The 57671-nt window shown below is 63.6% G+C and carries 50 protein-coding genes and 1 tRNA gene (1 of these 51 running past the window's edge); 30 read left to right on the top strand and 21 right to left on the bottom strand.

All coding sequences use genetic code 11. The features are described from left to right. The 4 genes in view from IQ26_RS13840 to IQ26_RS13825 are tightly spaced (each overlapping or abutting the next) and all read left to right on the top strand, a layout consistent with a single transcriptional unit that may run on beyond the window. On the top strand, positions 1-456 hold the 3' portion of the coding sequence (locus IQ26_RS13840) for a metal ABC transporter substrate-binding protein (protein ID WP_240547119.1). It extends 426 nt beyond the left edge of the window; 456 of the gene's 882 nt are visible here — the last part of the coding sequence; its start codon lies beyond the left edge, outside the window; it ends in the stop codon at positions 454-456. Further along, positions 453-1358, top strand: a complete 906-nt coding sequence (locus IQ26_RS13835; RefSeq protein WP_145718054.1) for a manganese/iron ABC transporter ATP-binding protein — start codon at positions 453-455, stop codon at positions 1356-1358. The genes IQ26_RS13840 and IQ26_RS13835 overlap by 4 nt, the downstream gene beginning before the upstream one ends. Then, on the top strand, positions 1355-2212 hold the full coding sequence (gene sitC / locus IQ26_RS13830) for an iron/manganese ABC transporter permease subunit SitC (protein WP_145718052.1): 858 nt from the start codon (positions 1355-1357) through the stop codon (positions 2210-2212). Before IQ26_RS13835 ends, sitC begins: the two co-directional genes overlap by 4 nt. After that, a complete protein-coding gene (locus IQ26_RS13825) occupies positions 2209-3054 on the top strand; it encodes a metal ABC transporter permease (RefSeq protein ID WP_145718050.1) in 846 nt (281 codons plus the stop codon). Before sitC ends, IQ26_RS13825 begins: the two co-directional genes overlap by 4 nt. A gap of 87 nt (positions 3055-3141) precedes the next feature. On the opposite strand, the gene IQ26_RS13820 is transcribed toward IQ26_RS13825, so the two are convergent. The 4 genes from IQ26_RS13820 to aceA form a co-directional block, all read right to left on the bottom strand. Then, positions 3142-3582, bottom strand: a complete 441-nt coding sequence (locus tag IQ26_RS13820; RefSeq protein ID WP_145718047.1) for a Fur family transcriptional regulator — start codon at positions 3580-3582, stop codon at positions 3142-3144. Positions 3583-3886: 304 nt separating this feature from the next. Continuing rightward, on the bottom strand, positions 3887-4276 hold the full coding sequence (locus IQ26_RS13815) for a response regulator (protein ID WP_240547106.1): 390 nt from the start codon (positions 4274-4276) through the stop codon (positions 3887-3889). A 291-nt stretch (positions 4277-4567) separates the two neighbouring features. Beyond that, complete coding sequence (locus tag IQ26_RS13810; protein WP_145718043.1) at positions 4568-4810, bottom strand: SMc00767 family acetate metabolism repressor; 243 nt, start codon at positions 4808-4810, stop codon at positions 4568-4570. 64 nt (positions 4811-4874) lie between these two features. Further along, the gene (gene aceA, locus IQ26_RS13805; protein ID WP_145718041.1) at positions 4875-6164 is read right to left on the bottom strand and encodes an isocitrate lyase; all 1290 of its coding nucleotides are present in this window, start codon (positions 6162-6164) and stop codon (positions 4875-4877) included. A gap of 248 nt (positions 6165-6412) precedes the next feature. On the opposite strand from aceA, the gene IQ26_RS13800 reads away from it, so the two are divergent. The 6 genes from IQ26_RS13800 to IQ26_RS13775 all read left to right on the top strand — a co-directional run bounded on the left by IQ26_RS13800 (position 6413) and on the right by IQ26_RS13775 (position 13429). After that, positions 6413-7867: a helix-turn-helix domain-containing protein gene (locus IQ26_RS13800; RefSeq protein ID WP_145718039.1), complete on the top strand. Its 1455-nt coding sequence runs from the start codon at positions 6413-6415 to the stop codon at positions 7865-7867. A 149-nt stretch (positions 7868-8016) separates the two neighbouring features. Beyond that, the gene (locus tag IQ26_RS13795) at positions 8017-8970 is read left to right on the top strand and encodes a DMT family transporter (protein ID WP_145718037.1); all 954 of its coding nucleotides are present in this window, start codon (positions 8017-8019) and stop codon (positions 8968-8970) included. A gap of 348 nt (positions 8971-9318) precedes the next feature. Continuing rightward, the gene (locus IQ26_RS13790; RefSeq protein ID WP_145718035.1) at positions 9319-10416 is read left to right on the top strand and encodes a polyamine ABC transporter substrate-binding protein; all 1098 of its coding nucleotides are present in this window, start codon (positions 9319-9321) and stop codon (positions 10414-10416) included. Positions 10417-10490: 74 nt separating this feature from the next. After that, a complete protein-coding gene (locus IQ26_RS13785) occupies positions 10491-11630 on the top strand; it encodes an ABC transporter ATP-binding protein (protein ID WP_145718033.1) in 1140 nt (379 codons plus the stop codon). Between the two features lie 9 nt (positions 11631-11639). Then, positions 11640-12614, top strand: coding sequence for an ABC transporter permease subunit (locus IQ26_RS13780; protein WP_145718031.1), 975 nt, complete (start codon positions 11640-11642; stop codon positions 12612-12614). Next, positions 12611-13429 (top strand): ABC transporter permease, encoded by an 819-nt coding sequence (locus IQ26_RS13775; RefSeq protein WP_145718029.1) that lies wholly within the window; start codon positions 12611-12613, stop codon positions 13427-13429. The genes IQ26_RS13780 and IQ26_RS13775 overlap by 4 nt, the downstream gene beginning before the upstream one ends. Positions 13430-13495: 66 nt before the next feature. Here IQ26_RS13775 and IQ26_RS13770 read toward each other — a convergent pair whose 3' ends face one another. Next, positions 13496-15346 carry an AsmA family protein gene (locus IQ26_RS13770; RefSeq protein WP_145718026.1) on the bottom strand — a complete coding sequence of 617 codons (1851 nt, stop codon included), beginning with the start codon at positions 15344-15346 and terminating at the stop codon, positions 13496-13498. A 211-nt stretch (positions 15347-15557) separates the two neighbouring features. Here IQ26_RS13770 and IQ26_RS13765 point away from each other — a divergent pair, with 211 nt between their 5' ends. Then, entirely contained in the window at positions 15558-17543 is a 1986-nt protein-coding gene (locus tag IQ26_RS13765; RefSeq protein WP_145718024.1) for an acetoacetate--CoA ligase, read from the top strand. 410 nt (positions 17544-17953) lie between these two features. On the opposite strand, the gene IQ26_RS13760 is transcribed toward IQ26_RS13765, so the two are convergent. After that, on the bottom strand, positions 17954-21607 hold the full coding sequence (locus IQ26_RS13760; protein WP_145718021.1) for a PAS domain S-box protein: 3654 nt from the start codon (positions 21605-21607) through the stop codon (positions 17954-17956). A gap of 255 nt (positions 21608-21862) precedes the next feature. On the opposite strand from IQ26_RS13760, the gene IQ26_RS13755 reads away from it, so the two are divergent. Then, positions 21863-22321, top strand: coding sequence for a phasin (locus IQ26_RS13755; protein ID WP_145718018.1), 459 nt, complete (start codon positions 21863-21865; stop codon positions 22319-22321). Between the two features lie 443 nt (positions 22322-22764). Continuing rightward, positions 22765-22841, top strand: a tRNA-His gene (locus IQ26_RS13750). A gap of 46 nt (positions 22842-22887) precedes the next feature. Here the strand turns inward: IQ26_RS13750 and IQ26_RS13745 are convergent. Further along, the gene (locus IQ26_RS13745) at positions 22888-24390 is read right to left on the bottom strand and encodes an ROK family protein (RefSeq protein ID WP_145718016.1); all 1503 of its coding nucleotides are present in this window, start codon (positions 24388-24390) and stop codon (positions 22888-22890) included. A 36-nt stretch (positions 24391-24426) separates the two neighbouring features. Beyond that, entirely contained in the window at positions 24427-25332 is a 906-nt protein-coding gene (locus tag IQ26_RS13740; RefSeq protein ID WP_145718015.1) for a tagatose-bisphosphate aldolase, read from the bottom strand. A 283-nt stretch (positions 25333-25615) separates the two neighbouring features. On the opposite strand from IQ26_RS13740, the gene IQ26_RS13735 reads away from it, so the two are divergent. The 5 genes from IQ26_RS13735 (at position 25616) to IQ26_RS13715 (ending at position 30655) form a co-directional block, all read left to right on the top strand. Continuing rightward, positions 25616-26521: a sugar-binding transcriptional regulator gene (locus tag IQ26_RS13735; protein ID WP_145718013.1), complete on the top strand. Its 906-nt coding sequence runs from the start codon at positions 25616-25618 to the stop codon at positions 26519-26521. Positions 26522-26997: 476 nt separating this feature from the next. After that, complete coding sequence (locus tag IQ26_RS13730) at positions 26998-27978, top strand: ABC transporter substrate-binding protein (protein ID WP_145718011.1); 981 nt, start codon at positions 26998-27000, stop codon at positions 27976-27978. 101 nt (positions 27979-28079) lie between these two features. Beyond that, positions 28080-29141: an ABC transporter permease subunit gene (locus IQ26_RS13725; protein ID WP_145718004.1), complete on the top strand. Its 1062-nt coding sequence runs from the start codon at positions 28080-28082 to the stop codon at positions 29139-29141. Then, positions 29134-29889 (top strand): ATP-binding cassette domain-containing protein, encoded by a 756-nt coding sequence (locus IQ26_RS13720; protein ID WP_145718002.1) that lies wholly within the window; start codon positions 29134-29136, stop codon positions 29887-29889. Before IQ26_RS13725 ends, IQ26_RS13720 begins: the two co-directional genes overlap by 8 nt. Before the next feature lie 523 nt (positions 29890-30412). Further along, a complete protein-coding gene (locus IQ26_RS13715; RefSeq protein WP_145718000.1) occupies positions 30413-30655 on the top strand; it encodes a DUF768 domain-containing protein in 243 nt (80 codons plus the stop codon). A 60-nt stretch (positions 30656-30715) separates the two neighbouring features. On the opposite strand, the gene IQ26_RS13710 is transcribed toward IQ26_RS13715, so the two are convergent. From IQ26_RS13710 to IQ26_RS13700, 3 genes are all read right to left on the bottom strand, one after another. Further along, positions 30716-31849, bottom strand: a complete 1134-nt coding sequence (locus IQ26_RS13710; RefSeq protein WP_145717998.1) for a DmpA family aminopeptidase — start codon at positions 31847-31849, stop codon at positions 30716-30718. Positions 31850-31938: 89 nt separating this feature from the next. Continuing rightward, positions 31939-33504, bottom strand: coding sequence for an exodeoxyribonuclease VII large subunit (gene xseA, locus IQ26_RS13705; protein WP_145717996.1), 1566 nt, complete (start codon positions 33502-33504; stop codon positions 31939-31941). Positions 33505-33578: 74 nt separating this feature from the next. After that, on the bottom strand, positions 33579-34535 hold the full coding sequence (locus IQ26_RS13700; protein ID WP_145717994.1) for a LysR substrate-binding domain-containing protein: 957 nt from the start codon (positions 34533-34535) through the stop codon (positions 33579-33581). A gap of 178 nt (positions 34536-34713) precedes the next feature. Here IQ26_RS13700 and IQ26_RS13695 point away from each other — a divergent pair, with 178 nt between their 5' ends. Then, positions 34714-35004 carry a DUF1127 domain-containing protein gene (locus IQ26_RS13695; RefSeq protein ID WP_145717992.1) on the top strand — a complete coding sequence of 97 codons (291 nt, stop codon included), beginning with the start codon at positions 34714-34716 and terminating at the stop codon, positions 35002-35004. A 198-nt stretch (positions 35005-35202) separates the two neighbouring features. On the opposite strand, the gene IQ26_RS13690 is transcribed toward IQ26_RS13695, so the two are convergent. The 4 genes from IQ26_RS13690 to IQ26_RS13670 all read right to left on the bottom strand — a co-directional run bounded on the left by IQ26_RS13690 (position 35203) and on the right by IQ26_RS13670 (position 39331). Continuing rightward, positions 35203-36204, bottom strand: a complete 1002-nt coding sequence (locus tag IQ26_RS13690) for a DUF937 domain-containing protein (RefSeq protein ID WP_145717991.1) — start codon at positions 36202-36204, stop codon at positions 35203-35205. A gap of 119 nt (positions 36205-36323) precedes the next feature. Beyond that, entirely contained in the window at positions 36324-37697 is a 1374-nt protein-coding gene (locus tag IQ26_RS13685; RefSeq protein ID WP_145717990.1) for a glutamate--cysteine ligase, read from the bottom strand. Positions 37698-37902: 205 nt separating this feature from the next. Next, entirely contained in the window at positions 37903-38637 is a 735-nt protein-coding gene (locus tag IQ26_RS13675; protein WP_145717989.1) for a 16S rRNA (uracil(1498)-N(3))-methyltransferase, read from the bottom strand. Positions 38638-38668: 31 nt separating this feature from the next. Next, a complete protein-coding gene (locus IQ26_RS13670; RefSeq protein WP_145717988.1) occupies positions 38669-39331 on the bottom strand; it encodes a hypothetical protein in 663 nt (220 codons plus the stop codon). Positions 39332-39418: 87 nt separating this feature from the next. On the opposite strand from IQ26_RS13670, the gene IQ26_RS13665 reads away from it, so the two are divergent. Both IQ26_RS13665 and IQ26_RS41070 read left to right on the top strand, forming a co-directional pair. After that, on the top strand, positions 39419-40117 hold the full coding sequence (locus tag IQ26_RS13665; RefSeq protein WP_145718193.1) for a type 1 glutamine amidotransferase: 699 nt from the start codon (positions 39419-39421) through the stop codon (positions 40115-40117). Positions 40118-40403: 286 nt separating this feature from the next. Beyond that, on the top strand, positions 40404-40535 hold the full coding sequence (locus IQ26_RS41070; protein WP_276316424.1) for a hypothetical protein: 132 nt from the start codon (positions 40404-40406) through the stop codon (positions 40533-40535). 36 nt (positions 40536-40571) lie between these two features. On the opposite strand, the gene IQ26_RS13655 is transcribed toward IQ26_RS41070, so the two are convergent. The 3 genes from IQ26_RS13655 to IQ26_RS13645 are packed head-to-tail and all read right to left on the bottom strand — an operon-like array spanning position 40572 to position 43381. Further along, complete coding sequence (locus tag IQ26_RS13655; RefSeq protein ID WP_145717984.1) at positions 40572-41345, bottom strand: metallophosphoesterase; 774 nt, start codon at positions 41343-41345, stop codon at positions 40572-40574. Between the two features lie 38 nt (positions 41346-41383). After that, positions 41384-42520 carry an alpha-hydroxy acid oxidase gene (locus IQ26_RS13650; protein WP_145717982.1) on the bottom strand — a complete coding sequence of 379 codons (1137 nt, stop codon included), beginning with the start codon at positions 42518-42520 and terminating at the stop codon, positions 41384-41386. A 57-nt stretch (positions 42521-42577) separates the two neighbouring features. Beyond that, on the bottom strand, positions 42578-43381 hold the full coding sequence (locus IQ26_RS13645) for a FadR/GntR family transcriptional regulator (protein WP_145717980.1): 804 nt from the start codon (positions 43379-43381) through the stop codon (positions 42578-42580). A 265-nt stretch (positions 43382-43646) separates the two neighbouring features. Between IQ26_RS13645 and IQ26_RS13640 the strand changes: the two genes are divergently transcribed. From IQ26_RS13640 to glcF, 5 genes are all read left to right on the top strand, one after another. Further along, entirely contained in the window at positions 43647-44915 is a 1269-nt protein-coding gene (locus IQ26_RS13640; RefSeq protein ID WP_145718190.1) for a DUF3422 family protein, read from the top strand. A gap of 369 nt (positions 44916-45284) precedes the next feature. Continuing rightward, entirely contained in the window at positions 45285-46781 is a 1497-nt protein-coding gene (locus IQ26_RS13635; RefSeq protein ID WP_145717978.1) for an FAD-linked oxidase C-terminal domain-containing protein, read from the top strand. Positions 46782-47005: 224 nt separating this feature from the next. After that, complete coding sequence (locus IQ26_RS13625) at positions 47006-48262, top strand: FAD-binding protein (RefSeq protein WP_145717976.1); 1257 nt, start codon at positions 47006-47008, stop codon at positions 48260-48262. After that, the gene (locus IQ26_RS13620) at positions 48259-48660 is read left to right on the top strand and encodes a DUF4870 family protein (protein WP_145717974.1); all 402 of its coding nucleotides are present in this window, start codon (positions 48259-48261) and stop codon (positions 48658-48660) included. The genes IQ26_RS13625 and IQ26_RS13620 overlap by 4 nt, the downstream gene beginning before the upstream one ends. A gap of 89 nt (positions 48661-48749) precedes the next feature. Continuing rightward, a complete protein-coding gene (glcF, locus tag IQ26_RS13615) occupies positions 48750-50078 on the top strand; it encodes a glycolate oxidase subunit GlcF (protein ID WP_145717972.1) in 1329 nt (442 codons plus the stop codon). An 18-nt stretch (positions 50079-50096) separates the two neighbouring features. Here the strand turns inward: glcF and IQ26_RS13610 are convergent, their stop codons facing one another. Next, a complete protein-coding gene (locus IQ26_RS13610; RefSeq protein ID WP_145717970.1) occupies positions 50097-51017 on the bottom strand; it encodes a bifunctional 5,10-methylenetetrahydrofolate dehydrogenase/5,10-methenyltetrahydrofolate cyclohydrolase in 921 nt (306 codons plus the stop codon). A 270-nt stretch (positions 51018-51287) separates the two neighbouring features. Beyond that, on the bottom strand, positions 51288-52034 hold the full coding sequence (locus IQ26_RS13605; protein ID WP_145717968.1) for a L,D-transpeptidase: 747 nt from the start codon (positions 52032-52034) through the stop codon (positions 51288-51290). Between the two features lie 212 nt (positions 52035-52246). Between IQ26_RS13605 and IQ26_RS13600 the strand changes: the two genes are divergently transcribed. Continuing rightward, positions 52247-52882, top strand: coding sequence for a DNA-3-methyladenine glycosylase I (locus IQ26_RS13600; RefSeq protein WP_145717966.1), 636 nt, complete (start codon positions 52247-52249; stop codon positions 52880-52882). A 1-nt stretch (position 52883) separates the two neighbouring features. Here IQ26_RS13600 and IQ26_RS13595 read toward each other — a convergent pair whose 3' ends face one another. Beyond that, positions 52884-53138, bottom strand: a complete 255-nt coding sequence (locus IQ26_RS13595; protein ID WP_145717964.1) for a hypothetical protein — start codon at positions 53136-53138, stop codon at positions 52884-52886. Between the two features lie 196 nt (positions 53139-53334). On the opposite strand from IQ26_RS13595, the gene hisS reads away from it, so the two are divergent. The 3 genes from hisS (at position 53335) to hisG (ending at position 57038) form a co-directional block, all read left to right on the top strand. Continuing rightward, positions 53335-54948, top strand: coding sequence for a histidine--tRNA ligase (gene hisS / locus IQ26_RS13590; protein WP_145717962.1), 1614 nt, complete (start codon positions 53335-53337; stop codon positions 54946-54948). Positions 54949-55221: 273 nt separating this feature from the next. Then, positions 55222-56343, top strand: a complete 1122-nt coding sequence (locus IQ26_RS13580) for an ATP phosphoribosyltransferase regulatory subunit (protein WP_145717960.1) — start codon at positions 55222-55224, stop codon at positions 56341-56343. Beyond that, a complete protein-coding gene (hisG, locus tag IQ26_RS13575; RefSeq protein WP_145717958.1) occupies positions 56340-57038 on the top strand; it encodes an ATP phosphoribosyltransferase in 699 nt (232 codons plus the stop codon). The genes IQ26_RS13580 and hisG overlap by 4 nt, the downstream gene beginning before the upstream one ends. Positions 57039-57671: the final 633 nt, after the last annotated feature.

Here is a 57671-nt window from a genome sequence, read left to right as displayed (position 1 = left end):
CCGGCGCATGCCGAGACCTACAAGGCCAATGCGGAAGCCTACAAGGCAAAGATAGAAGCGGCCGTCGCGCCGATCCGCGATAAGCTTGCCTCGATCCCGCGGGACAAGCGCTGGCTGGTGTCGAGCGAAGGCGCTTTCTCCTACCTCGCACGCGATTTCGAGCTGAAGGAGCTTTATCTGTGGCCGATCAACGCTGACCAGCAAGGCACCCCGCAGCAGGTTCGCAAGGTGATCGACGCCGTCAGGGAGAACAAGATCGTCGCCGTCTTCAGCGAAAGCACCGTGTCGGACAAGCCGGCCCGGCAGGTCGCGCGCGAGACGGGAACGCATTACGGCGGCGTGCTCTATGTCGACTCTCTCAGCGAGGCGGACGGCCCGGTGCCGACCTATATCGACCTGTTGCGTGCGACATCGGATACAATTCAGAAAGGCCTCGCCGCAGGGCTGTCGCAATGAACGCAGCCGTTCCGCCTCTTGCCCCCGCGTCTGAGGATGCGGGGGGTGGTCTCGCCGTCCGGGGCGCGACCGTCACCTACCGCAACGGCCACACGGCGCTGCGGGATGCGAGCTTTGAAATTCCGACGGGCACGATCACGGCGCTGGTCGGCGTCAACGGTTCGGGCAAGTCGACGCTGTTCAAAGCCATCATGGGCTTCGTGCGGCTGGCCAAGGGGGAGATTCTTATTCTCGGACAGCCGGCCGCGGCCGCGCTGAGGAAGAACGTCGTCGCCTATGTGCCGCAGGCCGAGGAGGTCGACTGGAACTTTCCAGTACTGGTCGAGGACGTCGTCATGATGGGCCGCTACGGCCATATGGGCATGATGCGCCTTCCGAAGGCGGCTGATCGTGAGGCGGTTACGGCCGCGCTTGCGCGTGTCCGCATGAGCGATTTCCGCAAGCGCCAGATCGGCGAGCTTTCGGGCGGGCAGAAGAAGCGCGTCTTTCTCGCTCGGGCGCTGGCGCAGGACGGACGCGTCATCCTGCTCGACGAGCCATTCACCGGCGTCGACGTCAGGACCGAGGACGCCATCGTCGAACTGCTGCGCGCGCTCCGGGACGAAGGTCGAGTGATGCTGGTCTCGACGCATAATCTGGGTAGCGTGCCGGAGTTCTGCGACCGTGCCGTGCTGCTCCGGAACACGGTCCTTGCCTACGGGCCGACAGACCAGACCTTCACGCAGGCGAACCTGGAAAAGGCTTTTGGCGGCGTCTTGCGTCATTTCGTGCTGGGCGGCGCCGGACTGCATGAGGACGACGACAAGCGCCGCCTTGCCGTCATCACCGACGACGAGCGGCCACTGGTCTTCTACGGAGAGAACGGGGCCATGCAGCAAAAGATGCGGGAACCGGACGAATGAGTATCCTGCTCGAGCCGTTCGGCTACGAATATATGCTCAATGCCATGTGGGTGTCCGCCTTGGTCGGCGGCGTCTGCGCCTTCCTGTCCTGCTATCTGATGCTGAAAGGCTGGTCGCTGATCGGCGACGCGCTTTCGCATTCGATCGTGCCGGGCGTCGCCGGCGCCTATATGCTGGGCCTTCCCTTCTCGATCGGCGCCTTCTTCTCCGGCGGGCTCGCCGCTGCGGCAATGCTCTTCCTCAACCAGCGCACCAAGCTGAAGGAAGACGCCATCATCGGCCTGATCTTCTCCTCCTTCTTCGGCCTCGGCCTGTTCATGGTGTCGCTGTCACCGACCTCCGTGAACATCCAGACGATCGTGCTCGGCAACATCCTGGCCATCACTCCGGAAGACACGCTTCAGCTCGCCATCATCGGCTTCGTCTCGCTCGCCATCCTGCTGGTGAAATGGAAGGATCTTATGGTGGTCTTCTTCGACGAGAGCCACGCCCGCTCGATCGGCCTCAACCCGAGCGCACTCAAGATCATGTTCTTCATGCTGCTGTCGGCCTCCACGGTCGCCGCGCTTCAGACCGTAGGCGCCTTCCTCGTCATCTGCATGGTGGTTACCCCCGGCGCGACCGCCTATCTTCTGACGGACCGCTTTCCACGCCTGCTCGTCATCGCGGTTGTCATCGGCGCGGCCACGAGTTTCACCGGCGCCTATGCCAGCTATTTCCTCGACGGCGCCACCGGCGGCATCATCGTCGTGTTGCAGACGCTGATCTTTCTCGCTGCCTTCTTCCTCGCTCCCAAGCATGGAATGCTGGCAGCCCGTCGCCGCGCGGCCAGCGCCTTGGGGGCAGGCCTATGAGCATCCTCGATACGCTGCTTACCCCTTTCCAGTTCGGCTTCATGGTCAATGCCCTGATTATTTCGGTTCTGGTCGCGGTGCCGACGGCGATGCTCTCCTGCTTCCTCGTTCTCAAGGGCTGGTCGCTGATGGGCGATGCCATCAGCCACGCCGTCTTTCCCGGTGTGGTCATCGCCTACATCGTTGGATTCCCCTACTCGCTCGGTGCCTTCGCCGCCGGGATGTTCTGTGCTCTCGCCACCGGCTTCCTCAAGGACAACAGCCGCATCAAGCAGGACACGGTAATGGGCATCGTCTTCTCCGGCATGTTCGGCCTTGGCCTGGTGCTCTACGTGAAGATCCAGTCCGACGTGCATCTCGACCACATATTGTTCGGCGACATGCTGGGCATCGGCCTGCGCGACATCGTCGAGACGGGACTCATTGCCGCGTTCACGGCCGGCATCATCGGGATCAAGTGGCGCGACTTCCTGCTGCACGCCTTCGACCCGGCTCAGGCTCGCACGGTTGGTCTTCAGGTGAACCTGCTTCACTACGGCCTGCTTTGTCTGATTTCGCTCACTGTCGTCGGCGCGCTGAAAGCGGTCGGCATCATCTTGGCCATCGCCATGCTGATCGCACCTGGCGCCATCGCCTTCCTGCTGACAAGGAAGTTCAGCACCATGCTGATGCTGTCGATGGCAATCGCGGTCGCGGCGTCGTTTCTCGGCGTCTACCTGTCCTTCTTCATCGATAGCGCACCGGCGCCGACCATCGTTCTCATGCTGTCCGCCGCCTTCATCGCGGCCTTCGCCGCCACCACGCTCAAAGTGGGCCGAAGGGAGATTGGCGAGGAAGGCTAATGCATGTCGCGCAAAAGTGTGCAGCGGTTTTGCGATAATGACATGCATAAAAACAAGAACTTAAAGCGCGTCGCATGAATCCGTTCATCATCCGGATTGACGAGAGCGTCGCGTTTTCTGGATCGGCTTCACGTAGATTTCCAGCCTGTGGCTGATGATCGTGAATCCGTGCTGTCGAGCGATTTCCTCCTGGAGGCGCTCGATCTCCGCCGACTGGAATTCGACGACATCTCCCGTCTCAATGTTGATGAGATGATCATGATGCTCACGGGGGACGGTTTCGTATCTGGCGCGCCCATCGCCAAAGGTGTGCCGCTCCAGAATGCCCTTTTCGCGCAGAAGGCTGACGGTGCGATAGACAGTGGCGAGCGCGATCGTCGGCTCGATGGCGACAACACGGCGATGGAGTTCCACCACATCCGGATGGTCGCTGGATTCGGCTAGGACGCGCATGATGACGCGGCGCGGACCGGTGATGCGCAGTCCGAGTTTCCTGCAAAGCGCGGCGATGGTCTGTTCTGAGGACATGTCATGATCCGCCAATATCGACAGCCATGTCGCGAAGTCGGAACATGCCTGCGGATTGTTCGAAAGTGCTATCCCAGATGCGTCGCAATTGCAAAAGGACATGGGACTGGGTTCGCTGTCAGGCGGTCGCATACTGACATAAAGATATCCAGATCCAATCGCAAGAAGCGGGGAAGGGCGTGTGAGCCGGATCGGATGCGCTCTAAGCAGGTTCCGCAAAAGTGTCCCACGGTTTTGCGACAAGAACCTGCGACAAACAAAAGAATCTAAGCAGGCATTCGTGGGTCAGCCCACGAATGCCTGCTTAGCTACGTCCGAGCCCGATGAAATGGTCGATCACCGGCTGCAGCCGTTCGGTCGTGATCGGTTTGAATACCACCGCATCGACGATGCTCGACAGGCCGAGGCTCTCCGGTGTGCCATTCTTGATTGAGAGCAGGATCACCGAGGGGACCGACCTGCCCGACGTGCGGCGCAACGTATCGATACCGGACATCAGCGCGTCGCAGTCCTTGTTGTCCGCTCCGCCATCGAGGACGACAGCGCCGGGAATGAGCGATCGCAACGTCGCCGCCGCCGTTTCGGGCGATTCCGAGATCGGTTTGAGCCCGGATCGTTCGACGATTTTCGAGACCACCACCCGGTTGACCGGCGACTTTCCGACGACGAGCACGCGGCTGAAGTCGGCGAGCATGTTCCGGCTCCCCGAATTCAGGTGCTTCGCAGTACTGGTCTCGCGATTCACGGGGTGCATGAGCGGGCGGGCACTCGTCTGGTTTCAATGCAGGGTTGAAACTTTGGAGACAATTGCCGTGAGATCCCTGCCCGTGTCAAGCTGAAATGGCGGATATCGAGAATATCGCAAGAAACGTTAAAATTCAAACCAAGTTCTGTTCCCGGCCTGAATGCAAAACCGGTCGTGCGAACGCAAATCACCTGCGCAGAGACTGCGCAGGTGATGCCGGATCCACAACGGGCTCCCCAGTCAGCCTGGGCTCCGTTGCGTGACGATCACCGGGATCAGCAGGTCGCCCCAGTTGCCGTCGCCGCCATGATGTCTTGCCGAGCGCACGAGCTCCACCGACACGCCGGCCTCGACCGCCTTCATCACCGACTGGTTGAGCCTGTGCAGGTCGTTCGCAAGCATGCGGATGGTCGCTTGCTGGTCGACGTTCATAGTGGTGGCCTGTTCTTCGGCCCGTTCCTTGACGCGGCTTATCGATGCCATTGGTCTTCTCCTTGTGCGTATTTATAGCCCTCTGGGGCGGGTTTTCTGTTCGTTGCGTTTCCTGCTATTCCGCCGCCGGTTTGAACTGGGCGTGCTCGGTCGACTCATGCATGGCCGTGGTCGAAGATCGGCCACCGGTGATGGCCATCGACACGGCGTCGAAATAACCGGTGCCAACTTCGCGCTGGTGCTTTGTCGCGGTGTAGCCGTGGGCTTCCGCCGCGAATTCGGCCTCCTGCAGTTCGGAGTAGGCGGCCATCTGCCGCGTCTTGTAGCCGCGGGCGAGTTCGAACATGCCGAAATTGAGCTGGTGGAAACCGGCCAGCGTGATGAACTGGAACTTGTAGCCCATGGCGCCGAGTTCCTTCTGGAATTTGGCGATCGTGGCATCGTCGAGGTTCTTCTTCCAGTTGAACGACGGCGAGCAATTATAGGCGAGAAGCTTGCCGGGATGGTGCCTGTGCACGCCCTCGGCGAACTTCTTGGCCTGCGCCAGGTCGGGCTTGGAGGTTTCGCACCAGATCAGGTCGGCGTAGGGCGCGTAGGCGACGGCCCGCGCGATGCAAGGCTCGATGCCGTTCCTGACTTGATAGAAGCCTTCCACCGTGCGGCCGGCGTCATAGTCGACGAAGGGCTGGTCGCGCTCGTCGATGTCGGAGGTGAGCAGCTTTGCCGCTTCCGCGTCGGTGCGCGCGACGACCAGCGTCGGCGTACCCATGACGTCGGCGGCAAGCCGCGCGGCGTTGAGGTTGCGGATGTGTGCGGCGGTCGGGATCAGCACCTTGCCGCCGAGATGGCCGCATTTCTTCTCCGACGCCAGCTGGTCCTCGTAGTGGACTCCGGCGGCGCCCGCCTCGATGAAGGCCTTCATGATCTCGAAGGCATTGAGCGGTCCGCCGAAGCCGGCTTCCGCATCGGCGACGATAGGCGCGAACCAGGTGTCGACCGAAAGTCCCTTGCCTTCGGAGGTCTCGATCTGGTCGGCGCGCTGCAGGGTACGGTTGATGCGCTTGACCAGTTCGGGCGCTGCATTGGCGGGATAGAGCGACTGATCCGGATACATGGCGGATGCGGTGTTGGCATCGGCTGCGACCTGCCATCCCGACAGGTAGATCGCCTTCAGCCCGGCCCGGACCTGCTGCATCGCCTGGTTGCCCGACATGGCGCCGAGTGCGTTGACGAAATCCTCCTCGTGGATGAGCTGCCAAAGCCGGTTGGCGCCCATTTCGGCGAGGCTCTGCCGAATCTGGACCGAACCGCGCAGCCGCTTCACATCGTCTGGCGAATAGGGCCGCTCGATGCCGTCGAAGCGGCCTTCCGGCGCCGAGGGGACGAGGTTGTAAAAATCGGTCATTTGGTCGCTCCGGATAAATCGTTGCTGGGATAGAAAACGTCGCCTCATGGAAATTTCCGCGCCGTTTAGTGTGACACCATTTACATTTCGACGCGAAACAGGCGAGAAAAACCGTGAGCTTTGCTGGAAAATAAGGGAAAACCTGTGTTGCGTTTGACAGCCAGTCGCTGTAAATCTGTCACGATTGTAAAACGGTGACATGGCGCCGCCATTCAAAAATGATGTAAATTTCTGTCAAGGACAGTCGAGTGGCCGACCAGAAGATCTTCGCCGGGCCGCGCATCCGCCGCATTCGCAGCGCCAAGGGCCTGACCCAGACGGCGATGGCCGAAGGGCTCGGCATCTCGCCGTCCTATCTCAATCTCATCGAGCGCAACCAGCGGCCGCTGACGGTCCAGCTGATCCTCAAGCTGGCATCTGTCTACAAGGTCGACCCGCATGAACTGCAGGGCGAGGCGAGGGGGTCGGTCGCCGCCTTGAAGGAAGTGTTTTCAGATCCGCTGCTGGTCGGCGAGTTGCCTGGTGACCAGGAGCTGATCGAGCTTGCCGAGGCGGCGCCCAACGCTTCCGCTGGGGTGATAAAGCTGTTTCGCGCCTATCGCGAGCAGGCCGAGCGCCTTTCAGATCTCAACGAGCTTCTGGCGCGTGAGGGCCGGGCCACCGCGCTCTCCGGCGCCCGCTTGCCGATCGACGAGGTGCACGAGATATTCGAACGCCGGCCGAACCACTTTGCCGCGCTCGAAGCGGAAGCCGAGGCATTCACGTCGGTGCTCGATCCCGGCGACGATCTGCTCAGTGCGCTGAAGGCCTGGCTGAAGCGCGAATACGGCATCGTGGTCAAGGTGCTGCCGGTCGCCACCATGCCGAACTGGCGCCGCCGCTACGACCGCCACTCGCAGCGTCTGTTTCTGTCGGAGCGCCTGTCGCCATTCGACCAATTGCGCGAGGTGGCGATGGAGGCCTGCCTGATCCGCATGACGGTCGCGGTGGCAGGCGAGATTCAGGCGCTGAAGCTGACCACGGATGAGGCCCGCCGGCTCGCCCGCTTCGAGCTTGGCCGCTATGCCTCCCACGCGCTGATGATGCCCTATCAATCGTTTCACGCGGCAGCACACCGTGCGCGTTACGACATAGACGTGCTGCGCTCGCGCTTCGGCGTCTCCTTCGAGCAGGCGGCGAACCGCCTGACCATGCTGCAGCGGCCGGGCACGTCTGGCGTGCCGTTCTTCATGCTCGAGGTCGACAATGCCGGCAGCCGCTTCCGCAGGGCGGGCAGCCAGGGTTTTCCGCAAAGCCGCTTCGGCGGCGGTTGCCCAAAGCTTCCCGTGCATGCCGCCTTCACCCAACCCGGCCAGATCTTCGTCGAGGCGGTGGAAATGCCCGACGGCGCCGAGTTCCTCTGCATCGCCCGCACGCTTGAAGGGCCGCAAGGCTCATTTTCGGAGCGCCCGCGCCGTACCGCACTTCTGCTGGGCTGCGACATCGGCTTTCGCGATGAGATCGTTTATGGCACGGCACTGCCGGGGCCGGCCGCCGCCGCAGCTGGAAAAGCCGGACAGGGCATCAATCCGGCCACACCGGTAGGCCCGGCCTGCCGGCTGTGCGAACGCATCGGCTGCCTTGCCCGCGCCGAGCCGCCGGTGACGCGCCCGCTCGGCCTCGACGAGATGGTGACCGGGTTGAGCGCCTTCGATTTTCAGTGAGGCCGCGGCAGGCGATCTGCCGTCTTTGCCACAACCGTCGCCGTTCGGTGGATCACGCCCCGCCATCGTCTTTGCGCTACGCGAATGAGGCACGTTCTTGTCGTCCGTTGCGCATCGTGCCGCCCTGAAATCGCCGACAGTCGCGCCCCATGACCGATACCGCATCATCACCGATTGCCGTTTCGCCCGTTGTCTCGCCGCGTGACGAGCGTGTCGGCTTCCTGTTGATATTCCTGTCGGCGCTGATGTGGAGCTTCGGCGGCACTATTGCCCGCTTAATCGACGCCGGCGACAGCTGGACTGTGGTGTTCTGGCGCTCGGTCTGGGCCGCCGCCTTCCTGATCTGCTTCATGATCTGGCGCGACGGCTGGGGCGGCACGGTGAAGTTGTTCCGCGGCATGGGCTTGCCCGGCCTTGCCGTGGCGTTCTGCTTCGCCACCGCATCGACTTGCTTCGTCGTGGCGCTTGCCTACACCACCGTCGCCAACATCCTTTTGATGCAGGCCGGCGTGCCGCTCCTGGCGGCGCTGTTCGCCTGGGTGCTGTTTCGCGAACGGGTGGCCGCGGCGACCTGGGTGGCGATCGCCGCCGTCATTGCCGGCGTTGCCATCATGGTATCGGAATCGCTTGATGGTGCCGTGTCTCCCATCGGCGACGGGTTGGCGCTGCTCATCGCCGTCATGTTTTCGATCGCCACCGTCATCACCCGGCGCTTTGCCCATGTGCGCATGACGCCGGCGACCTGCCTCGGCACGATGCTTGCTGCCGTATTCGCGGCGTCCCAGGCATCGCAATTCGGCGTTTCCAGCAGCGACATGGGCTTCCTGTTTGCATTCGGCGTGGTCAATCTGGGTCTCGGCCTTGCCTTCTTCGCCACCGGCGCCCGGCTTGTTCCGGCGGCTGTCGCAGCACTCCTCGGCACCTTCGAGCCGATCCTCGGCCCGATCTGGGTCTGGCTCATCCATTCCGAGGTGCCGTCGGAACGCACCATCATTGGCGGTACGGTCGTGGTCACGGCGCTGCTCGTCCATATCGGGCTCGAATTCAAACGTCAGACGCGGCCCGTGCGGCCGGGTGTCACGGGCATGCCGTCGCCTAATTGATGCAGCGCACGCGCCAAAGCGAGATGAGCCATTGACAACGCCGCAGCCGCGCGGGCAGGCTGCAATACGGCAACAACAAGACAGGCGTATCTTGCCAAGTCTCCCCTCCGGCCCGATCGAGACCGGACCACATCGTCGTATCCCTGCCCGCGCCGTGGCGAGAGCCTCTGACGGCGCCGGAACACCACTTGGATCACGATATGGGAACGGGGGCCTCGGCCGCTGCACGTCGAACCACGTCGGCGGTTCGCGCTTGTCGCTTGCCGGAAAGCCCAATAATCTGAAGCAAATGCCAGCCGCGCAGCCCTGCGAGAGCTGGCGACGGAACACTCATCAAAGGAGAGACGCATGACCCGCAAAGCGTTCTGGCTTTCGGCAACCTCGGCATTTCTGACGCTTTTCACCCTCGGGGCTCATGCCCAGGACCGCGTCGTCAATGTCTATAACTGGTCGGATTACATCGACAGTTCGATCATCGACGAGTTCACCAAGGAAACGGGCATCAAGGTCACCTACGACACCTTCGATTCCAACGAGCTCCTGGAGACGAAACTGCTTGCCGGCGGCAGCGGCTACGACGTTGTCGTGCCGACCGCCAATTTCCTCGCACGCCAGATCCAGGCGGGCGTGTTCCAGAAGCTCGACAAGTCGAAGCTGCCCAACATTTCCAACATGTGGGACATCATCGCGGAGCGGACGGTCAAGTATGATCCCGGCAACGAATATTCGATCAACTACATGTGGGGCACGGTCGGCCTCGGCTATAACACCAAGAAGGTGCAGGAAGCGCTCGGCACCGACACGATCGACAGCTGGGACGTGTTCTTCAATCCGGAAAAGCTGGCCAAGCTGAAGGACTGCGGCGTCTATGTCCTCGATTCCCCGAGCGACATTCTCCCGAACGCCTTCAAATATCTGGGCATCGATCCCGAGACCACGTCGCTGGACGATTTCGCCAAGGCGGAAGAACTGATGCTGAAGATCAGGCCTTACATCCGCAAGTTCCACTCGTCGGAATACATCAACGGGCTGGCCAATGGCGACATCTGTCTGGCCGTCGGCTGGTCGGGCGACGTCTTCCAGGCGCGCGACCGTGCGACGGAGGCAAACCAGGGTGTCGAGATCAGCTACTCCGTGCCGAAGGAAGGTGCCGAAATGTGGTTCGACCAGATGGCGATCCCGGCCGACGCGCCGCATGTCGCCGAGGCGCATGAATTCCTGAACTACATGATGAAGCCGGAAGTGATCGCCAAGTCGAGCAACTATGTCTTCTACGCCAACGGCAACAAGGCGTCGCAGCAGTTCATCGATAAGGAGATCCTCGAGGATCCGGCGATCTACCCGGACGAGGCGACGCTGGCGAAGCTGTTCACCATCGCCCCCTACGATTCCAAGACCCAGCGCGTCGTCACCCGCACCTGGACCAAGATCGTCACTGGGCAGTAAGCGGCAATCAACGACCCCGGGGCAGTGCGCCGGGGTCAGATCTTTTGGGGATGGAACGCAAGACGGAGTGGGACATGAAATCGCTTGGCAGCATCCGCAGGGATTTCGCGCCATGGAACGACCCGAACGCCAAGCCATACATCCAGTTCGACAATGTCACCAAGAAGTTCGGTGACTTCACCGCCGTCAACAATTTGTCGCTGACCATATTCGAGCGCGAGTTCTTTGCCCTGCTCGGCGCGTCGGGCTGTGGAAAATCGACGCTTCTGCGGATGCTCGCCGGCTTCGAGGAGCCGACCGCCGGCCGCATCCTGCTCGATGGCCAGGATCTGCGCGGCATTCCGCCATACCGGCGGCCGGTCAACATGATGTTCCAGTCCTACGCACTGTTCCCGCATATGACGGTCGAGAACAACATCGCCTTCGGCCTCAAGCAGGACGGCATGCCGAAGCCCGAGATCGCGGCGCGCGTTGGAGAGATGCTGAAGCTGGTCAAGCTTGAGCAGTTCGCCAAGCGCAAGCCGCATCAATTGTCCGGCGGCCAGCGCCAGCGCGTCGCACTTGCCCGCTCGGTCGCCAAGCGGCCGAAGGTCCTGCTGCTCGACGAGCCGCTTGGCGCGCTGGACAAGAAGCTGCGCGAGGAAACACAGTTCGAGCTGATGGACCTCCAGCAGTCACTCGGCCTCACCTTCGTCGTCGTCACCCACGATCAGGAAGAGGCGATGACCATGGCCGACCGCATTGCCATCATCGACAAGGGCGAGGTGATGCAGGTGGCGACGCCGGCGGAAGTCTACGAGGCGCCGGGTTCCCGTTTCGTCGCCGGCTTTGTCGGCAACGTCAACATGTTCGAAGGCAAGATCGCGCGTGGCGATGCCGGCGCGGCAAGCATCGACACGGGCAACGGCATCACCATCCGGACCGAGAATGCCGGCGACGCCGCCATTGGCGCGGCCGTCGCCTTCGCGATCAGGCCGGAGAAGATCAAGGTGTCGTCGAAGAAGCCGGACGGCGCCGTCAACGCCATCGAGGGCGAGGTCTACGATATCGCCTATCTCGGCGATATGACCGTCTATCACGTCAGGCTGGACGACGGCCACGTGGTGCGAGCGAGCACGATGAACGCCGCACGCATCACCGAGGATCCGCTGAGCTGGAATGACCGTGCCTGGGTGTCGTTCCGGCCGGACGCCGGCGTCGTGCTGACGCGATAGGGGACAGCCATGTCGAATGCCGCTGTCACCGCTGCAACAACCTCCTCGGCCGCCGATGCGGGCAAATCCGCCCTGGCCAGACTGGGAGAGGCCTTCGTTGGCCGCCTCGTCATCATCATCCCGTATCTCTGGCTGGTCTTCTTCTTCCTCATTCCGTTCGTCATCGTCTTCAAGATTTCGCTGTCGCAGACGGCGATCGCCATACCGCCCTACACCCCGGTGCTTGGCTTCGGCGATGGCCTTTCCGGTCTTCTCGATCAGCTGAAACAGCTCAGCATCGACAATTACACTTGGCTGACGCAGGACGCGCTCTACGTCAACGCCTATGTCACGAGCGTCATCGTCGCCGCCATTTCGACGGTGCTGACATTGCTTGTCGGCTACCCGATCGCCTATGGCATGGCCCGCGCGCCGGCGACGCTCCGCCCGACTTTGCTGATGCTGGTGATCCTGCCGTTCTGGACCTCGTTCCTGATCCGTGTCTACGCCTGGATCGGCATCCTCAAGCCCGAGGGGCTGCTCAACCAGCTGCTGCTCGCCAGCGGCGTCATCAACCAGCCGCTGATCATCCTCAACACCTACACGGCGATCTTCATCGGCATCGTCTATTCCTATTTGCCGTTCATGGTGCTGCCGCTCTACTCCGCCCTCGAGAAAATGGATTACTCGCTGATCGAGGCGGCCAAGGATCTCGGTTGCCCGCCGACCAGCGCCTTCTGGAAGATCACCTTTCCGCTGTCGCTGCCCGGCGTCATCGCCGGCTGCCTCCTGGTGTTCATTCCTGCCGTCGGCGAGTTCGTCATTCCCGACCTGCTCGGCGGGTCGCAGACGCTGATGATCGGCAAGACGCTGTGGAACGAGTTCTTCGCCAATCGCGACTGGCCGGTGTCGTCGGCCGTCGCCGTCATCCTGCTTTTGCTGCTGATCGTGCCGATCATGCTCTTCCAGCGGGCCCAGGCCCGCGCCCAGGAGCAGGACAAATGAACCCGACCTGGAGCCGTTTCAACATCACGTCGATCGTGCTGGGCTTTGCCTTTCTTTACCTGCCGATCGTTCTGCTCGTCGTCTTCTCCTTCAACGAATCGAAACTGGTCACCGTCTGGGGCGGCTTCTCGACCAAATGGTATGTCTCGCTGTTCCACAACCAGGGCCTTATGGACGCCACCTGGGTAACGGCCCGCGTCGCCGTCATCTCGGCCACCGTGGCGACCGTGCTCGGCACGTTGGCGGCTCTCACCTTGACGCGCTACACGCGCTTCAAGGGCCGGATGCTGTTTTCCGGCATGGTCTTTGCGCCGCTGGTCATGCCGGAAGTCATCACCGGCCTGTCGCTGCTGCTGCTCTTCGTCGCCGTCGGCCTCGACCGCGGCTTTCTCACCGTCACGCTTGCCCACATCACCTTGACCATGTGCTTCGTCGCCGTAGTCGTGCAATCGCGCCTGATGACGTTCGACCGCTCGCTGGAAGAGGCCGCGATGGATCTTGGCGCCCCGCCGGTGAAGACCTTTTTCCAGATCACGCTGCCTGTCATCATGCCGGCGATCGTGTCTGGCTGGATGCTGGCGTTCACCTTGTCGCTCGACGATCTGGTCATCGCCAGCTTCACCTCGGGGCCTGGCGCCACCACGCTGCCGATGAAGATCTACAGCCAGGTTCGTCTCGGTGTGACGCCGGAGATCAACGCCGCCTGCACCATCCTGATCGCGGTCGTGGCGGTTGGGGTCATCATCGCTTCGCTCGCCAACAAGCGTCGCGAGGTGCAGCGCCAGCGCGATGAGCAAGCCGCTCAGCGGGGATGACGAAAGGGACGGCGGCTGCAGGCCGCCGGGAAGCGCTTCCGACGACGACCGCGGCGGCTTCGTTGCCTACTGTACGGAAATCCCGCGGCTTATCGGCGAGATGAACGGCGTGCTCCATGTCCCGCCGACGAAGAACGAAGACTGGTTGGGACCCTGGTCATTCGTCTGCGTGGCCGCTTGGCCCGCCTGAATGATACCGCCGGACAGCGCCAGCCCTCGTCCGCCATAGGAGGCGATGCCGGAAAGCCAGACCTTGTACTGCGCCGAAATGGCTTCGGCCTTCTCGATCTTCGCCACGCCGTTCGAAATATTGGCCTTGAGTTCGGCTCCGTCGATCGGCAGCGTTCCGTCGGAGACATCGTCGAGCGCGAAGAATCCGCCCTGTTCGGTGTGTTTGAGAAACGCCGGCAGGTTGAGCCGGCTCAATGCGCCCTTGCCGAATTTTGCCGAAACCGAGCCGTCGGCGTTTTCGAAAATGGAATCCCAGGTTCTGCCCGGTCCCTTGAGGATGACCGAAACCGTTCCCGTGCCGATCGGCACCAGTCGCGTCATCCCGGCTGCGGTGCCAAAAGCGCCGCCGTCGATGTCGGAGGCGAGCAGCCTGATCTCGACCTGCGTGCCTCCTGGCTTGCGGTCGAAACGAAGGCTGCTCTGGATGTTGCCGCCAAAGGCCGAGGCGTCGGAAATATCGAAGACGGCAAGGCCGTTCTTGACCTGGGCGGTGGCGGCGACCTCGGCAAGCTGGATGGCGCCTGCGGTGGCCTGAGCTGCCGACAGTCTGAGATCGAGATTGATCCGGTCGGCGACGCTTGTGTCGATTTCGCCGGGGCCAGTGCCGCTCGTGGGTGCCAGGGGCGTGAAGGCGGAGAGAAACCGCCGCAGGTCGAGCGTGTCGAAGGCGAGCGTACCGGAGATGACCGGCCGCGCCTCGCCAAAGGAGAAGTCCAGCGCACCCATTCCCGGATTGTCGTCCAGAGCGATCTCGGTGTTTTCGAATTTAATGCGGCTGGAGGTCGCCGTGACCTTGCTGGAAACGGAGACCGAGCCGATTGCCGCGCCCGGCGCGATGCCGGCCCGCGACCATTCGAGCAGGCGCCTGAGCGAGGGTGCGGCAAATTTCGCCTGGCCGTCGAAATAGGCGTTCTCGGACATGCTGGCCACGCCGTCGAACGAAAAACTGGCAGGGGCTGCCTTGAAGGAAAGCGTCATCAGCGCAGCACCTCCCCCAAACAGCACCAGCGGGTTTGGCGATGCGGCATCCACGGCGACGCTTTCGCCGCGCCAGATTCCGGTCGCCGACAGCGTCGCGTTGCTGTTCAGCGCGGCCCAGTTCGCCTGGCCGCTCAGGCTGCTCAGTATCTCGGCGTCCTTGCCATCGACGGAGGTCACCACGCGGCCGTCCCTGAACTCCACGGTGCCGAACGGATCCGCCGGCAGCTTGCTCAGGTCCGGCTTTGCTGGATTGGCGCTGACCACGGCGCGAGCAGTGTCGATGGAACGCGTGATGCGCCCGCCCGAAGGCAGGGCGGGCAGGAAAAACCCATTTGCCGCGCGTTGGACCCTGATTGTCGGCCGGATCAGCCGCGCTGTCGAAAACACCACGTTGCCACGCAGCGCCGACATGGCGGAGAGACTGACCTCGACCCGTTCGGTTTCGATCACAGGCGGCGCGTCGGTCTCTGTCCATTGCGAAAGCGTCACGTCGGTCAGGATGGCCCGAAAATTCGGCCAGACCTCGATCCGCGGCGCGCCGTCGATGGTGACCCTGAAACCGCTCCACGCACTCATTTCCCAGGCGATGCGGTCGCGCACGATGCGGGTCGAGGCAACGAGCGGCAGGGCGGCGACGCCCAGCGCGATGACGAGCACGGCAACGCCGATCGCCCATATTCCGCGCCGGATCAAAGGTGATGGCATGTCGCCCCGTATGCTTCCATTCCGACAAAAATCGCCCGGCGGGTGTAACTCAGTCGTCACTACGACTTAGGGCCGACGCATTTCAAGTCTTTATGGCCCCGCGATGGCATTTGCGCACATCCGCGTCGGGTCGGCCGAACAAAATCTTGCTCTGCTGCGCTGCGATATGCATAAGCGATGCCATACGCGGCGCGTTTTAAGGAGGAACGATATGGCTGGCGACGCACCGCTCTGGACACCGACGCAAGACCAGGTCGACGCCGCGCCGATGACCGCCTTCATGAAGGCTGCCGCGGCCAGGACCGGCAAGGATTTTTCCTCTTACGCCGAGCTTCACCGCTGGTCGGTCGACGATCGCGAGGCGTTCTGGAGCCTGGTCTGGGATTTCTGCGGGATCGTGGGCGACAAGGGGGCCGGTGGGGGCGGGACCAGCGGGGGCGAGCGCGTGCTTGTCGATGGCGACAAGATGCCGGGCGCCGCCTTCTTTCCCGATGCGAAGCTGAATTTCGCCGAGAACCTGTTGCAGAAAACCGGGGCAGGTGACGCAATCGTCTTTCGCGGCGAGGACAAGGTCGAGCGCCGGCTGTCCTGGAACGAGCTGCATGCGCTGACCTCGCAGCTGCAGCAGCTTTTCCTGTCGCTCGGAGTGAAAAACGGCGACCGCATCGCCGCCATGATGCCCAACATGCCGGAGACCGTCGCCGCCATGCTGGCGACAGCCTCGATCGGCGCCGTCTGGTCGTCCTGTTCTCCCGACTTCGGCGAACAGGGCGTGCTGGACCGGTTTGGCCAGATCGAGCCTGTCGTCTTCATCGCGCCCGACGGCTACTGGTACAATGGCAAGGCGATCGAGGTCGCCGACAAGATCGCGGCCGTTGCCGCAAAGCTCGCCACCGTCCGCAAGATCCTGATCGTCGACTATCTCGGCACGTCGACCGATGTGGCGGCGACCATCGAGAGAGCGACGGCGCTGGACGAGGCGCTCTCATCCTTCGCCGCCAAGCCGCTCACCTTCGAGAGGTTGCCGTTCGCGCATCCGCTCTACATCCTGTTTTCCTCCGGAACGACCGGCATCCCCAAATGCATCGTCCATTCGACCGGCGGAACGCTGATCCAGCACGTCAAGGAAGAACGGCTCCATGCCGGCCTGCTCGACGGCGACCGCTTCTTCTATTTCACCACCTGCGGCTGGATGATGTGGAACTGGCTGGTGTCCGGCCTGGCGTCGGGCGCAACCCTTCTGCTCTATGACGGCTCGCCCTTCTGTCCCGACGGCAACGTGCTGTTCGACTTCGCAGACGCCGAGAAGATGACCTATTTCGGCACCTCGGCCAAATTCATCGATTCAGTGCGCAAGGCCGGCCTCAAACCGATCCGCACGCATGATCTTTCCAGTGTGCGCACGATCTCCTCCACCGGCTCGCCGCTGTCGCCGGAGGATTTCCGCTTCGTCTATGACGGCATCAAGCAGGACGTGCATCTCGCCTCGATCTCCGGCGGCACCGACATCGTCTCCTGCTTCGTGCTCGGCGTGCCGACGCAACCGGTATGGACCGGAGAGATCCAGGGACCCGGTCTTGGCCTCGCCGTCGACGTCTGGGACGACGACGGCCACCCGCTCAGGCAGGAGAAGGGTGAGCTCGTCTGCACCAAGGCGTTCCCGGCAATGCCGATCGGCTTCTGGAACGATCCCGAAGGCAAGAAATACCACGCCGCTTATTTCGAGCGCTTCGACAATGTCTGGTGCCACGGCGACTTCGCCGAATGGACCGCCCATGGCGGCCTGATCATCCATGGCCGCTCCGACGCGACGCTCAATCCGGGCGGTGTCAGGATCGGCACTGCGGAGATCTACAATCAGGTCGAGCAGATGCCGGAAATCCTGGAGGCGCTGTGCATCGGCCAGGATTTCGACAACGACGTGCGGGTCGTGCTGTTCGTGCGGCTGGCTGCCGGCGTTGAACTCGACGCCGAGCTGGAAAAGCGCATCCGGACGAAAATCCGCAGCGGGGCGAGCCCTCGCCACGTGCCGGCCAGGATCGTCGCCGTCACCGACATTCCACGCACCAAATCCGGCAAGATCACCGAGCTTGCGGTGCGCGACATGGTGCATGGCCGTGCCATCAAGAACAAGGAGGCGCTGGCCAATCCCGAAGCGCTCGAGCTGTTTCGCAACCTGCCGGAACTGGCCGACTAGTTCCTCGAAGTGAGTAACTTTGACAGGTTGCAGGCCTGTTTGGTTTCATGGTTCGTTGAGTGAACCATCGCAAACGTTCGAGATTGGCCGAAGCCCCTCAACTTCGTCATCCCGGAGGTCTGCGCTGCGTCGCTCCGCTCCTTGCTCTCCGCCCATGATGACGAAGCGATGGGCGCTTCAGCATGGTTAACAAAATATCTCGCTCGAATTTACCTAGATTTCATGAGTGGTACACATTGGTAAATTTTCCGCGGCGCCGGTAAGGTTTTGTTAAGGGCCGACGTCGATAGTCGTGCGTAACTTGAGGGAGAAATCCCGTTCCTCGAATTCCCCAGAGGATCTGAATTCGCTCAAGCCCCCGTTGTGACAGCAATCCTATCATTCAAGGCGTCCGGTTGGACGCCTTTTCTTTATTCAGCGAGCACGCGGGTTGATGGAAAGGCGACTTCGACCAGGGTGCCCTCGCCGGGCGTCGAGTTGATGGTGAACCGGGCACGGTTCGCCTCGACCATGGCCTTGGTCAGCGGCAGCCCGAGGCCGGTGCCGTCGCCGCGCCCGCGCTTCAGCGCGTTGATCTGCTTGAACGGCTTGAGCGCCTGTTCGATCTCGGACTGGCTCATGCCGATGCCCGTGTCGCGCACGCGCATCACGACGTCGCCGGAGATCTCGTAGGCTGTCGATACGATCACCTGGCCGCCGGCCTGCGTGTAGCGGATGGCATTCGACAGGATGTTCAGCGCGATCTGGCGCACGCTGCGCAGATCGGCCACCACTTCCGGCAGCCGTGAGGCGAAGCTGGAGCGGATGATGACACGTTCGCGGTTGGCCTGCGGCTGCATCATCGCCACCGTCTCGGCCAGCGTGTCGTTGAGCGACACAGCCTCATAGGCCATCTCCTGCTGGCCGGCCTCGATCTTCGAAATGTCGAGCAGGTCGTTGACCAGGTCGAGCACATGGTTGCCCGACCGGTTGATGTCGCGCAGATAGTCACGGTAGCGGTCATTGGCGACCGGCCCGAATTTCTCGTCGACCATCAACTCGGAAAACCCGATGATGGCGTTGAGCGGCGTGCGGATCTCGTGGCTGATGCGGGCGAGGAAGTCGGTCTTCTGCGACGACGCGCGTTCGGCCACCGCGCGCGCCTGGGTCAGATCCTCTTCGGCCCGCTTCCACTGGGTGATGTCGCGCACCACCGCGCAGAACCCGCTGTCGTTGGGCAGGCTGCCGATGGTCATGAACAGCGGAATGAAGCGCCCCTGCGCCTCGCGTCCGATCACCTCGCGGCCGTCGTTGAGCACGCTCGCCACGCCGGGCTCGGACAGTCCGTCGAGATAGTCTCGCGCCGCGCGCTGGCTTTCGATCGCAAACAGCGAGACGAAGGGCTTGCCGGTAACCTCGTCGCTGTCGAAACCGAACAGCGCTTCCGCCGGGCGGCTGATCGAGCGGATCGTTCCGTCACGGCCGATCAGCACGACGCCGTCGGTCGCGGTGTCGATGATGGTGCGCATCTCGCCGATGCGTGCCTTGAGCTCGGAAACGTCCGGCTGCGTCTGGTCGTCGGCGGCACCGTGCGGAATTGGTGCGTCGTCGTCGCCGGACCGGCGCACGACCAGCATCAGCGCCTTGCCGCCACGCCACGGAACCGAGCGCAGAATGGCCTCGATCGGGAACTCCTGGCCGTCACGCGCCTTCAACCGCAACGCGTGATCGGTTCCGTCGGAAGCGCTGTCGTCGTAAGGATCGGCAAACAGCGCGCCGAGGCCACCGGCATCCTCCAGATCGTCGAGCGTGTCATAGCCGGTCAGGCTGAGGAATTCCTCATTCGCGTAATGGAGGTCGTCGCCAGAATGGATGAGCAGGGGCACCGGCAGCTTGCCGAGGATAGAGATATCCGGAGCCTTGTTGTCGTCTCCCGCCGAAAAAGCCGATGGCACGAACCCTTCGAGCTTGAGCGGCGGCACCTGCAGGCGCGGCCGCTCGACGGGCGCCGGCTCCACGTCACCGGCATCGCCGATGTCATCGGTTGAGAGACGGATCTCGTCATCGGACCGCGCCCAGTCCTCGCTGTCTTCCGCGTCGCGGAAATCGGCGACCGTCATCGAGTCGTCGTCTTCGACGGCGGTCGATCGGCTGTCCGTGTCCATCGGTTCAGCGACTTCCAGCGTCGCCTCGTCCGGCTCGGAAACCGGCGCACCGTCGCCGGTGTCGGCGGCATCGTCCCGGTCGGCGTAGTCGAGCAGCGAGCCTGAGATGTCGGGCACCGTTGCTTCCGGCTGCTCGCCGTCGAGCCTTGCGACATCCTTCTCGTCTTCGGCATCGCTTTCGGTCGATTCCGCCGCAGCCGGTCCTGCCGGCTTTTCGGCATCGGGCTTTTCGGCCGGGGTTGTGCTGTCCCTCTTGAGCCGCTCGCCGATCTCACGGAATGCGCTGCGTTCCAGCGTCGACAGCCCCTTGTCGTTGGCCGGCTGCCTGTGCTCCGCCAGCCGGATCACCTTGTCGGCAAAACGCCGTTCCGGCTTCGGCACGATGGTCAGCGCCGGCACCTCGCCCTTGAACGGATCGTCGGTTTCCTCGGGCGCTTCGGGCGCTGTCTCCGTGACCTCCGGCTCGACGGCTGCGGGCGCCGCACCATTGGGGACAAGTGCCATCCCGATCGCTTCCGGATCGGCCACCGCATCACCGGTACGGGCAACGCCGAAGCCGCGAAAACCTTCGAAGGCGCGGCTGCGGCCGTAGACGGGCAGCGCCGCCAGATCGACGGGTATCTTGAAATCGGTGCCGGCCACCGGCCACAGCACGGAGCGGCCGGACCAGGTGTCGCGCCGGTCGAGCAGGCCGGCGATCTCGCCGGACGCATCGAGGCCGAACGTGGCCGCGACGTCCCTGAAGCGCCGGCCGATCACATCGGCGGCAGGCTTGCCGACGATCTTCGCGAATTCCAGCGACAGGGCGCTGAACCTGCCCTCGGCGTCGGTGCGCCAGACGAAACGCAGCGGGGGAGCCGCGCGGTCGATCGCCGGTATGCGGCGTTCGGCCGGGGAGGCGGCCGCTGGGGCCTCTTGTACGGTATTTTCCGCCGATGCATCCGACACGGCCGGCGCCTCGACATCCCTGGACGCGTACGGCTGGTCCGGCGCCTCATCCTCGTCGGGACTGAAATACCAATGGTCATGCTGCGCGGGCGGTCCGCCGGCCGCGTCGGGGCTCTCCTCGGCCACATCGGAAATGCCGTGCTCCGCCGATGCCGAGATGTCTTCGACGGCCGATGGAGCGATTTCCGCGACTGTCGTTGTCGGCACGTTGTCCTGAACTGCTTCTGGCTGGACTGCGGCATCCGCCGCTGCTGTATCGGTGCCGGTTTCCGTCTCCGCGTCGCGCTCGCCGGCAGTGGCTTCGGCATCGAGCTGGTCCTCGTCGATCACCACCAGCAGGTGCCGTTCATCCGTCAGCCGGGCAAGACCGGCCGGATAGGAAGTGGTGCCGCCTGGAACGAGGCGCTTGACGATACGGTCGCTCTCGTTCGCCACATCGGCCACAAGCGCCACCAGCGTCTCGGGCAAGATGCCGAGCGCCGAAAAGCCATCCGAAGCGGCCTCGATATTGCCCTTGGCGTCGACGAAGGCGATGAAGTGACTGTCTTCGGTAAAGCCGCTGATGGCTCGAGCGGCGATCTCGGCGGCGCTGCGCGAGCCGGTCTGCGCCGCCGGCACCGCCAGCATGATCGCGTTTTCGCCGTCCGGCATCGTCACCGCGCTGGCCAGAAAGCCAACCGCGCGGCTGGTCAGGCCGGTCGCCAACCGGATCGTGATGGCGCGGTCGCGGCCGATCTGTGGAAAACCGCCTGTCGCCATAATCTGGCGCCTGACGATCAGCGGCAACCCTGTCGAGGCGCCTATGATGGCCTCGATGTCGGGGTAGCCGAACACCGCTGCCCCTGGTCCGTTGGCCCAGATCACCTGTTCGAGGTCTGCCGACAGAAGGGCGATCGCGTTGCCGGCGGCAAAGCGCTGGCGGACCTCGTCGAGCACGGCGACGTCGAGGAAAGAGTAGTTTTCGGACGGCATGCGCTTGGCGAACCCTCTTGGCACGGAGCCGGCAGTTTGCAGTTAACACTTTGTTAATAAAAGCCGATGGAACGAAGGTCCACAAGCCATAGCGTGCATCAGCAGGAATCTCTGGGCTCGTGGTTAACGCCGGGAAAGAATTTATGGTGCGCTGCAACAAAGATATTGCAATGCACAAAATTTGCCTTTATATTGCCATCATACATGAACGAGACGGCTTTCCTTCAAAGCCGCTGCCACTGTAAAGGATGGAAAATGTCCAGGACCAAGACCGCCGAGACGATCGAAAACGTTGAATTCCCGAGCTTCGACGCTTCCAAGGCCACCGACCAGATCCGCGCTTTCGCCGAAAAGGGCGTCGAGCAGTCGAAAGAGGCCTATGCCAAGCTGAAGACCGGCGCCGAGGATACCCAGAAGGCACTGGAATCGACCTTTGAGACCGTCAAGACCGCTTCCAATGACCTGTCGCTCAAGGCCATCGCTGCTTTGCGCGCCAACACCGAAGCCGGCTTTTCGCATCTCGAAGCCCTGATCGGCGCCAAGTCGCTGTCGGAAGCAGTCGAGTTGCAGACCGCATTCCTGCGCAAGCGCGTCGAGATGACCGTCGAGCAGGCAAAGGATTTCCAGACCGTCGCCTCCAAGGCGGCCGAGGACGTCACCAAGCCGATCAAGACCGCCTTCGAGAAGGCGTTGAAGGAAATTAAAGCCGCCTAATATTTGCGCATGTTTCGAAGATGCAACAAAAGGTCGCATTTTTTCGAATAAGATTATGTGAGATATAGCGGTCAGAGCGAATACCCGGCGGGTGGAACCTCCTCCCTCTGCCCTCCGGGGTGACCAGCCAGCACCTCCTCCCGCTGGCTCGTAACAGGAAAAGGCCGGCACCTCCTCCCGCCGGCCTTTTTCTTTGCGCGGCGAAAGGTGACGCGCCGTCGCCGGGCAATCTTTGCCTACAGCGCCCGCGTCCTCTTGGACGCACAAAGGACGCTGTAGAACTTTGGATTTTTGCGCAGGATCCTTTCCGAAAATCGATTCTGATTTTCGGGGTCATGCGCGGCCAAAAGCCTTGAATTAAACTCCGATAGCCCGTATGGACGCATCGCCGAACGACAGAGCGGGTCCCGGAGAATTCCATCTCGGTCCGCTCAGGCAAACGTGCCGTTGTAGCTCAGATGGTTAGAGCGCCGGATTGTGGATCCGGAGGTCGCTGGTTCGATCCCAGCCAACGGTACCATCGCTTTATCCGTTAAATCACTGAATTTGTTAGGCGGCAGCGTTGCCTATGTGTCAGCCACAATCATCGCCTGCAGCCATTGCGTGATGGCATCGAAAGCGATCGGCTTGGTCGTGTCGACGTCGAACAGCGGTCCGCGTCGCAGCGGCTCGGCGCGCTTTGCCAGTTCGATAAGCTCGGGGATATAGGCCGCTCCGGGATGGCCGGCAGGACGCTGGTCGAGCCGTGCGCGATAGCGCTCGGCCAGAACCTCGCCGGGCGCATGACACCAGATTTCGGCGGTCTGCTCGACACCGGCCCTTTGCAAGTGATCTTCGAGCACCTGGCGTGGCTGGAAGCCGAACCAGGCATCGATGACAAAAATGGTGCCCGCTGGCGCTTCGCCGACGACCGACCAGATGGCCTGGTAACTGGCGCGGCCGAGCGTGCGGTTGAATTCACGATCGCCGCCGCCGAGCGCTTCGAGGAACGGGTTCTTGATCGTATCGAGCGTAAGCAATGGCCATCCCATGCGCTCGGCAATGCCGCGCGAGACCGTGCTTTTGCCGCTGGCAGGGATGCCGTTTACCAGCACGGCGCGCCGGCCGGGCACGGCACGCCGGCCGGCCACGGTACGCCGGCCTGGGTTGAGCGGGGCGGATGGCAAAGACGCTGGCGACGCTTGTGTAACTGTCGCCTGCGCTGCCAGGGCTTGCAGACCGGCGCCGATAACGCCGGCATCGTCGCCGAGTTGCGCCGGTTCCACCGGGCATTGGTACCAGGGCGCCAAAGCAGGGGCCCTGGCAAGCGCCCTGTGGGCCGCCAGGCCAAGTCCGCCGCCGAGCAGCACAAGGTCGGGGTCGAACATGGCTACAGCCGTATCGATTGCCGCACGCAGCGGCTTGGCCCAGGCTTCCAGGATGCCGCGCGCCAGCGTGTCGCCGCCCGCATCCCGGGCAAAAAGCTGATCGACCGAAACATCCGGACCGAGGCCTGCCCGCGCGATATGACGGCCAAGCGCGGTTCCTGAGCTGGTGGTTTCAACGCAGCCGCGCCGGCCGCAGACGCAGGCTTCGCCCGATATGTCGACGGCGATGTGGCCGAGCTGCCCCGCCGTGCCGTTGCCGCGGACGATCCGCCGGTCCTGCGCCACGGCACCGCCAATGCCGGTCCCGATCGTGAACATGGCGATGTTCTCATGGCCTCTGGCGGCGCCGACAGCCATCTCGGCGATCAGCGCCATGTTGCAGTCATTGTCGATCACGACGGGCTTGCCCGCCGTGCTTTCCAGCCGTTGGGCAAGGGAGACCGAGGCGAGGTTGACATAGCCTCCGGACAAGACCGCGCGACGCCGCGCATCGACGCGGCCGGGGACGCCAATGCCGATGGCGGCAACTTCGGGAGAATCGAGCCGGCGTACCATTTCGGCGATCCGCGACAGCACAAGCTCCGGGTCCGGCGCGCTCTTTTCGGACACGCGGTCGAGGATTTCGCCTGTGCCGGAAATGCGGGCGGCGCGCAGATTGGTGCCGCCAATATCGATCCCGATGGCCATCGAACTAAGAGGCATGACGTCCCGTGCGTGCCTGGTGTGAACGCCGAATGGCTAGGCGGCTTTCTGCCGGTAGTTTCCGATCACCGCCTGAAGCTCGCGCAATCTCGACACTGCAATGGTCTTAAGCCTTTCACGCTGAATGTCACGGTCCAGCGAGATGCAGTCCTTCCACAGCGACCGGCCGGCGATGACGCCTGACGCGCCGTTCTTCATCGCGATCTCGACCTGGCCCAGGAACGTCGCGTGGTTAACGCCGGCGGAGAGCACCGCCCATGGCACCTCGCCGGCCATGCTGGTGATCCTGGCGCAGGCCTCCGGCGTTCCGGGGTAGGGAAGCTTGAGCACCTTTGCCCCGCATTCCAGTGAAATCCGGGTGCCCTCCTCGACCAGCCATGGGATTTTGGCCGTGTAATCTTCAAGGCTTTCGCCTTCGACCTGATAGGTCAGGAACTCGACGACGAGCAGGAGGTCCTCTTGCCCGAAGTCGGCGATGCATTGCTGCAGAATGGCGACATTGTGCTCATTCGCCTCCGGCCGGTCGGCCCTGAGATAGACCATGATCTTGCCGCCGGTGCCGCCGAGCTCGCGGACGCGGCGCGCGTCAATGCCGGGAGCGAGGCGCGACAGGCGGTAGCCGGCGGGCGAGACGTCGAAGCCCGAGGCGTCGAGGCCGATGAGCAGGGCCGTATCGCGGTTCAGTACCCCTTCATCGACAACCCGCGGCACCGCGCAGAGCGGGTCGAGCAGCACGCAGGACGCCTGACTGGCGAGGTATCGCGTGATGTCCGACTTGGTGTCGCCCAGCATGTCGTTGGTGATCTTGGCCTGTTGCGCAGGGTCCGATGCGAGCAAGGTCCGCATGCCGCCGCGCTGGTCGCAGGCGATGGCCATCATGGCCCCGTCCTTGCCGCATATCTGCTGGTAGCCGCGCAACTCTGCGGTCGTCATCTTTGTCATGGTCTTTTGTCCGATGTTGGCGCCCGTTCACCAGGGCGCGGGTCCGTGGAACAAGAAAGGTTCAGTTTTACCTGCCTGTCGGCAGGAGGTTTTGCCGCTTTGATGCGCTATCGAATCGAGAAATGTGGCCTTGGTCCGCAATGCTCCGTGGAAACGAACCTACGTTGCGAGTCTGCCGAATTTGCGCGATAACTCCCATCGGTCGACGGGTCTGTAACACATTGCTGAAAGGAATTGCAAGCTGTCTGTCCCTCCCGCACAAGATGTTGCCGCATCGCGGACGATGCTGCATACGGTCGCCAAACTGCACTACGAGGCGGAGATGTCGCAGGTCGATATCGCGCGGCGGCTCGGCGTCTCCACCGCGACCATATCGCGTCTCCTGCAGCGGGCCAGGGCAGAGGGCATCGTGCGGATCGAGGTTCTCGATCTTGCAACGCCCGAAGGCATCACAACGCAGCTGATCGACGGACTCGGACTTCGCGACGCGGCGGTCATCGAGACGCCGGCAGCCGGTGCGCTGACGGCGCTCGCTGCACCGCTCGGCGCCTTGCTCAAGCAAGCGGACCTGACGGCCGGCTCGGTGGTCGCCATCGGCTGGGGGCGAGCCATCCGCGAAGTGATCCGGGCCGGCCTGCCGCGCATTCCCGGCGTTCTTACCGTCGCTGCCACCGGCGGCATGCAGCAGCAGGCGCCGCATTTTCAGATCAACGAGTTCGTGCGGCTCGCCGCCGAAGAGTTCGGCGGGACGCCGCATTTCATCCATGCGCCCTATCTGCCGTCCTCCGAATTGCGTGAGGTCTTCCTTGGCGATGCGGCCATCCACGACAGCGTCGCGCTTTGGGACCGGACCGACGTTGCAATCGTCGGCATCGGCCTGCCCCATGCCATCAATCCGCCCGAGGCGAGCGCGGCCACGCTGAGCGAACAGGCCCTGTTTCATGCGGCTGGAGACGTCATCCGCCATTACTTCGACGCCGAAGGCACCCTTATCCCGTGGGAGGGCGAGGGCAGGATGATCGCAATGTCGCCGGTCCAGCTTCGAGCCGTTCCGCTGGCGATCGGCGTTGCCGCCTCGCCGGAGAAGGCGTCGGCCATCATCGGTGCCGCCCGCGCCAGGCTTATCAACGCTCTGGTAACGGACACGATGACGGCCCAGGCCATCCTCGAGGCTCTCTCGCCCCGATAGTGGCGCGCCGATGCGTGACATCGGCACGCCTGATCGATCCCAAACTGATCGACACCAAACGCCGCTCGCGAACCCGCCGCGAGTCATCGGTTGTATCGGCAAAGAGTTGGGGCAATAGTCAGTGTGCGGGACTCTGCGGAGCACACACATGGTCTGGTTTGAGCGCGTTTCGACCCCGAAATACCCTGTTGCAATTTCTTTCAGCAAAGTGTTACAACCTTGCAGCTAGGCACGCAGGCGCGCCGAGCCGCGCTGTTCCCGGGACCTTGCGGAGGCTGGAAACGGGACTGCGCGCATCCGGCTGGTCGGGTTCGACCGGCTGACCTAACGACAGGGGCGCTTGGGAGGAGCTGCCCATAACGGCAAGCAGGCGAGACCGTTTCTCGCCGTAAGCATTTCACGTAGCCGGAACGCATTGACGGCCATTTCGATGTCAGTCGCAACGGCAAATCTGCCAACACAATGAGGAGGATGTTATGAAGAAGATTGTTGCCGCTCTCGCGGCTCTCGCCATCTGCGCCACGGCGCTGATCACGCCTGCTTTGGCGCAGGACAAGAAATTCACCATTGCTCTCGTTCCGGGCCTTACCACCGACGGCTTTTACATCACCATGCGCAAGGGGGCTCAGGCAGCGGCCGATGCCCTTGGTGTAACGTTGGTTTTCCAGGGCGCCCCGGATTTCAATCCGGTAACGCAAGTCCCGGTGCTTGACGCGGTCATCGCCAAGAAGCCGGACGCCATCCTGATCGCGCCGACCGACAAGGTTCAATTGGTCGAGCCGCTCCGCAAGGCCAATGATGCCGGCATTCCGGTGATCACCGTCGACACCTTCATCGGCAGCGGCGTTTACCAGACCGGTGCCGGCGAGGCGGATTTCCCGCTGTCCTATATTGCTTCCGACAACATTCTGGGCGGCGAGATCGCCGCCCGGGCATTGGCCAAGGCCATAGGCGACAAGGGCAAGGTCTACGTTTCGAACGTCAAGCCCGGCATTTCGACCACCGACCAGCGTGAAGAGGGCTTCAAGAAGGAGATGGCGGCCAACCATCCCGGCATCACCGTTCTCGAGACCCAGTTCAACGACAACGACGCCAACAAGGCCGCCTCGCAGCTGCAGGCTGTGTTCGCGCGCAATCCCGATCTCGTTGGCGTGTTCGGTGCAAATCTGTTCTCCGCGCTCGGCGCGGCGAATGGCGTCCAGCAAGCTGGACAGACCGGCACCGTCAAGGTCGTGGCGTTCGACGCACCGACCAGCATCGTCGACAACATCAACACCGGCCTGGTCGACGTTGCGATTGCCCAGCATCCCGCCGAGATCGGCTATTTTGGTGTCGTTTCGGCCTATGCCCACCTGACCGGCCAATCGATCCCGGTTGCGATCGGCACCGGCTTCACGATCATGGACAAGGCGAACATCGCTGATCCGAACATCTCGAAGTACCTCTATTCCGAATGAGTCCAAACCAGCTTGGTTTCCTTCCGGCTTGCCGGGAGGAGACCTGCGCCGGGTCTCTGGGCCCCTGTTGACGGAGGCCGCGCCGCGGATCGGATATGCCAATGACCTCAACATCACCAATCGAGCAGAGCGAAACCCATATCGCTCCTCAGGCCGACCATGGTGATCCGGCCAGGACCTGGCTCGCACGCATCGCCGAGGGGCGCGCCTGGCTGTTTCTCGCCGGCCTGATCATCTGTTTCGAGGTTTGGTCGAGGCTCTCCTTCGGCGCGACCTTCATGCTCAATCCGTTCAACCTGCAGTCCATTGCGATATTTGCCGTGGCGCCGTTGCTGCTTGCGACCGGACAGACATTCGTCATCATTTCGGGAGGCATCGACCTCTCGCTGGGCTTCATCATGGGCCTTGCGGCGGTCGTCGCGGCCCACGCTACGAACATGGCGGGAGCCGTAATCCCGCTGCCGCTGGCAATGCTGGCGGGTATTCTGGCGGCCGTGATTGTCGCAGGGGTGCCTGGCGTCATCAACGGCTTGCTGATCTCGCGCCTGAGAGTTCCGCCTTTCATCGGCACGCTTGGCATGTTCGGCGTTGCGCGCGGCGTTGCTTTCCTCCTGGCCGGCGGCACGACGGTGCCGGTCCAGAATTCCTGGTTCGCGCTGCTCGGCAACGGCAGGCTCTACGGTGTGCCTTATCTCGTCATCATCGCCGCCGTTTTCGTCGTCGTGATGCACTACATCCTGAGCCAGACCCGGTTCGGTCAGCACAACTACGCCATCGGCGCCAATGTGCAGGCGGCGCGTCGTGCCGGCATCGACATCAGAGGCCATACCCTGCGCCTCTATGTGCTTTCGGCGATGTGCGCGGGCCTCGGTGGCGCGCTCTATGCAGCGCGTTTTACCGCGGGCGCGGCCCAGGCCGGCGAGCCGTTACTGCTCGACAGCGTCGCAGCCGTCGTGATCGGCGGCGCCAGCCTGTTCGGCGGATCCGGCACCATCTTCGGGACGGTCGCCGGTGCGCTGGTGATCGCGGTCATTCAATACGGGCTGGTTTTCGTCAATGTCGAGCCGTTCTGGCAGTTCATCGCCGTCGGCTTCGTCATCATCATTTCCGTTCTCATCGACCAGGCGCAGCGCCGGTTCAGTGGAGCCCGTCAGGATGAATAGCTCAGGCCAGACCACCCCTCTCCTGGAAGTCCGGAACCTTTCCAAGCACTTCGGTGCCGTCCGGGCGCTCAACGATTTCTCCATGGTCGTGCGGCCCGGCGAAGTGGTGGCCCTGGCGGGCGACAACGGCGCCGGCAAGACGACGCTGATCAAGGCGATATCGGGCGTCTTTCAACCGAGTGGCGGTGAAATTCTGCTGAGGGGCCAGCCGGTGACCTTTGCGACGCCACATGAGGCGCGCGAGAAAGGCATCGAAACCATCTATCAGGATCTCGCTCTCGCCGACAATTTGTCCATTGGAGCCAATATCTTCCTCGGCCGTGAGCCCATGCGCAAGGCCTTCGGCTTCTTGCCGGTGCTCGATCGCAAGACCATGGCGGTCGCCGCCAAGAAGACCATGGGGCGGCTGGATTTCCATGTCAGCCGGCTCGACGCTCCAGTCAGCAATTTCTCCGGCGGTCAACGGCAGGCTGTTGCCATCGGCCGGGCCGTCTATTGGGACGCGCAGATCCTGATCATGGACGAGCCGACCGCGGCCCTCGGCGTGCCGGAGCAGCGCAAGGTCATTTCGCTCATCCACCAGCTCAAGTCGCAAGGGCGGGGCGTGATCTTCATCTCGCACAATCTGCAGGATATTTTCGCCGTTTCCGACCGCATCGTCGTGCTGCGCCGCGGCGTCCAGGCCGGCGAGCGCAAAATATCGGAAACCAACCATGACGAAGTCGTCAAGCTGATGGTTGGCGGATAGGCCGGGATTTTCGATTGCAACTCACGTCTCGAGTGAATCCTTGGTGAGCGTGCCGAGGGGCCATCAGGCATGCCGGGACCTTGCGAAAGCTGCAAGTCGGATCCTTCAGCGCGACGGAAAGAAGCAGGATGCCGAGCAGGGTCGACATTGCATGAGGATGTCCCTATATAGCGGCGGCTTCGACGGCTCGCCTTGAGCTGTGCCGGCGAGAGTGCCGTAGATGTGCTTCGTATTGTGACACCTATTGTGATGCAAATCGGCCTTGGGGCCGGAAAAAGCAAATAGAAACAGTATCTTGGGGCCGCAAGCGATCCCAGCCTACGGTAACGCTCTCCTCGAGAGCTAGAATCTCCTCAAGAATTAGAACGTGCTCCTTGAACCTTCGATTTCCTTCAGCTCTGTGGAGCTTGGACAAGATCGGCTTGCCGGGCGACGACGACTCGGTTGGAATGGGAGCATGCATCTTTTCGGGGATGCCGATGTTTATGATTACCAACCGGCGCAGCCGCCAGGGAACAGCAGTATGAGTGAACACGCGATCGAGTTCTTGCAGGAGTGGATCGGCGAAAAGGTCCAGTGCCAGTCCTCGCTGGACAGGATCGAGGAGCAAGCCGAGACCCTCGCCAAGGAATGCGCCGCCAAGGCGGCCGAGGCCGGCATACCGCTGGAGGACATCCAGGAAGAGGTCGGCGACATTCAGGAGCTTATCGCTTCGAAGCTCGAAGAGGCGGCCGAAGCCGACCAGGACGAAAAGAATTCGGACTAATGCACGTCGGCCCACGGGCTCAACCATTTCCTACGCGACGCGTGTGACGCACCAGCCGCCTTACGTCCCGCGGCCTGCCCCGAATTTACCCTCGAGCCATGCCTTCGGCAGCGCCGGCACGAAATTGCCGTCGCGCCCGGTCATGTCGTCATTGGCGACCAGCGCATTGAGGATCGCTTCCTCCACACCTTGGATCACGGCGTCGAAGAACGGATCGATGTCGGTATCCGGGATGAAATCGGCGCTGGCGGTGCGGCCTGACGGCGCCAATGCCGCCTCGCGGTTGGCGGTCGAAAAGGCCAGGAAAATATCGCCCGAGCTATGATAGCCGAAGCCGCCGGTCATGGCGACGCCGAGCGGCTCCCGGCGAGCCAGCCGCTTCATCTGATGCGGCAGGAATGGCGCATCGGTGGCGACGATCCCGATGATCGAGCCCTTTTCGGCGCGCGGCGTGCTTTCGCGGATCGCCGGTTCCACGAGATCGGGTCCGGCGCGCAAGCCGCGAATGGTGAAATTGCTCCGCTCGCCGAAATTCGCCTGCACGAACGCGCCGACCGTGTAGCGCCGGCCTTGCCATTCGACGATGCGCGATGCCGTGCCGGAGCCTGCCTTGAAATCGAAGGCGATCATGCCGGTGCCGCCGCCGACGCTGCCTTCCTCGATCGATCCGCTGGTCGCGCTATCGAGAGCCATGGCGACATGCTCGAACCTGAGATGGTGGCCGTTGATGTCGTTCAGGAAACCGTCATAGGTTTCCGCCGCCACCGGCAGGCCCCAGGCGCTGTCGAGCGCGGCCGGCAACACGCGCTGCATCCAGCGCAGCGTTCCATCGCGCGAAACGCCGCAGGAATGCGTGTTGGTGATGGTGATCGGAAAATTGAAGGCACCGGTCTCCTCGATCATGTACGAGCCGGTCAATTCGCCATTACCGTTCTGACTGAAGGTGCCGGCAAAAACCGGCGTGGCCAGGTCGGCGCGCGGTCTGGGCAGGATGGCGGTCACACCGGTGCGCACCGGTCCCTCGCCGACCACCAGCGCACCGTCGCCCGAAATCAGAGTCGAGTAACCGACCGCAACGCCAGGCACATCGGTGATGGCGTTGAACGGTCCGGGCGTGCCGTCAAAACTTATGCCGAAACTTCTCGCCCGCGGCCTGTCGGAAAGCGTCCTCTGGTGATGCGGATTGTCGGTCATTCGCGCTCGGAAGTCATGGGCACTCGGAAATCATAGGCATTCGGAAGTCATAGCCATTCGGAAGTCACGCGCCTGGAAATCATCGGCACTCAGAACAGGGAACCTTGATTGCCAGGCTCCTTGGCTTTGGCGGTCGGCTTTGCAATTGTTTTCGGCCGTACGGCACCGCTGGTCGCAACCGCATCGGCCGTTCCGTCGGCGAACTCCAGCGAAAGCGCCATTCCCGACACCACGTCCGCCGCCTGCTTGATTACCGCCCCGTCGGCGTCTTTCACCAGGGCGAAGCCCCGCGCCAGCACCGCCTTGTGCGACAGCGTCGCCAGCAGCCGGTCGGCCTGGGTCAGTTTCCCGCGCAAACGTTCGAGCCGCACCGAGATCACCCGGTCCTGCCGCCGTGACAAAGCCGCCAGGGCATCTCCCTGCAATTTCTGCCGCCTTGCGATCGGCGCGGGCGACAGCCGCGCCGCCGTGCGCGAAAACCGCGTTCGCCGCTCGCGCACGATGGCGAAGAACGCTGCTTGCGCGCGAGCGAGATCACGGCCGGCCAATGTGCGGGCCTCGTTCATGCGTCGCGACAAAGTGGCCGGCGTCAGCCGCTGCGCCTGAAGCCTGGCCCGCTTGCGGTCGATGCTGACGGACAGCGCCCGGCCAAGCCGGCTCGTCGCCTCGTCGAAGCGCCGGCGCGGCAATGCCAGCAACTGGTCGGGCGAGGGCAGCGCACGGGCGGCTGCACGCACCGCCTGGCGCTTGCGTTCGAAATTGCGCGATGCCGCGGTCTTGAGCCGCGCGCCAAGGCCTGCCAGCGTCACTTCGAGGTCAGCGCGCACGGGCACGGCGATCTCGGCGGCGCCCGTCGGTGTCGGCGCCCGCACATCCGCCGCCAGGTCGATCAGCGTCCAGTCCGTTTCGTGGCCGACGGCGGAGATCACCGGAATGCGAGAGGCTGCGACGGCGCGGGCCAGCGTCTCGTCATTGAACCCCCAGAGGTCCTCGAGGCTGCCGCCGCCGCGCGCCACGATCAACAGGTCGGGGTGCGGGATAGCGCCGTCCCATGGCAGCGCGTTGAAGCCGTTGACGGCGGCCGTCACTTCCTTGGCCGTCGTCTCGCCCTGCACCCGCACCGGCCACACAAGCACGTGCAGCGGGAACCGGTCCTTGATCCGGTGGATGATGTCGCGAATGACGGAGCCTGTCGGCGAGGTGACGACGCCGATGACGCGCGGCATGAACGGCAGCAGGCGCTTGCGACCGGCATCGAACAGGCCTTCGGCCTGCAGCCGGCGCTTACGCTCTTCCAGCAGCGCCATCAGCGCCCCGGCGCCGGCCGGCTCCAGATTGTCGATGACGATCTGATAGTTGGACTTTCCGGGATAGGTGGTGAGCCGGCCGGTGGCGATCACCTCCATGCCCTCTTCGGGACGGAATTTCAGCCGGCCCATAGTGCCCTTCCACACCACGGCGTCGAGCCGCGCGCGGTCGTCCTTCAGGCAGAAATAGGCATGGCCCGACGAATGCGGCCCGCGGTAACCGGAAATCTCGCCACGCACCCGCACATTGCCGAAAGCATCCTCGACCGTGCGCTTCAGCGCGCCGGAAATCTCGCTCACCGTATATTCGGCGGCATTGGTGCGTGATTCGGATGCAGTGTCGCTCATGGGTCGATTGGGGGGCGGTTGAGCGTCCGCGTCAAGTCGGCTGTGTTCGGTGCCGGCCCAAATTGCGGGGTCCTTCACCAGCCCGGCAGGATCTGGTTCGGCTTGGTCCGCTTCATCTTCGAAAAAGCGAGCGCGGCGAAGTCGAAGGTTCCCGTCTCGTCGCCGAGCGGCACGGAAATGTTGTCGAGGCTTTCCGAAATGTGACGGGCCAGTGCGTCGACGATCTCCGGCCGCGACGTCTGGCCGCGCATGATGCCGATGCGGCAATCGGGCAGCGCCCCGAACCCGTCGGCATCGCCGAGAACCCGCATGCCGGGCCGCAGCGCGCATTCCGGCAGCACCGAGATCGCCAGGCCCGAAAGCACCGCGGCGGTGATGACCGTTGCCGAAAAACTGGTGAACAGGATGCGGTAGTCGCGATTCTGCCGGTCGAGAACGTCGACGGCGGCCCGCCGCCAGATGCAGTTCGGCCGGCCGAAAGCCATCGGCAGTGTGTCCTGCTCATGTGTCGCGTGGTTGGCCGAAGTGACCCACAGCAGCGGTTCGCGCCGCACCACTTCCGACTGGCCGTGCGCGTCATTGTGCGTCACCAGCGCCAGATCGAGATTGCCGCGCTTGATATGCTCGACCAGCCCCGGCGTCGGCTCGCAGATGACGGTCAGCTCGACGCGTGGATTGGAACGGGCGAAGCGGGCCATGATCTCGGGCAGGAAGCGATCGGCATAGTCGTCCGGCGTGCCGATGCGGATCGTGCCTTCGAGCCGCCGGTCGTCGAAAGCGGCCAACGTTTCCCGATTGAGAAACAGCAGCCGTCTTGCGTAGGAGAGCAGCCTGTCGCCATCCTCGGTCAGCTTGTTGGTGCGCCCGTCCTTTTCGAACAGCGGCTTGCCGATCCGTTCTTCCAGCCGGCGCATCTGCATGGACACCGCCGACTGGGTCCGGTGCACCTCTTCTGCCGCGCGGGTAAAGCTGCCGGTGTCGACGATCGAGACGAAGGTCTGCAACTGATCCAGATCGAGTGGCGCTTTCATCGGTCCAATCCATCACTAGTGTTGATGCTAAAGATTAGAAACATTCGTTGGATTAATCAATCAGGTGATGGCAGATTCGGCATTGTCCACATGACGGCATGTGAATCGGGACCGGAACGGCCGCTGTTTCAAGCGCCGATCGCCCGGCTTCGTCCGTTCGAATATGAAGGAGACTGACATGGCTACGTTCGATTTCGCCACCGAGACCCCGCGTATCACGTCGCGTCCGGCCGTTGCGACGCGCGTGGTCAACACCATCTCCAACGTCTACCGCGCCTGGAAAAACCGCCGCGCCTTCTATCGTCTTGGCGATATGTCGGACGCCGAACTTGCCGACATCGGCTTGACGCGCGCCGACCTTCATGTCGCCATCGACGTGCCGTTTGGCCGCGATCCAACCGCGAGGCTTCGCGCCATTGCGACCGCTCGCGCCGAAACGGTCGAGGATCTCGCCCGCAAGGTCGTCTGATCGCATTGGTTTGCGTGCTGTTTTTTCGGTCGCGGTGAACTTTTTTGAGGCTCGACGCGACCAAGATCTATCGCAGGCGCCCACTCCCGCCGGTTCCCCCCGGCCCGCCTGCGCACTGCCCGGTCCTCCCAAGGATCGGGCATTTTTTCCTCAGCTTCGTCATCCTTGGGGCTGCGTCGCGTGGGTCAGCGACAAGCCCTACCGCCGATCCATTCCTCGCTTGAACTGATCGAAGATCGATTCCATGCCCTTCTGGTAATCGTCGCGCTGCTGCGCGCCCGTCTCGAACATCTTGCCGAACAAATCGTCGAACGGATTTCTCGGCCTGCCGCTCGGATTCGTCTGTGGCTGCGGCGCTTGGGGCTGCGGAGGCGCCTGACGCGACTGCGGCTGAGATTGCTGCGGCTGCGGCGCGCCGCCGCCGAACATATCCTGCAGTACCTTGCCGAGCGGATTATCACCCATGGGGTTCTGCGTCTGCTGCGGCCGGCCCTGCGGCTGCTGCGCGCCGCCGCCGAACATATCCTGCAGCACCTTGCCGAGCGGATTGTCGCCATAGGGATCGGGCGCCTGCTGCGGCTGGCTTTGCGGCTGCTGCGCGCCGCCGCCGAACATGTCCTGCAGCACTTTGCCGAGCGGATTGTCCATCGGGCTCGCGGGCTGTGGCGCCTGCCGCTGCTGTGGTGCCGGCGCTTGTCCACCGGCCTGCCGCATCATCTGCTCGATGATCTCGCCGAGCGGATTGCCGCCGCCGCCGAATCCGCCGGCCGCCTGCATCTGATTTGTGGTCTGCTTGAACAGCCCGCCCATCATCATCGAAGCCACGGCCGGCAGCATCTGCTGCAAGATCTGCTGACTGACGCCGCTCGCCTGCGCAGCCTGGCTGGCAACGGCGCGGGACAGGTCCTTCGAGCCGAACAGATGCCCCAGAATGCCGTTGCCTTCATCGACGCCCTGCGGCGAGAAGGCCCGGCTTGCGTCCTCGAAATATTTGGCGTGCTGGCCGCTGGCCATTGCCGTCATGAAGGAGCCGAGCCCGTAGGGGTCGGACGTGTTGCGCTTCAGCCCCTGTGAAAAGGCCGGCAGCAGAGCCTCGACCGCCGATTGCGCCTGCTGCTGCGAAAGCCCGAACTGTTGGGCCAGAGCCTGCATGCCGTTACCGTTCTGGGCCTGCGCCAAAATGTCGAACAAGGAAGGCATTGGTTTTCTCCTCGGGAAAATCCTCGTGGAGAGAGCCTAATTCGTTTCCATCACTGATTGAAGCGACTTTTCCCGAGCGGTCGGCCAAGCGGCTAGCGAACGGTTAATACGCATATTCGTCAATACGCATATTCCATGAAAACCGGCTCAATCGAGCCGCCCCAGCGCGTGTGATAGGCGGAGAGCAGCTCCTCGGCGCTGGTAGTGCCGCGCGCCACGACTTCGTCAAGCGTGTTGAGGAACGAGGTTTCGTCGTAGCCGTCGCGGTTCTTGCGGTCGCGGTTCTTCAGCCCCATGCGCGAGATGACGAGCGCCTCGCGGGCGATTTCGCGCAGGCTCGTGTTGCGGAACGGCGCCGAAATGCCCTGTTCCGGCACGGCGTTGCGCATCGCCAGCACCTCTTCATAGGTCCAGCTCGAGGTCAGCGCCTCGGCAGCGTCGAGCGCCGCCGCGTCGTAGAGCAGCCCGACCCAGAAGGCCGGTAGCGCGCAGATGCGCCGCCACGGCCCGCCATCGGCGCCGCGCATTTCAAGGAACCGCTTCAATCGCACGTCGGGAAACAGTGTCGACAGGTGGTTTGCCCAATCGCCCATCGTCGGCAGCCCGTCGGGTACCTCGTTGCGGGCCGCACCCGCCATGAACTGGCGGAAGGTGACATGCGTCATGTCATGATAGCGGCCGTCGCGGATGACGAAGTACATCGGCACTTCGAGCGCCCATTCGACATAGTCGGCGAAGCCGAAATCGGGCGAGAAGCAGAATTCGAGCAGGCCCGAGCGCTGGTTGTCGGTGTCGCGCCAGATGTCACCGCGCCAGCTCTGCAATCCGTTGGGCCGGCTCTCGGTGAAGGGCGAGTTGGCGAACAGCGCCGTCGACAGCGGCTGCAGCTTCAGCGACACCTGCATCTTGCGGCGCATGTCGGCCTCGCTCTCGAAGTCGAGATTCACCTGGATGGTGCAGGTGCGATACATCATGTCGAGGCCCTTGGTACCGACCTTGGGCATGTAGCGCGTCATGATCTCGTAGCGCGATTTCGGCATTTTCGGCGTCTCGGCCAGCGACCATTTCGGGCTGCCGCCGAGGCCGAGGAAGCGGATGCCCATCGGCTCGGCGATCTCGCGCACCTGCGCCAGGTGCGCGTTACCTTCGCGGCAGGTCTGGTGGATCGTCTCCAGCGGCGCGCCGGACAGTTCGAACTGGCCGCCGGGCTCCAGCGAGATCGCGCCCTGGCCGGTCGGCTCGACCAGGCCGATGATGCGGCCGGCATCCATGATCGGATCCCAGCCGAGTTTTTCCTGCATGCCTTCGAGAAGGGCGCGGATGCCGCGCTCGCCGCCATAGGGCACCGGCGCATTGCCGTCGACATAGAACGGGAACTTCTCGTGTTCGGTGCCGATGCGCCATTTGTCGCGTGGCTTATTGCCTTCGGCCAGATGCTCGACAAGCTCGTCGACACCTTCGATGGGCCGGAAATCGGTTGTGTCGCGCGCCATGAAAAGCCCTCTCGGCGCGGGACCCCGAAAATCGACATCGATTTTCGCTGGGGATCATGCGCCAGCCCAAAGTGCTACAACGTCCTATGCGCGTCCGAAAGGACGCGCGGCGCTGCAGGCGGTCGGACGACCGCCGGCGCTAGATGGACGAAATGTCAGTAGACGATCAAGCGAAAAATCCTGAGCCACGGGTAACGGGAATTGATCACCAATCCCCGATTGTTGCCTGTATCATCGCCAGCGCCGCCACCGCCGCCGTGTCGGCGCGCAGGATGCGCGGGCCGAGCGGAATGGCGGTGACGAAGGGCAGCGCCCTCAGCATCCTTCGTTCCTCGTCGGAAAATCCGCCTTCCGGCCCGACCAGCAGCCCGAGCTTCCTTTCCTTCACCGCCTGCAGCGCGGGCAGGGGATTGTTGGTCGAGGCGTCCTCGTCGCAGAAGATCAACCGCCGCTCCTTGTCCCAGCCTGTCAGCAGGCGTTCGAACTTTTCCGCTTCGCGCACGTCCGGCACCGCCAGGATGCCGCATTGCTCGGCAGCCTCGACGACGTTGGCGCGCAGGCGTTCGATGCCGGGCTTTGCCACTTGCGTGTGCTGGGTGACGACCGGCTGCAGGATGCCGGCGCCCATCTCGACCGCCTTCTGCACCAGATAATCGAGCCGGCCCTGCTTCAGCGGCGCAAAGCAGTAGACGAGATCGGGCAGCGAGGGCTGTGGCCGCTGCAGCGTCAGCACCTTCAGGCGCACCGCCTTTTTCGATTTCGCGGCGATTGCCGCCGACCACTCGCCGTCGCGGCCGTTGAACACCAGGATTTCAGCGCCCTCGACGAGCCGCAGCACATGCATCAGGTAATGGCCCTGCTGCGGGCTCGCCTGGAACTCGATATCAGGTCCGAGGTCGTCCGGCACGAACAGCCGCTGCATCTTGTAATTGGCGCGCATCGCCGAGGAATGGGCGAGCCGGCTTCCGGCGTCAAGCCTCGGCGGAAGGATGCCATACCGGTTCGTAGCCTTGCCTCAGCACGGAGACGGTGGTGGCGGGCGTGAGCAGGCGAAGCGGCAGGCTGGCAAAGCCGCCGAACCTTGCCGGATCGCCATAGCCCGCGAACGACCAGCGCAGTGCTTTGCCGCCACGCATCGCGTAGGCGTGGCCGCCGTCCGCAACCATTGCGCCGTCCGGCAGCCCCGCAAGCTCATCCACCGTCACGATTGGCGGTCGCCCGCCCGACGCCAGCCGCTCCTGGTGCAGCCGCTTGTCGACCTGCGGCGCGCGCGGCTCGGCAATGCCGAAGGCTGCGCCGAAGCGCTGGACGAAGTCGCTCGCCCGCTCGCGCCGGCAGAAGAAGCAGGGCCGATGCCCGGCCGACAGCGCGGTCACTTCATCGAGGAAGAACAGCTCGGTCCAGCCTGCTTTGCCTCCCGGTTGGTCGTCGCTTTGCCTGTTTCTGCCCATCGGCTCGCGCCGCACGTTGCGGAATTCGCAGACGCAGATGATCCAGGCATGCAGTGCCCAGCGCTTCTTCAGCAGCGTCTTCGTTTCGGGGTCATGGATGATGCCGCGATTGCCCATGAACAGGCCGCGTTCGGGCACGGCGTGGATCACCCCGAACGGGTCGACCCGGTTCTGCAGTGGCATAGCTTTCTCCCCGAATACGCATCTTGGCTGGAACGACGACGGCATGATATCGCTCGTCGCATCATTTTCATGTCAGCAGGTTTTTCGATGCGGGTGCTGGTGGTCCAGAATTTCGACAGTGAGGGCCTTGGCCAGATCGGCGCCGCGCTTGTCGAGGCGGGCGCCGATATAGACCTGCGCCGGCCCTATCGCGGCGAGACGCTGCCGCAGGACGGCGATGCGCACGACGCCATGGTCGTGCTCGGCGGCGCCCAGAACGCGCTGGACGACGAGATTTGCCCGTATTTTCCTGAACTGCTCGACCTGACGCGCGATTTCGCGAACAAGGATCGCGCCGTGCTCGGTATCTGCCTTGGCAGCCAACTGGTCGCGCGCGCCTTCGGCGGCGAGAACCGGATCGGCGCCGCCTCTGAATTCGGCTGGCATGAGGTCTCGCTCACTCCGGCTGCAAAGACCGACCCGGTGCTCGCCGCGCTGCCCGAAAATTTCCCCATCTTCGAATGGCACGACGACACTTTTGTCTTGCCTGAAGATGCGGTGCGGCTCGCCGGCAACGATGTCGCCGAGAACCAGGCATTTCGCATCGGCCGCGCCGTCTATGGCTTTCAGTTCCATTTCGAGGCGGACCGGCCGATGGTCCGCGACTGGAGCACATCCTTCGCCCCGCTCATTGCCGAGCGGCATCCGGACTGGAGCGACCGGCTCGACGACGAAATGGCCCGCAACGGACCGGACGCCGATGCCGCCGGGCTGGCCATCGCCCGCGCCTGGGTGGCGACGATCTGACGGTTTGTCGCTGCCGACGTTGCATATTTGGCACGGCGGCAAAAATCCGCTGTGGACAGCTTGTTTCGTCCTTGGCTTGTGGCCGCCCGCCACCCTAGAAGGCACGCGCTCTGCATCTTGTGTGCAACCGCGATGAACCTTTTGTGTCACTCGCGCGACACACCTCCGATACAGAACATGCCTAGAAGCGCGAAATCGTCGAAACTTTGAGGCGTATTTTCCGTTTCAACTCATTGGTAACCCGCCTCGTGCACAGATGCAGAAAGCCCAACAAGAGATGACGTCCGTGAAAGCAGCGCTTCTGTCCTTTGCCATGCTGTCCGCCATCATGATGGGCGGCCTCGGCATTTATGCCAGCGACGCAGCCAGCAACCACAACGCCGTCGACGGCTACGGCGTCACCGCCGCGCTTCGCTAATGACATGCACAAAAGAGGCTTGAAACGCGACGCGCTTTAAGCCTTCTCTCCTGATACCAGCAGGATACGCTTGTCCGCGCCGTCCACGACGAGCGCAGTGAGATTTCCCGACTGCCAGGCGAGCGTGTCGATATTGACGCGATTGACCATCACTTCCGGCTCTGGCACCGGCGTATGGCCATGCACCACGATCTTCGGGTGGAGACCTGAATGGTTGTGGAAGACGTCGCGGATCCAGATCAGGTCCTGCATGCTCTGCATTTCCAGCGCAATGCCGGGCCGGATGCCGGCATGACAGAAGAAGAAGTCCCCGAACGTCAGTGAAAACGGCAGCGACCGCAGGAAGTCGACATGGCTTTTCGGCACGGCCTCGACCAGCGCCGCGTGGCCCTGCCGCAGTGCCGCCTCGGACCTGCCAAACCATGCGTTGCCGCCTTCATTGATCACCACGCCATAGGATTGCGCGGTCTGGATGCCGCCATAGCGTATGAAAAGCCCATCCGGATCGGGAGCTTCGAGAAAGTCGAGGAAGCCGATGTCGTGATTGCCGGCGAGCATCAGGTAGCGCGGGTCGCGTTTTCGAATTTCGATCAGGAAATCGACGACGCTCTTGGAGTCCGGGCCGCGGTCGACATAGTCGCCGAGATGAATGACACGCCAGTCGGCCGGCCGCGCCTGATGGATCTCGGCCGCAATCCGGCGGTGCATGGCGACCAGCAGATCGAGCCGGCCGTGCACGTCGCCGATCGCGTAGACGCGCATACCGTCCGGTCCGCGCGCGTCGAGAAAGTGAATGCCTTGCTCCGCCAATGCTTCCGCTGTCTCCGTGATCGGACCGTCACGGGCGTCTAACGCCGAAGCTGATCCTTGCCCATGTCGGTCACCAGACGCTTTCCGCACAGCGCCAGCGTTATGTCCATCTCTTTGCGGATGATTTCCAAGGCTTTTGTGACGCCGTCCTTGCCGAGCGCGCCCAGGCCGTAAAGGAAAGGCCGGCCGATATAGGTGCCCTTGGCGCCAAGGCACAGCGCCTTCAGCACGTCCTGGCCCGAGCGGATGCCGCCATCCATATGGACCTCGATCGTATCGCCGACCGCGTCGGCGATCTCTTCGAGCACTGCGATCGACGACGACGCACCGTCGAGCTGGCGTCCGCCATGATTGGAGACGATGATCGCGTCGGCGCCGGTCTTGGCCGCCATCAGCGCGTCCTCCTTGTCGAGGATGCCCTTCAGGATCAGCTTGCCGCCCCAGCGTTCCTTGATCCAGGCAACGTCCTTCCACGACAGATGCGGATCGAACTGCTCCGTCGTCCACGACGACAGCGAAGTGAGGTCGCCGACGCCCTTGGCGTGGCCGACGATGTTGCGGAAGGTCCGGCGCTTGGTGCCTGCCATGCCAATGCACCAGCCCGGCCTGGTCGCCATCTGCCAGATGTGTTTCGGCGTGAAGCGCGGCGGCGCCGAAAGCCCGTTGCGGATATCCTTGTGGCGCTGGCCGAGGATCTGCAGGTCGAGCGTCAGCACCAGCGCCGAGCATTTCGCCGCTTTCGCCCTGTCGATGAGATCGAGGACGAAATCCTTGTCGCGCAACACATAGAGCTGGAACCAGAACGGCTTCTTGGTCACGGATGCGACGTCCTCGATCGAGCAGATGCTCATCGTCGACAGCGTGAACGGCACGCCGAATTCCTCCGCCGCCTGCGCCGCCAGCATCTCGCCGTCGGGATGCTGCATGCCCGTCATGCCGGTCGGCGCAAGCGCCACCGGCATCGCCACCTTTTCGCCGATCATGGTCGATTCCAGCGAGCGGTTGCTCATGTCGACCAGTACGCGCTGGCGGAACTTGATCTTCTGGAAATCCTCCTCGTTGGCCCGGTAGGTGCTTTCGGTCCACCCACCTGAATCGGCATAGTCGAAGAACATCTTCGGCACGCGGCGGCGCGCCAGGTCCTTGAGGTCGGCGATGGTGAGGATCATGCTCATGGGCTTCCCGCTGGTTTCTTCGCTAATTCGTGGTTGTTGATTTTTCTTGGCTGGCGCTCACGAGCGTTTCCTGGCCGGCTCGCTGTCGCCGGCTTCGGAGCGCTGCATGAGCCTCAGCCGCGACACGCGCTGCCAGTCACCGCTGCGCTCGGCCTCGACCATGGCGCGTTCGACATGGGTGATGTGGTCCATCGCCGCCTGCCGTGCGGCCGCCGGATCGCCGGCCTTGATCGCCGCATGGATCGCCCGGTGCTGCGAAAGCAGCGCCTCGCGCGCGCCCGGCACGTTGAACACCAGGAGCCGGTTCTGGAACACGCCCTCCGACAGCAGCCGGTAGCATGAGCGCAGCGTGTGCAGGAGGATGATGTTGTGCGCGCATTCGCAGATCGCGTGGTGGAACTCGACGTCGATTTCCGCCTCGTCGTCGAAATTGCCGGTCCGGTGCGCCTCGTCCATGCGCGCCATGATGCGGTCGAGCAGCGCCAGATCGTCCGATGTGGCGCGCCGCGCCGCATATTCGGCCGCCACCGCCTCGATCTCGCGGCGATACTCCAGATAGTCGGTTGCCGCCTTGCGGTGCATGGAGATCAGGTCCGTCACCGGCTTGGTGAACAATTGGCCGATGACATCGGCGACATGGGTGCCGCCGCCGGGCCGCGTCGTCAAAAGCCCGCGCCCCTCCAGCGCCTTCAGTGCGTCGCGCAGGATCGGCCGCGACACCTCGAACCGGCGCGCCAGCTCGCGCTCGCCGGGCAGCCTGTCGCCGGTGCGCAGAACGCCTTCGAGGATCAGGTTCTCGATCTGCTGCACCACCTCGTCGGCGGTGCGGGAATGCTCGATCCTGGAGAAAATGTCGCTCAACGGGGCGCCTGGGATTGAACCGGTGTCGCGCAGGATAAAGCCAGCGGCGCCAACTGGTCAAATTATTTATCCACTTTGCCCGATCTGGTCGGGTTCGATGCCGCCGCGGCAGATTGCTTTCGGCTAACTTGTTGTTTGCGTCCCCCGGGGATTGGCTCTAGAGGGACGCGATTGCCAAAAGGGTTCATAGAAGCCCGGGGGACCAGCCGTGCCAGACGACGACTCGTCAAACCTCGAATTTCAGCCGCGCGTCAAGGGCAGCGTCATGGGCTTCCCGGCGCATGAGGGACGGCCTGGCGCGCTCGGCGAGGTTCATGCCCGTCCGCATCCGCTGGTCGAGAAACCGCGTGTGCTGGTGCAGCTTTCCTTCATGACCGAAGCTGGCTCCGGCGTCGACCAGGCCGTGCTTTCCGAATTGTCGCGGCGCCTCGGCATCGCCGCGCCCGACCCTCATGCCCGCCACCACGCGATGAAGTGGGGCAAGGGCTCGCTGCGCTGGGAGCGGCACACGGAATTCTCGACCTATCTATGGGAAGGGCCGCTCGCAGAAAACGGCAGGGCTCAGGAAGATTCGCCGTTCGGCCACGGGTTTTCCCCGCCTGGAACGGTGATTTCCGGCATCAGGCTCGAAATCAGGAAGTGGACGCAGACGAGCGAGGAGCTGATCGCCAGCTTCGACCCGACCAGCCTTTGCTATTCGCTGGTCGAGCGCGGCAACGCCGCCATCGTCACCGATTTCCGCCAGGACGGCAACGGCATGACCCGCATGCTGGTGCTCGACCGCGGCCTGACGCCGGCACGCACCGGCGCGCTGGCGCAACGGCTGATCGACATCGAAACCTACCGCACGCTGGCCATGCTTGGCCTGCCACTGGCGCTGACGCTGTCCGCACGCACGCGCCGCATCGAGGACCGGCTGGCGCAGGCCACGCTGGAAATGAAGGTCGCCGAAACCCGCGACAGCCAGACGCTGCTTGCCGACCTGACCGAGCTTGCCGCCGAGCTGGAGGCCGATGCCGCCTCCAGCCTCTACCGCTTCGGCGCCAGCCGCGCCTATGACGGCATCGTCCGCGAACGGCTGGAGGCGCTTGAGGAAGAGGCCGTGCCTGGCTACGACACCTGGGGCGGCTTCCTGCAGCGCCGCGTGGCGCCGGCCATGCGCACCTGCCGTTCGGTCGAGGAGCGTCAGGCCAATCTGTCGACGAAGCTCACCCGCGCCACCACGCTGCTGCGCACCTGGGTCGATGTCGAGGTCGAGAAACAGAACCGCGATCTGCTGGCTTCGATGAACAACCGCGCCCGCCTGCAATTGCGGCTGCAGCAGACGGTGGAGGGTCTCTCGGTCGCCGCCGTCTCCTACTACGTCGTCGGCCTCATCGGCTACGTCGCCAAGGGCGCTTCGATCTTCGGCCATGCCTTCGCGCCGGAGGTCGTCACCGCCGCCTCGGTGCCGCTCGCCATCCTGCTCGTCTGGTGGGGCGTGCGCCGTGTCCGCCGCCTGCACTCCGAACCCGCCAAGCAGGCGGGCGAGTAGGACCTGGGTCACCCTCCTCTTCTTGTGGGGAGGGCATCCGCATATGGGCAAGTGCCCCTCACCCGGATTGCCAACCGAATTGCGAAGGGCAATTCGGGGCAATCCGACCTCTCCCCGAGGGGAGAGGAGGTCGCCAGCGTTGATGCCAGCCTCTTCTCCCCAGCGGGGAGAAGGTGGCCGCGAAGCGGCCGGATGAGGGGGATCCCACATGCGATTACCCTCCACCAGGGGGAGAGAGAAACCTCAGCGGCAGATTGCCGCTGCGGAAGGCTGCCCAGCATCGGCGCTCGAGTTCGGCCAAAGCAGGATTTGCAACAGACACAAGTCGCTGGTAAAAGATTTTTACCAGTCGATCGAAGGAGACTGTCGATGTCCGGCCTGCTGATGCCGAAGCCAGACGACGCCACGATGCGCCGGCGCGACGAGATCGTCGCCGATATGCGCATCATCGTGCCCGGCGAAGGCGTCGTCGACGCTGCCAATTCAATGCGCGCCTTCGAGAGTGATGGCCTTACCGCCTATCGGCAATTGCCGCTGGTCGTGGTGCTGCCCGAAACGGTGGCGCAGGTTTCCCGCGTGCTGAAATATTGCAACGACCGCAACATCCGCGTCGTGCCGCGCGGCTCCGGCACCTCGCTGTCCGGCGGCGCGCTGCCGCTCGAAGACGCCGTGCTGCTGGTCATGAGCCGCTTCAACCGCATCCTCGAGATCGATTTTCCCAACCGCACCGTCGTCGCCCAGCCGGGCGTCACCAATCTCGGCATCACCACCGCCGTCGAGCAGGAGGGCTTCTACTACGCCCCCGATCCATCCTCCCAGATCGCCTGCTCGATCGGCGGCAATGTCGCGGAGAATTCCGGCGGCGTGCATTGCCTGAAATACGGCCTCACCGCCAACAACGTGCTCGGCATCGAGATGGTGCTGATGAATGGCGAGGTGGTGCGGCTGGGCGGCAAGCATCTCGACGCGGAAGGTTATGACCTGCTCGGAGTCATGACCGGTTCCGAAGGGCTTCTCGGCGTCGTCACCGAGGTCACCGTGCGTATCCTGAAGAAGCCTGAGACGGCGCGTGCGCTGCTGATCGGCTTCCCGACCAGTGAGCAGGGCGGCCAATGCGTCGCCGACATCATCGGCGCCGGCATTATCCCGGGCGGCATGGAGATGATGGACCGCCCGGCGATCCACGCAGCCGAGGATTTCGTCCATGCCGGCTATCCGCTCGATGTCGAGGCGTTGCTGATCGTCGAGCTCGACGGGCCGGGGGTCGAGGTCGATCACCTGATCGGCCTTGTCGAAGCCATCGCCTACAGGAACGGCTCGACCACCTGTCGAGTATCGCAATCTGAACAGGAGCGGCTAACGTTCTGGGCCGGGCGAAAGGCTGCCTTTCCGGCGGTCGGCCGCATCTCGCCCGACTATTACTGCATGGACGGCACCATCCCGCGCAAGGAACTGCCGCGCGTGCTGCACGGCATGCGCGAACTCTCCGAGAAATACGGACTCGGCGTCGCCAATGTCTTTCACGCCGGCGACGGCAACCTGCACCCTCTGATTCTCTACGACGCCAACGTGCCCGGTGAGCTCGACAAGGCGGAGAGTTTCGGCGCCGACATCCTGCGGCTCTGCGTCAAGGTCGGCGGCGTGCTGACCGGCGAGCACGGAGTGGGGGTGGAGAAGCGCGATCTGATGCCGGAAATGTTCAACCAGATCGACCTCGACCAGCAGATGCGGGTCAAATGCGCTTTCGATCCCAACCATCTGCTCAATCCGGGCAAGGTGTTTCCGCAACTGCGCCGCTGCGCCGAGCTCGGACGCATGCACGTGCATCGCGGGCAACTGGCGTTTCCGGACATTCCGAGGTTTTGAGTGGGTACGTTGGTGCTTGAACACCCCCCTCTGTCCTGCCGGACATCTCCCCCTCAAGGGGGGAGATTGGCAGCTTGCGCGCCTCGCTCTTTCTTCGAGGTTGTGGATTGGCGAAACCCAACGCGACATTCGATCTCCCCCCTAGAGGGGGAGATGTCCGGCAGGACAGAGGGGGGCGCGAAGGAACACGGCGTTTCCGCGTTTGCCATTGGCGCCTCCGTCCCATGACCACCTTCACCCCATCCACCGCAGCAGAAGTCCTGTCCACCGTCGCTTGGGCAGCCGCCGAAGACTCGCCGCTCGAAATCCTTGGCCATGGCTCCAAGCGCGGCATCGGCCGTCCGCTGCAGGCCGAACACACGCTCGACCTGTCGAAGCTGTCCGGCGTCACGCTTTACGAGCCGGCCGAACTGGTGCTGTCGGCAAAGGCCGGCACGCCGCTTGCCGAGATCGAAAGCCTGCTTGCCGAAAACGGCCAGCAGCTGGCCTTCGAGCCGCTGGATTACGGACCGCTGCTCGGCGGCGAACCGGGCAAAGGCACCATCGGTGGCGCACTTGCCGCGAACCTTTGCGGCCCGCGCCGGCTGAAGGCGGGTGCGGCGCGCGATCATATCCTCGGCATATCGGCCGTTTCCGGTCGCGGCGAGGCCTTCAAGTCCGGCGGCCGCGTGGTCAAGAACGTCACCGGCTACGACCTGTCCAAGCTCATGGCCAACAGCTGGGGCACGCTGGCCGTCCTCACCGACGTCACCTTCAAGGTGCTGCCATCAGCCGAGACCGAAGTCACGCTCGCTCTGCGCGGCCTGCTCGACGACCATGCCGCCGCCGCCATGGCGCTGGCGCTCGGCTCCAGTGCCGAAGTGTCGAGCGCTGCCCACCTTCCAGAACGCGTTGCCGCACGGGTCGCCGGCGGCAGTCTCGGCAGCGCCGCGGCGACGCTGTTGCGCGTCGAGGGGTTCGGCCCGTCGGTCGCCTATCGCATTGCCGCGCTGAAGGCCCTGCTCGCAAATGCCGGCCCGCTCGAGGAGATTTCGGGCGAGATCTCGCATTCCGTCTGGCGCGATATCAGAGATTGCGCGCCGTTTGCCGACGGCCTGGAAAAGCCGGTATGGCGCGTGTCGATGGCGCCGGCGCAAGGCCACCAGATGGTTCTGGCGCTGCGCATGCAGGCGGCCGTCGATGCCTTCTATGACTGGCAGGGCGGATTGATCTGGCTGCGCATGGAGCATGGCGATCCCGAAGCCGATCTTCTGCGCGGACTGGTGAGACAGTATGGCGGCGGCCATGCGACACTGGTGCGCGCCGCCCCTTCGCATCGCGCCGCCGTGCCGGTGTTCGAGCCGCAGGCGCCGCAACTGGCAGCTTTGTCGGCGAGGCTCAAAGCCGAATTCGACCCGAAGAACATCCTCAATCCCGGTCGTATGACGCCGGCTGCAGGCTCTGCTACTCTTGGCCCGGCAACCGAGGGAGCAGCATCATGAGCGATATCAATCCAGGCCCGACCGATTCCGGCAAGCCCGCACCGCGCCAGACCGACCGCTGGCTGGAGCCCGGTCCGACCAATGCACTGGTCATCTACATCCTTTATCTCGCCAGCCTGGTCATCGGCGTCACCGGTATTGTCGGCATCGTTCTGGCCTATATCAACCGCGGCAAATCAGGTGGCTTCGTCGAGAGCCACTACACATTCCTGATCCGTACCTTCTGGATCGGCCTGCTTTATGCGCTGATCTCGGTTGTGCTGATGATGGTGGCGATAGGCGTCGTGCTGATGTTCGCCGTCGCCGTCTGGTTCATCGCGCGCTGCATTCTCGGCCTGCAGGCGCTGCAGCGCGGCGAGCCGGTCAAAGACCCGGAAAGCTGGTTCCTCGGACTTTAGAGCATGATCCCGAACCGAAGGTCAGCGTAGCAAAAAGTGGGAACCGGTTTTCGCTGGAGATCATGCTCAAACGGTAAGGATTCCTTTGCGTGCAGACAAATTTCTCGCTTGCCCAGCTCGCTGATCCGCATGTCGCCGAATCGGAAAAGATCCTGCGCAAATGCGTGCATTGCGGCTTCTGCACGGCCACTTGCCCGACCTATGTGACGCTCGGCAACGAGCTGGATTCGCCGCGTGGGCGGATCTACTTGATCAAGGACATGCTGGAGAACGGCCGCGCCGCCGACAAGGAGATCGTCACCCATATCGACCGCTGCCTGTCCTGCCTCGCCTGCATGACCACCTGCCCGTCGGGCGTCAACTACATGCATCTGGTCGACCACGCCCGTGCCCATATCGAGGAAACCTACAGGCGCCCGCTGCTCGATCGCCTGACGCGCGCCATGCTGGCCTTTGTCCTGCCTTATCCCTCGCGTTTTCGCGCCGCGCTCAAGCTGGCGAAGCTCGGCCAGCCATTCGCCGGCCTGTTCGAAAAGATCCCGGCACTGAAGCCGCTGGGCGCGATGCTCAAGCTCGCTCCGGCCTCGGTTCCCGCCGCCTCGCCAATGGCGTCGCCGGGCATCCATGCTGGGCACGGCACGAGAAAAGGCCGCGTCGCCATCCTCACCGGCTGCGCGCAATCCGTGCTCGATCCCGCCATCAACGACACGACGATCGCATTGCTGACGCGGCTGGGCGTCGAGGTCGTGGTGCCTGACGGCGAAGGCTGCTGCGGCGCGCTGGTGCATCACATGGGCCGCGAGGAGGCAGCTCTTGCCTCGGCGAGGCGCAATGTCGACGCCTGGACGCGGGCCATCGAACAAGGCGGTCTGGACGCCATCGTCATCACCGCGTCGGGCTGCGGCACCACCATCAAGGACTATGGCTTCATGCTGCGCCTCGATCCGGCCTATGCCGACAAGGCGGCGCGCGTCTCGGCGCTGGCCAAGGACATCACCGAATATCTGGCAAGCCTCGACCTGCCGGAGCCGGTGCGCAAGCCCGGCACGGTCGTCGCCTATCATTCCGCCTGCTCGATGCAGCACGGGCAGAAGATCACCCGCCAGCCCAAGGAGCTTCTGGCCAAGGCCGGCTTCGTCGTGCGCGAGCCGCGCGAAGGGCATCTGTGCTGCGGCTCGGCCGGCACCTACAACATCCTGCAATCCGAGATTTCGGCTCGGCTGCGCGACCGCAAGGTCAGGAATATCGAGGCCACCGGCGCCGAAATCGTCGCCACCGGCAACATCGGCTGCATCACGCAGATCGCTTCAGCCGCGAAGCTGCCGGTGGTGCACACGATAAAACTGCTCGACTGGGCCTATGGCGGGCCACAGCCGGAAGGCGTTTCGGACAACAGAGCGGCCGTGGCGGCGGAGTGACGTGGCTCCCGGCGGCTTTCACTCCGCCGCGAGCTTGTCCACCACGCCGTAGGTCGCCTGATAGAGCGCGCGCTGGCGGCTCAGCGCCACCATCGTGTTGCGCAGCAGGATCGCCACGGTGATGGGACCGACGCCGCCCGGCACCGGCGTGATCCAGGACGCGACATGCCTAACGCTCTCGGTATCGACGTCGCCGACGATGCGGCTTTCTCCGTCCGGTCCGATCTCGGCATTGATGCCGATATCGATGACGGCAGCACCCGGCTTGACCATGTCGGCCTTGATCAGCCGCGGCTTGCCGACCGCGACGAACAGCGCATCGGCGCGCCGCGCATGCGCCGCCACCGAGCGCGTCATGTGATGGCAGACAGTCACCGTCGCGCCCTCGCTCATCAAGAGGAAGGCGATCGGCTTGCCGACGATCTCGGAATGGCCGACGACCACGACCTCCAGCCCCTTGAGGTCGAGCCCGGTTTCCCTGAGCAGTTCGACCGAGGCGGCCGCCGTGCACGGCGCAAGGTCGAGCTGGTTGTAGACGATGTTGCCGATCGAGGCCGGGTGCATGCCCTCGACGTCCTTGAGCGGATGCACCGCCGCCTGAAGCGTCCTGATCGGGATATGCACCGGTACCGGCCGCTGGATGATGATGCCGGTGACGCGCGGGTCGGCATTCAGGCCATGGATCGCCGCTTCGAGTTCGCCGGCCGTGATGTCGGCGCTAAACCGCCTCTCCTCAAAGCCGACGCCGGCAAGGTCCGCCTTCGCCCGCTGGTTGCGCACATAGACGTCGACCGCGGCGGTGTCGCCGACGGTGATCGACACCAGTTTGGGCGGAAAACCTTCGGCGGTGGCGATTGCTGCATTCTCGCGCACGGCGGCGATGATGCGTTGGGCGACCGGGCCACCCCTGAGATAGCGGCTGTCGTCGGACAGGGACATGGACGAACCTTCTGTCTGGAAGTGTTGCCGCCGACATAGCAAAACTCTTGGGAAAATGGCAGCATGAAAGCGAACCGCTATGCCTGTCGCGCGACATGCCGGCGAGCCTGCGACCCGCCAACCGGATGTCAGCAGAAACGAAAAGGGCAGCGCGTTTTATTGCGCTGCCCTTTCGCGACTGGCCGCATCCCCACACGGCCCGTCCCCCGTTAACCTTCGACTGGTCTCAAAAACGATCCGCTTTCTGGACCATGTGATTCGCAGCCACGATTATATCACCACGACCGTCGTGCCAACATTGACCCGTTCATAGAGGTCGACGACGTCCTCGTTGCGCATGCGGATGCAGCCTGACGACACGGCGCCGCCGATCGTCCAGGGCTGGTTGGTGCCGTGGATGCGGTAGAGCGTCGAGCCGAGATAAAGCGCGCGGGCGCCGAGCGGGTTCTCGACGCCGCCGGCGACATAGGTCGGCAGATAGCGACCGTTGGCGGCCTCGCGCGAGATCATTTCCGCCGGCGGTCGCCATTCGGGCCAGACCCTCTTCTGCGTGATCTTGTGCTTGCCGGCCCATTCGAAGCCCGGCTTGCCGGTGCCGACGCCATAGCGCCGCGCCTTGCCGTTCGTCTCGACCAGATAGAGAAAATTCTCCCTCGTATCGATGACGATCGTGCCTGGTTTGTGCGGGCTGTCATAGGCAACTTCCTGCGGCAGGTAGATCGGGTTGATCTGCGGGCGCGCAATCATGCGCTTTTTGGCCGGCGCCTGCATCGCCGCCGTGTGCAGCCGGGCGGGTTGCGCCTGCCGGTGATAACGGCGCTGCGGCTTTTGTAGGTCTTGCCGGTTCTGCCGGACGATGCCTGGCGCGTGGCCAAGCTGCAGCACCCAGGGCGCCGAGAGGTCGGGGCTCACCACCACCGGCGGCCGGTCGGCATAACGGTCATTGGCGCTGGAGGATGTGGCGGCAGCGGCCAGCACGGCTGCGGCGCCGAGCAGCGGGAACAAAAATCTCTTCATCGGAACGCACCTTGATCGTCGAACATGCCGGGGCGAAAAGCGTCCCCGGTTTCCGGGACATTGGGCGCGGAGCGGCAACCGAAACGTGAATCGGAATGCGTAAAATGCTCCTTTGTCAGTAAACCTCTTGGTGTGGTTACCGGCCGGTTCAGGAATCTGGTAAAGCCGGGGTAAAGCGGTGCAGAAAGCGCCTTAACGAATGGAATTTCGCCATGGATGAGAACACAGGCCTGCTCGCCGGCCCCGACGGTATCGCGCGCTGCTTCTGGCACGGCAATCTGCCGGACTATCTGCATTACCACGATCACGAATGGAGCCGGCCGGTCACCGACGACCGTAGGCTGTTCGAAAAGATCTGCCTCGAAGGCTTTCAGTCTGGCCTGTCCTGGCTGACCATATTGCGCAAGCGCGAGAATTTCCGCGAGGCCTTCGCCGGCTTCGATATCGACAGGATCGCAGCCTTCACCGATAACGATGTCGAGCGCCTGCTCGGCAATGCTGGCATCATTCGCCACCGCGGCAAGATCGTCTCGACCATCAACAACGCCAAGCGTGCCCGCGAACTGGCCGACGAGGCCGGCTCGCTGGCGGCCTGGTTCTGGAAATTCGAACCCGGCCCGGACGAACGGCCCGAAATCGTCGATCTCGCCCATCTGCGCGCCAACCCGACCACGGCGGTCTCCGTGCGGATTTCGAAGGAGCTGAAAAAGCGCGGCTGGAGCTTCGTCGGCCCGACCACCGTCTACGCCTTCATGCAGGCCATGGGACTGGTCAACGACCACCTCGAGGGCTGCGTCTGCCGCGAGCAGGTGGAGAAGGAGCGGAAGGCGTTCAAGCGGCCGAAATAGCTCAAGCGCCGCCGGCGCCGGCCAGAAAAAGTCCGGCGATGATCGCCGCCAACGTGGCGAAGGCCGGATAGATCACCAGCAGGCTGGTCACCAGCGCATCGCGCATGGTCGGTCCTGGGTGCTCGTCCGCGGCGACGTCGAATGGTCCCGCCGATTGGCCGGCCGGTTGGGGTGCATGGCCATCGGCCGGCCGCAACCGGGCGGGCAGCTCTCGGGCGCCGCTGTCGATGATGTCGAATTTCCGTGCCGTGGTCATGGCCCGAACCCCTTGTTTCGGCGCGCTTTATCGGCTGCGATTGTGTCGGCAGGATGCCGCGCTTATGGCGGAATTGTTTCGTTTATCGCGTGGTTTGTTTCAGGAAAGGTGCAAACCCTTGCCGGTCCGGACAGGTTCGGTTAGGACACGCCTACTCGAAATAAGTCAGTTTTACTTAGCGAAAAGTACCCACCCTATGGCCGACAAATCGGAAAAAATGAAAGCGCGGCTGCCGCGCGGGTTTGTCGACCGCGGCGCCGACGACATCCGCGCCGTTGAGAAGATGATGGCGACGATCCGTTCGGTCTACGAGCTTTACGGCTTCGAGCCTGTCGACCAGCCGCTGATCGAATACACCGATGCGCTGGGCAAGTTCCTGCCCGACCAGGACCGGCCGAACGAAGGCGTGTTCTCGTTCCAGGACGATGACGACCAATGGCTGTCGCTGCGCTACGATCTGACCGCGCCGATGGCCCGCTTCGTCGCCGAGAACTACGAGCGCCTGCCGAAACCCTATCGCAGCTACCGCTCCGGCTGGGTGTTCCGCAACGAGAAGCCCGGCCCCGGCCGCTTCCGCCAGTTCATGCAGTTCGACGCCGACACGGTCGGCACGCCGGGTGTTGCGGCGGACGCCGAGATGGCGATGATGATGGCCGACGTGATGGAAGCGCTGGGCATCAAGCGCGGCGACTACGTTATTCGGGTCAACAACCGGAAAGTGCTCGACGGAGTGCTGGAGGCGATCGGTCTCGGCGGCGACGAGAATGCCGGGCGCCGGCTGACTGTGCTGAGGGCAATCGACAAGCTGGATAAGCTTGGGCCGGATGGCGTGCGGTTGCTGCTAGGACAGGGCCGCTGGGATGGCGGCAGGGAAGGCGAGGGAGATTTTACCAAGGGTGCGGGGCTGACCGGTCCTCAAATTGAGAAGTTGGAAGCGACGGTGCTGTTCTTCGCTACCGGAGCTCGATTCACAAAGTCAGAAGGGATCGCTGCTGAGGACGATTTCATTTTGGACGGAAGGGAAGCGAACGATCCAGAGGCGCTGTGTCTCAGTAACAAACATCTAGTGCAGATGATCCGAAACCGTGGAGCCGACAATCAGACAGGTCAGGAGGCTGCGAATGAACTCGATACACTGGCTTCAATTTTTCAATCTAGCGGTTATGGAACAAAACGAATTCTGATCGACCCCTCCGTCGTCCGTGGCCTCGAATACTACACCGGCCCGGTCTACGAAGCCGAACTGCTGGCCGAAATCCCCAACGAAGAGGGAAAAATCGTGCGTTTCGGCTCGGTCGGCGGCGGCGGGCGCTATGATGGCCTCGTCTCGCGCTTTCGCGGCGAGCCGGTGCCGGCGACCGGCTTTTCCATCGGCGTCTCGCGCCTGATGACCGCGCTGAAGAACCTCGGCAAGCTCGATACATCGGATGTCATCGCGCCGGTCGTCGTGCTCACCATGGACAAGGATACGGAAAGCCTCGGCCGCTACCAGAAGATGGTGGCCGAGCTGCGTGCCGCCGGCATCCGCTCCGAAATGTATCTTGGCGGCGCCGGCATGAAGCCGCAGCTCAAATATGCCGACCGCCGCGGCAGCCCGGTCGCCATCATCCAGGGCGGCGACGAGCGGGCCAAGGGCGAGGTGCAGATCAAGGACCTGATCGAAGGCGCCCGCATGTCGGCGGAGATTACCGACAACGCCGAATGGCGCGCGGCACGGCCGGCACAGGTGACGGTGGCGGAAAGCGAACTGGTCGCCGAGGTGAGGAAGATACTCGCGGCGCAGGCGGAGGAACGGGCGCGTGGCAAGTAGCGGTCGCGTTTCGTCGCGCCCCCCTCTGTCCTGCCGGACATCTCCCCCACTAGGGGGGAGATTGGCGGCTTCACCGGCGGCTCGAGCTGTCCAGCGTCGGCGATTGGCGAAAGCGGCGATGACAGCCGATCTCCCCCCGTGTGGGGGAGATGTCCAGCAGGACAGAGGGGGGCGCCGTAGAGCGCCGACCTCCGCACGCCGTCCAGCCATCCGACTTGGCGCTGCGCGCCAATCCACCTTCTCCCACAAGGGGAGAAGGCAAGGTGGCGTCTCGTGACCTCCCGCTATCCCGCCATCGCATCGGACATCGCCAAGCTGTTCGCCGCGCGCGGCACGCATGCGGTCGAGGTGGCGGTGCTGCAGCCGGCCGATCCGTTCCTCGACATGGCCGGAGAGGATCTGCGCCGGCGCATTTTCCTCACCGAAAGCGAGACCGGCGTCACACTTTGCCTGCGGCCGGAATTCACCATTCCGGTCTGCCTCGACCACATCGCCAGCCAGGCCGGCACGCCGCGCCGCTATTCCTATCTCGGCGAGGTGTTTCGCCAGCGCCGCGAGGGCGGCAATGAATTCTTCCAGGCCGGCATCGAGGATCTAGGCGACCGCGACACGCCGCAAGCCGACGCCCGTTCGCTGGCCGATGCGCATGCGCTGCTTTCGCTGGCGCTGCCGGGCCAGGCTTTGTCAGTCACGCTCGGCGACCAGACCATATTCGAGGCGGTGCTCGCAGCGCTCGGCCTGCCGCGCGGCTGGCGCATGCGGCTGGCCCGCGCCTTCGGCTCGGCGGCGATGCTGGAGGCTGCCCTTGCCGACCTCGCCAACCCGCCGCGCAACGGCCAGCTTTCCGGCCCGGTCGCTGCCCTTGTCCTCGATGGCGATCTGGAAGGGCTTTCGTCCCACATCGCCGGCGGCATGGAGCAGGCGGGCCTGTCGGCGTCGGTCGGACGCTCGCCATCCGACATCGCGCGGCGGCTGATCGAGAAGGCCGAACTGCGCAGCGTCAGGCTGTCGAGCGAGGCGTTTTCGGCGCTAAAGGATTTTCTGGCGATCGACGTGCCGCTCAACAGTGCGGCACAGGCGCTCGAAATTTTCGCGACCGGTGCCGGCCTCTCGCTGGGCGCGGCGCTGGACAATTTTTCGGCGCGCGCCAAGGCGATTGAAGCGCATGGCCTGCCAGTCGAAAAAACCCGCTATGACGCCGCCTTCGGCCGCCCGCTCGATTACTACACCGGCCTGGTCTTCGAGATCGCGGCGCAAGACAGCGACCGGCCGCTGGCCGGCGGTGGCCGCTACGACCGGCTGCTGACGCTGCTCGGCGCGAGGACACCGATTCCCGGCGTTGGCTTTTCCGTCTGGCTCGACCGCATCGAAGCACTGCGGGAGAGCGCACGATGATCACGCTGGCGATCCCGTCGAAAGGCCGGCTCAAGGAGCAGGCGCTGCAGGTGCTGGCGAGCGCCGGGCTTGCCGTCAGCCTGCCCGGCGACGAGCGCAAATACCGCGCCCGCATCGAAGGCGTCGAAAGCGTCGAGGTGGCGTTCCTGTCGGCGTCCGAAATTGCAGGCGAGATCGGCCAGGGTTCGGTCGATCTCGGCATCACCGGCGAGGATTTGTTGCGCGAGACCCTTGCCGACTGGGAGACACGTGCGGAGATCGTCGCCCGCCTCGGTTTCGGCAATGCCGATGTCGTGGTGGCGGTGCCCGACATCTGGCTCGATGTCGATACGATGGCCGATCTCGACGACGTCGCTGCCGATTTCCGCCAGCGCCACGGCCGGCGGCTCAGGATCGCCACCAAATACTGGCGGCTGACCCAGCAGTTCTTTTCGCAAAAGCACGGCATCCAGGTCTATCGCATCGTCGAGAGCCTGGGCGCCACCGAAGGCGCGCCGGCGGCGGGATTGGCCGACGTCATCGTCGACATCACCACGTCAGGCTCGACGCTGCGCGCCAACCATCTGAAGGTGCTGGCCGACGGCGTCATCCTGCGCTCGCAGGCTTGTCTAGTCGCGTCGAGGAAAACGCGCACGGCCGCCGACGAGGCTTTTCTGCGCGACATCGCGGCGAAGATGGCATCGGTGGAGAGATAGCTCGTCCAACTCGTGTTGGCGATTGTCGAGGTTGGCGCTGCCCCTCATCCGCCTGCCGGCACCTTCGTATAGTGACGGGGAGAAGAGATGGCCGCAACCTCGGCGCCCTCTCTCCATCGCTGGAGATTGGCGAAATCCTTTGCGAAGGCGTCCTTCTCCCCGTCACTATACGGGGAGAAGTGCCCGGCAGGGCGATGAGGGGCAGCGCCAATCTGAATCGATTGCCCCTGAGGCATAGCGTATTTGTTCTTGCTTTGTGCCGGCAGTTATGATAGTAATTCCAACACGGTGCTGATTTGCGCCAGTGACCCGCCCGCCGAGGCGGGTTTTTTGTGTGTGCCGAGCATGATCGACAGCTTGGAGGTGTAAGTCCTCTACCCAGCCTGATGGCGGCGAAGGGTTAGCGAAGCGCAAGGGCGTCGTCGCAAGGCGGGGTCTGAAGGAAGCGTGGAGCAAACCCGCGACCCGATGGACAAGAACCGGATACGAGGCCTACCCGGCCGGACGAGCGGGCACATGACCGCGAAGTCCATGGTCATCAAGGACCGGGGTGGTAAATCCGGCGGGTGTGCGGGGAAGGCGGTCGATCTTACCTCGGGAGATCTGTGCCGTGTCCGGAATTCCGGACTGAGC

This window comes from Mesorhizobium tianshanense, from assembly GCF_007830515.1.
Classification (GTDB): Bacteria; Pseudomonadota; Alphaproteobacteria; order Rhizobiales; family Rhizobiaceae; genus Mesorhizobium; species Mesorhizobium tianshanense.
This window is presented reverse-complemented; position numbering and strand designations above follow the sequence as displayed.

Bases quoted from the DNA above. Each gene is read 5' to 3' on its own strand.
- IQ26_RS13835 (WP_145718054.1), top strand. From the start codon at position 453: ATGAACGCAGCCGTTCCGCCTCTTGCCCCCGCGTCTGAGGATGCGGGG.
- sitC (WP_145718052.1), top strand. From the start codon at position 1,355: ATGAGTATCCTGCTCGAGCCGTTCGGCTACGAATATATGCTCAATGCC.
- IQ26_RS13825 (WP_145718050.1), top strand. From the start codon at position 2,209: ATGAGCATCCTCGATACGCTGCTTACCCCTTTCCAGTTCGGCTTCATG.
- IQ26_RS13820 (WP_145718047.1), bottom strand. From the start codon at position 3,582: ATGTCCTCAGAACAGACCATCGCCGCGCTTTGCAGGAAACTCGGACTG.
- IQ26_RS13815 (WP_240547106.1), bottom strand. From the start codon at position 4,276: ATGCTCGCCGACTTCAGCCGCGTGCTCGTCGTCGGAAAGTCGCCGGTC.
- IQ26_RS13810 (WP_145718043.1), bottom strand. From the start codon at position 4,810: ATGGCATCGATAAGCCGCGTCAAGGAACGGGCCGAAGAACAGGCCACC.
- aceA (WP_145718041.1), bottom strand. From the start codon at position 6,164: ATGACCGATTTTTACAACCTCGTCCCCTCGGCGCCGGAAGGCCGCTTC.
- IQ26_RS13795 (WP_145718037.1), top strand. From the start codon at position 8,017: ATGACCGATACCGCATCATCACCGATTGCCGTTTCGCCCGTTGTCTCG.
- IQ26_RS13790 (WP_145718035.1), top strand. From the start codon at position 9,319: ATGACCCGCAAAGCGTTCTGGCTTTCGGCAACCTCGGCATTTCTGACG.
- IQ26_RS13785 (WP_145718033.1), top strand. From the start codon at position 10,491: ATGAAATCGCTTGGCAGCATCCGCAGGGATTTCGCGCCATGGAACGAC.
- IQ26_RS13780 (WP_145718031.1), top strand. From the start codon at position 11,640: ATGTCGAATGCCGCTGTCACCGCTGCAACAACCTCCTCGGCCGCCGAT.
- IQ26_RS13775 (WP_145718029.1), top strand. From the start codon at position 12,611: ATGAACCCGACCTGGAGCCGTTTCAACATCACGTCGATCGTGCTGGGC.
- IQ26_RS13770 (WP_145718026.1), bottom strand. From the start codon at position 15,346: ATGCCATCACCTTTGATCCGGCGCGGAATATGGGCGATCGGCGTTGCC.
- IQ26_RS13765 (WP_145718024.1), top strand. From the start codon at position 15,558: ATGGCTGGCGACGCACCGCTCTGGACACCGACGCAAGACCAGGTCGAC.
- IQ26_RS13760 (WP_145718021.1), bottom strand. From the start codon at position 21,607: ATGCCGTCCGAAAACTACTCTTTCCTCGACGTCGCCGTGCTCGACGAG.
- IQ26_RS13755 (WP_145718018.1), top strand. From the start codon at position 21,863: ATGTCCAGGACCAAGACCGCCGAGACGATCGAAAACGTTGAATTCCCG.
- IQ26_RS13745 (WP_145718016.1), bottom strand. From the start codon at position 24,390: ATGCCTCTTAGTTCGATGGCCATCGGGATCGATATTGGCGGCACCAAT.
- IQ26_RS13740 (WP_145718015.1), bottom strand. From the start codon at position 25,332: ATGACAAAGATGACGACCGCAGAGTTGCGCGGCTACCAGCAGATATGC.
- IQ26_RS13735 (WP_145718013.1), top strand. From the start codon at position 25,616: ATGCTGCATACGGTCGCCAAACTGCACTACGAGGCGGAGATGTCGCAG.
- IQ26_RS13730 (WP_145718011.1), top strand. From the start codon at position 26,998: ATGAAGAAGATTGTTGCCGCTCTCGCGGCTCTCGCCATCTGCGCCACG.
- IQ26_RS13725 (WP_145718004.1), top strand. From the start codon at position 28,080: ATGACCTCAACATCACCAATCGAGCAGAGCGAAACCCATATCGCTCCT.
- IQ26_RS13720 (WP_145718002.1), top strand. From the start codon at position 29,134: ATGAATAGCTCAGGCCAGACCACCCCTCTCCTGGAAGTCCGGAACCTT.
- IQ26_RS13715 (WP_145718000.1), top strand. From the start codon at position 30,413: ATGAGTGAACACGCGATCGAGTTCTTGCAGGAGTGGATCGGCGAAAAG.
- IQ26_RS13710 (WP_145717998.1), bottom strand. From the start codon at position 31,849: ATGACCGACAATCCGCATCACCAGAGGACGCTTTCCGACAGGCCGCGG.
- xseA (WP_145717996.1), bottom strand. From the start codon at position 33,504: ATGAGCGACACTGCATCCGAATCACGCACCAATGCCGCCGAATATACG.
- IQ26_RS13700 (WP_145717994.1), bottom strand. From the start codon at position 34,535: ATGAAAGCGCCACTCGATCTGGATCAGTTGCAGACCTTCGTCTCGATC.
- IQ26_RS13695 (WP_145717992.1), top strand. From the start codon at position 34,714: ATGGCTACGTTCGATTTCGCCACCGAGACCCCGCGTATCACGTCGCGT.
- IQ26_RS13690 (WP_145717991.1), bottom strand. From the start codon at position 36,204: ATGCCTTCCTTGTTCGACATTTTGGCGCAGGCCCAGAACGGTAACGGC.
- IQ26_RS13685 (WP_145717990.1), bottom strand. From the start codon at position 37,697: ATGGCGCGCGACACAACCGATTTCCGGCCCATCGAAGGTGTCGACGAG.
- IQ26_RS13675 (WP_145717989.1), bottom strand. From the start codon at position 38,637: ATGCGCGCCAATTACAAGATGCAGCGGCTGTTCGTGCCGGACGACCTC.
- IQ26_RS13670 (WP_145717988.1), bottom strand. From the start codon at position 39,331: ATGCCACTGCAGAACCGGGTCGACCCGTTCGGGGTGATCCACGCCGTG.
- IQ26_RS13665 (WP_145718193.1), top strand. From the start codon at position 39,419: ATGCGGGTGCTGGTGGTCCAGAATTTCGACAGTGAGGGCCTTGGCCAG.
- IQ26_RS13650 (WP_145717982.1), bottom strand. From the start codon at position 42,520: ATGAGCATGATCCTCACCATCGCCGACCTCAAGGACCTGGCGCGCCGC.
- IQ26_RS13640 (WP_145718190.1), top strand. From the start codon at position 43,647: ATGGGCTTCCCGGCGCATGAGGGACGGCCTGGCGCGCTCGGCGAGGTT.
- IQ26_RS13635 (WP_145717978.1), top strand. From the start codon at position 45,285: ATGTCCGGCCTGCTGATGCCGAAGCCAGACGACGCCACGATGCGCCGG.
- IQ26_RS13625 (WP_145717976.1), top strand. From the start codon at position 47,006: ATGACCACCTTCACCCCATCCACCGCAGCAGAAGTCCTGTCCACCGTC.
- IQ26_RS13620 (WP_145717974.1), top strand. From the start codon at position 48,259: ATGAGCGATATCAATCCAGGCCCGACCGATTCCGGCAAGCCCGCACCG.
- IQ26_RS13610 (WP_145717970.1), bottom strand. From the start codon at position 51,017: ATGTCCCTGTCCGACGACAGCCGCTATCTCAGGGGTGGCCCGGTCGCC.
- IQ26_RS13605 (WP_145717968.1), bottom strand. From the start codon at position 52,034: ATGAAGAGATTTTTGTTCCCGCTGCTCGGCGCCGCAGCCGTGCTGGCC.
- IQ26_RS13600 (WP_145717966.1), top strand. From the start codon at position 52,247: ATGGATGAGAACACAGGCCTGCTCGCCGGCCCCGACGGTATCGCGCGC.
- IQ26_RS13595 (WP_145717964.1), bottom strand. From the start codon at position 53,138: ATGACCACGGCACGGAAATTCGACATCATCGACAGCGGCGCCCGAGAG.
- hisS (WP_145717962.1), top strand. From the start codon at position 53,335: ATGGCCGACAAATCGGAAAAAATGAAAGCGCGGCTGCCGCGCGGGTTT.
- hisG (WP_145717958.1), top strand. From the start codon at position 56,340: ATGATCACGCTGGCGATCCCGTCGAAAGGCCGGCTCAAGGAGCAGGCG.